The following is a 55665-nucleotide window of genomic DNA, read 5'->3' on the forward strand; positions in this document are numbered from 1 at the left end:
CTAGGTTATTAAGGCCAAAAGTACCTCTTATGAACCGGGAAAATACGTTCTGGTGGGCAGTGGTGGGGTAATTGGGAAATGCCGGACCCTGAAAGACGCAGCTAAGACAATGCCATGTTCTGGGGCAAGCCACCCTGCCAGGCCGAAGTGGTCAACGACATCAACCACTGGCTCATCACTTCCTACAAAGGACTGAAGTACGACTTAGAGGAGTTGGCTGCCAAGGTAGACGAGACTTTTCGCAGCCGGGCTCAGCAGAAGGAAATCACCAACCCAGCGGCCTGCGCCTGGAGTGTGTGGGTGCAGGCCAACCTGTGCTTCGATGTGCTGAAGGTAACCTAAGACGCGTCGGACGCGTTTTTCTACCTCTTATCCACCCTACCTTTCGGCCAACCAGGACCACTACGGCGGCGACAGCCTGGACGACTTCCGCGCGCTGCTGGATGCCTGCACCACCATGAAAGGAACGTTTTTGCTCAGCAGTTAGTCATAAGAGATCCTGATGAAGTACCCCAGCAGTTCGGCTGGAAAAGTGAGGACCACGTGAAAGCACTCTGCGTGGATGGACGCAGGAAAGAGGCCCAAACGAAGGGAGAGTGCCGGACCTGGAACAACTGGCCTTACTACTCACAACAAGTAACTCTAGTAAAGCTGATTGTCGGTATTGGAACGATAAAAAAAAATTAAATTTTGTTTAATTTACTTTAAACAAACTCGAGGAAAAGTGGTAGTATAGCAAGCTCCAATCTCCTACCTACACCTACGATGTATCAAATAAATAGTACCGAGCCCAGGTCACCCTATGAGCTAAGCGGTATCCGAATTTTGGTGGTTGAAGATAACCCCATTAATACGTTTGCCCTGGGAGCTTATCTAAAGCGATGGGGGTGTGTTTTCGATGTAGCATCCAATGGACTCGAAGCCCTTCAGAAGCTGGATTCAAGCTTCGATCTCGTGCTCATGGATATTCACATGCCAGAAATGGACGGATTAGAAGCCACGCGCTTGCTGCGGCTGCGGGGAGAGATTTTACCCATTATTGCCCTGACGGCCGACTGTACCCTGGATGTTCAGCTCGACCTTTATGAGGGGGGCTTTTCGGCCGTACAATATAAACCTATTCAACCCAAGAATCTCCTGGATTTGATCCTGCATTTGAGAAGCCACCATCCGATCGGTACCCTTGGAATTCCTGATGAAATCCGGCCGGAACAACCCGCAGCTAGGCTATACTTAGGGGGAGGGGCTACACCAGCTCAGGCGCGCTTCTAATCACGTAGATCACCGAAAGGGGCTCCTCCCGGCCAATGTGCGGCCCTTGTACCTGTTCAGCGCTTTGGTAGAGCTTGGTTTTGACCTGCTGAATTCGATAGGAATTGCCCTGAATCGTGATAAAGGTACCGGGATAAAGGCGACCAATACCCAATGGCATGTCCGCCGAGCAAACGGCGGCCAGATCATCGGCTTGGTCAGCAAAGTAAATGAGTCGGCGGTCTTCGAGTTCAAAACGCAGGGTGCTGGGGATACCTGTCATCAACTAGGGTTTTAGAGGGGGAAAGAACAGTACAAAGGTACCTTTCGCGCCTAAGGCGGAAATAGGACCTAAATCATATTCTAGGGTGATGGAATTGATGTTCGTACATTTAATTTTGAACAATAGCCTACTGAACACTGTTCATTAAATAGTGAATAAGATCACCCTCTTCCATAAACATGACATCACCCCAGGCCGACCAGGCCGACCCAATACCCGCAAATCCGGATAAAACCGCCCAGATCCACCTTTTGCTCGTGGATGATAGTAGTATCAATTGCTTTGCCCTGCGCGCTTACCTGATCAGGCGGGGCTTTGCCGTCACCATCGCCCAAAATGGGCAAGAAGCGTTGGAAAAATTTGATACGGGCGTGCACCAGCTAATTCTCATGGATCTTCAAATGCCAGTGATGGATGGCTACCAGGCGACGCGCTTGTTGCGCGAGCGGGGGGAGGTATTACCCATTGTGGCTTTGACGGCCAGCCTGCCCCAGGAGGTAGAAGAAAAAGTCTATGCAGCAGGCTTTTCCGGTATTTTAAATAAGCCGGTCGATCCGGATCAATTTATTAGGCAAATTTATCAGTTGCTCGGTGCTGAATCATCGGACTAACCGTTGTACATCGCCTCTTCCTTCTCTGGTAAGCCCTGCCCGACTGCGGGGCTCCTTTCGAGGTCCTTTCTCCCCAGCCAAGGGTCTGTCCACCTAGCTACCCACCCACATCTGGGTTAAGAACAGGGACAATTTGGAGATAACCCATCCTACAAATCGCCAACAAGCCTTTGTCAAACGCGCCGTGCGCGGCCTGCAACATCCCCGCGCCGGGGTGATGCTTCCCGGCAGCCCCCCCCTCCGGGCGTGTCACATCCGTGTCTCCCAAGCGGGGCACTGCATCGAAAGCCCCGAAATACGATCCCTGAAAGAGCCGTAGAACCTGCTAGGTCCCATAGCCCTGGCTGATGCGCGGGGAGGCTACCCCCGGCCGGTCTTATCTCGCATTTGCGATTTTTTGCCGCCGCCTTGTCGCACCAATCATCCTTAACTGCAAGGGCCTGCCACATCGGCAGGCCGATCCTTCCCGGCAGTCCGTTTTTGAAGGCCAGGTACTCTAGCCGCCGCAAACCAGGATCAACGCCCGCTTGCCTTTGTCAACAACAGGCCATCCATACCCGCTGAAAAAGTCCTGTTTTTTGAACCTATTACCGCAGCTCTACAGGCTTTGTCAAAAATTCCTTTTTTGAAGTTTTTCCTCAAAAAGTAAAAGGACCGGGATCCACAAGGTTCCTATCACCCCTCATTCCCCTCCCCAAACGTCCGCAGGAAAGCGGAATTTGCGCTCCCATTTACTGACGGTGGCGCAGAGAGCCCAGGAAAAGCCGTTATTTCTTTATACGATACTACCGGTACGTTACAATCAACATTCAACAATTCGATTGTTTCCAAGATTTTAGAATAATTTTTTACTAATTTCGACATACATATTGGGGTTTGTTTATCGACTTTAAGATTATGAAATTCAGTATCTTAAACCAATATGTGCGTATTTTTCTTCCGTATTATATTTCACCCAACGGGTTATAAATAAAGACTTTTTTATCTGAGTTACTAAACCCTTTGAAGTAGCAGCGAGGGAGAGTATGATGTGCCTTTGGTTCAGATTTTGCCATAGTCTAACTTTGTGATCCCTTCTATTTTATTTCCCTTGCTGCCTCCAGTTTGCAACTGGTGGTGGTGTTCGCTGTCCGGTTTTATTTATCACCAACAGCTATAGCGCGGTTTCTGAACTGGTAGTAGCAGAGAGACATTCCCCCCCTACCGAAAAAAATCCGGGATGCGCCACTGGTACTTCACGGCCAGGATGCGGATGACGATGATGAGCGCCGAGGCGGCGATGAAGGCCGTGTTGCGCTCCGCGCCCAAGTAGTCGAGTACCAGGTACGCCACCGCCCCCGCCAGGCAGGGGGTGGCATATACCTCCTTGCGGTAGATGATGGGAATCTCGTTGGTGAGCGTATCGCGGATCACCCCGCCCATGACGGCCGAAAACATGCCCATGATGGCGGCGATCTCGGGCCGGACGCCCAGCGAGAGGGCCTTCTCGGTACCGACGATGGTAAAAAGCGCAATACCGAAGGTGTCAAAGAGGAAGAGCGTGCGGCGCAGGTGCATGAGCTGCCGGTAAAAAACAAACGTAGCCAGTACCCCGGCCAGGATGGCGTACAGGATGGTGATGTCGCTAATCCAGACGAGCGGATAACTACCCAGCAGGACGTCGCGCAGGGTACCGCCGCCGATGGACGAGATGAAGGCCGTGAAGGTAGCCGCGAACCAGTCGGGGTGCTCGGTGTCTTTGACGGCCAGCGCTCCCGAAATGGCAAAGGCAAACGTCCCGACGATTTCCAGAATGTATTGAATGCTCATAAAGTACCTTGGTCTGTCAAGTACCTTTAAACTAACGCCTTACGGTAAAATCAGCGTAGCCCACTACCGCGCCTTCCTCGGTATGTACCTCATCGACCCGCGCCAGCAGTGGCCCCTCGTGGCACCAGCACACCAGCGCCAGCAGCGGCGGCTCCGGTCCCTCGGCTTCGATGTACACCTCGCCGTTGGGTAGGTTCTGGGCAAATCCTTTGAGGCCCAGCTCCTGTGCCTTTTTTTCGGCCGAGGCGCGGTACCATACGCCCTGCACGCGTCCCCGTACGGTAATCTTCAGGTGTTTCATGGTTAGGTATTACCGGTTTTTACTATTTCCCTAACACCGTAATGGTAAAGGTGTTTCGGGTACATTGCACGACGGTTTGGTCGATCCTGGGGAAGGTACTTTCGTTCACCATGCGGCGCCAGGGTTCGTTGCGCGCGTCGCCGTTGACACTCACGATGAAGATGCCGTCCTGGCGCAGGTACCTGGCCAGCCGCCCAAGTACCTTATCCACCGAGCCGCCGTAGTAGATGGCCTCGTTGATGATGATGCAATCAAAATCCGTGTCGGGCACGTAGGTGTTCATGTCGGCCACGAGGTACCTGGTCTTTTCGTTTTCGTGGCCTTTCCCCTTGGCCACGGCCACGTCCGAGACGTCCGTGGAGTAGTAGAGGCTGTACCGGGAGGCGTCGAAGCGTTGCTGTAGGTACCCCTCCCCCGCCCCGATCTCCAGGATGCGGCCCTGGGGTTTCAGGAATTGGGCGTAGCCCGCAATCACGCTGAACCGGCTCAGTTCTTCCAGGTCGCCCAGGGTACCCCAGCGGCCCGTTTCGTACTGGTAGTTGAGCCGATCGCGGTCGCGGCGCAGTACTTTCCGGTTGAATAAATTCTTGATTTTCGTAAAAAAAGCCATAGGTAAAAGGTACTTTGGACGAGCCCCGAGGTTTTCTGGTCCGAAGATAGGCGGTCGCCCTGAACCTAGCAGGTACTTTACGGATTTTATTTGAATGAATCGTTGGGCCTGGGTTCACAGGTACTTTCGGTGCCGCCGATTTTTTGGGGTCGTTGGGCCAAAAGGTACCTTTGAATAAAAATGGGTGCGAAGGTATTTTGGAAGAGCCGCTCGTAAGAAGAGAGTCAGGAAAAAAAATCGATTTTTTTAGAAAGGTACCTGGGGCCCGGTGGTATCTTTGACAAACTACCCGTACCAAGGTACTTTACCAACCTACATCTCTATGACCAAACGTCTACTCCTTCTTTTACTAGGGTACTTGGTTTATGTTCCCCTTTTCGCCCAAACCTACGACCTCATCATCCGGAACGGTACCCTCTACGACGGCTCCGGCGGGGTACCTTACACGGGCGACCTGGCCATTCAGGGGCAACGCATCGCGGCCATAGGTACTTTCAAAGGCAAAGCCAAACGGGAAATCAACGCCCGCGGACTGGCCGTAGCGCCGGGCTTCGTAAACATGCTCAGCCACGCCTACAGCTCGCTGCTGGTAGACGGCCGCTCGCTGTCGGACCTGCGCCAGGGCGTCACGCTGGAAGTTTTTGGCGAAAATTCCATGGGCCCGCTCTCCGAAGCCATGCGGCAAGACATGCTGGCCCAGCAGGGCGACTACAAGTACGAAGTACCCTGGACTACCCTGGGTGAATTCCTGACGCACCTTGAAAAGAAAGGCGTGGCGACCAACTTCGCTTCCTTCGTGAGCGCCTCGGAGGTACGGGAGCACGAGCTGGGACAAATCAACCGCGCGCCCAACGCCGAAGAGCTCCGCCGCATGAAAAAGCTGGTGGAACAGGCCATGCAGGAAGGGGCCATGGGCCTGACCACGATGCTGATCTACGTACCGGCTACTTTCGCCACCACCGAGGAAATTGTGGAGCTGGCAAAAGTGGCCGCAAAATACGGCGGGATGTTTACGGCCCACATGCGCAGCGAGGGCAATCGCCTTGAACAGGCCGTGGACGAAATGTTTCAAATCAGCCAGCAGGCGCAGATCCCGACGGAAATCTACCACCTCAAATCCGCCGGACAGGCCAACTGGCCTAAGCTGGACCGCGTTATGGCCAAGATCGACAGCGCCCGCCGGGCGGGGCTGCCCATCACCGCCAACATGTACAACTACACCGCCGGAGCCACCGGCCTGGACGCCGCCATGCCGCCCTGGGTGCAGGAAGGTGGCCTGCAGGAGTGGCGCCGCCGCCTGCAAGACCCCGCCCTGCGCCAGCGCGTAGCCACCGACATGACCGACCCCACCCAAGCCTGGGAAAACCTGGCGCTGGCCTCCGGCCCCGACGGGATGCTGCTGCTGGGTTTTAAGCAGGATTCGCTAAAAAAATACTCCGGCCAAACCCTCACCGAAGTGGCGCGGCTACGCGGCCAATCCTGGACCGAAACGGCCATGGACCTGGTGGTGCACGACGACTCCCGCGTGGGCGTGGCCTACTACATGATGTCGGAAGAGAACGTCAAAAAGCAAATTGCCCTGCCCTACATGCGCTTCGGCTCCGATGCGGGCTCCATTGCGCCGGAAGGGTTCTGGCTGAAGGCCAGCCGCCACCCGCGTACCTACGGCAATTTTGCGCGGCTGCTGGGCAAGTACGTCCGCGACGAGCGGGTCATCAGCCTGCCGGAGGCCATCCACCGCCTCACGGCCCTGCCCTGCCAAAGCCTGAAGATCAAGGAACGCGGCCTGCTACAGGTAGGTTACTACGCCGACGTGGTGGTTTTTGACCCGGCTACCATCCAGGATAAAGCCACTTTCGAAAAGCCGCACCAACTGGCCGAAGGCGTGGTACATGTATTGGTAAACGGCACTCAGGTACTTGACAACGGCAGCCATACCCACGCCATGCCGGGCCTGGCCGTGCGGGGGCCCGGCTGGAAGCCAAAATAGCGCCTACTTGACTACCCTTGGAAGGAGGAACGCCGGGTACTTGGAAGTGCTCCGCGCGGCTTCGCCCGGATTCATCCCCGACTTTGCGACGTTGGTGCTGGTTTTAGGGGTACTTCGTCCGATTTTACTTCTGGGGAGCTCCGCCACTAGGTACATTTGTATCAAGCAATTCGGGTAAAACCCCCAACGTAAATTACTTTTATTGACCTAACTAACCCGGAAACCATGGAAACGATTAACCCCGATGGAACCAACCCATTCAGCAACGTGAACCTGAACGACCCAACCTCCCTGGAATCGTCTCGTAACAAGTACCTGTGGAAGAAAGCCAAAAATCGCGCGGCTTTTAAAATCCACCTCCGTACCTACCTCATCGTCAACAGCGCCTTGTGGTTGTTTTACTTGTTCATGAATCTTCAAACGGACAACTACCTCCACCCCTGGCCGATCTGGTCCATGCTGGGTTGGGGCATTGGGCTGGTGTCTCACTACTTTTCGGCTTATAGCAATCTCAACGAGCAGAGTATGGCCGAACGCGAGTACATCAAATTGCTGAAAGAACGTAACGAATTGAATTAATCCTTTCCATAAACAGAACTCATGGAATCTACCAACGAAAAACTCTGGCGCATCGCCCGTCAGCGGGCCCGGGTAAAAAACAACGCCATCAGCTACCTGATTGTCAACACCTTTCTCATCGGAATATGGTACTTTTCCAGCGGCTACAGCCATTTTTTCTGGCCTATGTTTCCGCTCATCTTTTGGGGAATGGGCCTGGGTTTTGAGTACTACCACGCCTACCACGACAACGGCGGGGTAGCCGAGCGCGAGTACCAAAAGCTATTGAAAGAAGAAGAACGCTCACGGCGCTAGGCAAAATATGCCGAATACCGGAAAGGTAGGCTCATCATGAGTCTACCTTTTCACGATACGCTTTGTCAGCATTTGTTCACCCATCCGGACCCGTAAGATATACCCCCCTGGAGGTACTTCGTCGAGGTTTAGGATCGCCTCTCCCCCTTGCATTTCCTGCTCTCGCTGCGTACGTCCCAGCGCATCGAGTAGCTCCAACCGGGCCGTAGCTGGCCCCCCCCAGCCCTGAATCCGGACCGTCAGCGCGCTGGTGGCGGGCACGGGATAGGCCAGTAGTGAAGGAGAAAAAGCCCGGTCTTTGATACCAAGTATCGGTATAACCTCCACCACCACGCGTTCTCCCTGAGGTACCTGGGGCCCGCACTCGTTACTCACGCCGGTCAGAAAATAGCTAGCTGTTTGCACCGGCCTTACTTCCCAACGATACGGACTGGTTGAGGCCGTGAGGCTGAGCTCGGGACCCAGGCCAGCATCGGTACTGTCGCGGTAAGAAAATGTCCAGGGCGCATGGCCCGTAAAGGCCACCGACAGGGTAGCTACTTCACCGGCGTAGACCGTCTGGCTGCCCGTCAGCACAGCGGTTGCTAGCGGCTTTATGGTTATTTCCAGCCTACTTCGCCCGCTCTCGCAGCCCCGTATACGTTGACCCACGTAGTAGGCAAAGGTACCTACTTCATCGGTGGCAGGCAGTACCTGGCTCCCCAGCGAAGTACCCCCTTCGGCTTCCAGGTACCACTGCAATTCCTCTCCCTGCGCCAGCAGCGGCTGAGGTGGGGCGTTCTGGCAATAAACAACGCCGAGGCTATCGACCCGAGGTACCTCCGGGATGGCGTTGACCGTCACGGCCACAGAGGCGCGCGCGCTTTCACAGCCAAAAAGCAGCTGACTAACGTAGTAGGTACTTACGCCCACTATATGGGTATTAAGTGCGGGCGGGGTACCTGAGCTCACACCTCCTACGCTATCGGTATACCACCGAAAGTCTGCCCCGACGGGCTCTAGCAAAGGGGCCGTGGCTCCCTCACATACTTCGATCGGCACTACCTGCGGAGGCGCGGGGCGTGGTACCAGGTTGAGGGTGTAGGGGGTACTTTCGGTAACGGGACGGCTACTCACAACCTTGATCTGGGAAAAGCCCGGAGACAGATCGTCCGGAAGCTTGGCTTTCAGTGAAGTACACTGGGTTGCGGCGGCACTGGCAAGTACCCTTTTGTTAGTCCCCGCGCCCCAGTCAGACAGTTCGAGGCGGAACAGATTCCCGGCCTCAAAATCCCCACCTGATACCACAAAGGTGGCTTCGATGCTGTCGCCCGGACAAAAGGACGACTTGTTGAGGTGCGTGATCGTAATGACCGGATCAGGCAACGAAAGGGGTAACGTGATTTCGTGAAAATAATGAGTTGCGGCGGGATCACGAAAGTACGCATTCTGTACCTCATACAGGGGCATCCAGTGGTAGGCGCTTATGCCCTGGTAGGTTGCTTTGATCAAAAAATTGCAGTAGCGAATGTGCCAGGGGTAGTTGATTTCGGCCGGCCCGAAAGGATTGACAGGAAAAGAATAGACCCCGGTTGTGTTGGTGTTCTCACTGAGATAAGGCGTGGGCGATACGGTATACGAAAACCACGGAATCGCAAATAGTTCCAGGTGTACATTGGGCAGGAGCCTTCCTTTCTGGTCCAGGGTTTTAAGGCCGAGTGTGGGCGTAAAAGCCTTGGTAATGTAGTCTTCGTTGGGTATCCGGTTTCCGCCCGTCCGATTCAGAATATGCACCGTGTGCTCATCCCAGCTGATGTTGTCGTAGGGGTAGTTCATGATGGAATTTATGGGCTCAAAACGCGTCCCATTCACCAGGTTTTTGGCGGCATCTACGCCCAGCGCATAGATGTCAATGGCCCCGCGCGCGTGCCCAAACTCATGGGTGAGGCCGTCCGTAGCATACCCTCCGAAGGGACCACCCCAACTATTCCAGTCCCACTTATGGCAAATAGTAGCCCAGGAACCGTACCACCCGCCGCCCGATTGGTCGGTTGAAAAACCATCGATCACGAGCTTGTAGTCGTGCCCCGGATGAGGTTTGAAAATTTCGGTCTGCACCGATTGGTGGAACGATGCGTCAAAGACGTACACCAAAGTGGCCGTAAAGTCGAAGACACCGTGGAATTGGTCGGTCCGATTAAAGTTGGCGCTAACCGTAGCCAGCTGTTCCCGCACTATAGTCTCAATGTCTTTGGCATAAAGCTGCTGGTAGTAATCAGCCGTTTTTTTCTCTACGGCTACCAGTACGGTAAAACGCCAGGTTTCTTTAGCCTGCACCGAAGCGCTCAGCAAAGTACCCTGCAAAATAACCAGCAGGCAAACAGCAATCCGACAGGGCCAGGCCATGAGTTTACGGAGGAAGGAGGCAGGAATTTATACCCTTCCAAAGGTACCCGAAAGCCCAAGATTTTTTTTACAAAATTATGCAGTGCCCTTACAACATTCTGCTAACTCTACACCGCCACCGGGGCTTTGATGCCCGGCCAGGGATCGTAGTTTTCGAGCGTAAAATCCTCGAACTGGAAATCAAAAACGCTTTTCACGGCGGGGTTGAGCCGCAGGCTGGGCAGCGGGCGCGGCTCGCGTGAAAGCTGTAGCTGAACCTGCTCCAGGTGGTTGAGGTAGATGTGCGTATCGCCGCCGGTCCACACAAAATCACCCGGCTCCAGCCCGCACTCCTGCGCGATCATGAGCGTGAGCAGGGCGTAGCTCGCAATGTTGAAAGGTACCCCCAGAAACACATCCGCCGAGCGCTGGTAGAGCTGGCACGACAGCCTGCCGTCGGCCACGTAAAACTGAAACAGCGCGTGGCAGGGCTGCAAGGCCATTTTGGAAAGATCCGCCGGGTTCCAGGCCGTCACCATGATGCGCCGGGAATCCGGACTTTTTTTTAGGAGCGTAAGTACCTCCTGGAGCTGGTCGATCACCCGCCCGTCGGGGGCTTCCCAGCTCCGCCACTGCTTGCCATACACGGGGCCCAGGTCGCCGTTGGCATCGGCCCATTCGTCCCAGATCGACACGCCTTTTTCTTTCAGGTACCTGATGTTGGTATCGCCTTTCAGGAACCACAGCAGCTCGTGAATGATCGAGCGGGTATGTACCTTCTTGGTGGTCACGAGCGGAAAGCCGTCCTGTAGATTGAAGCGCATCTGGTACCCAAATACGCTGAGGGTACCCGTGCCGGTGCGGTCGGTTTTGCGGGTACCTTTTTCCAAAATATGACGTAAAAGGTCGTGGTACTGCTGCATAAGGATCAGTGGGGTGGTTTGATGTTTTCGATGGCTTCTTCCAGCGTCAGCTCGTGCGTAATCGCCGCCGAGCCTTCCAGCTGGGCTGTGGCCGAGCAGTACTTTTCCATCGAAAGCTTGATGGCCCGCTCTATTTTGGTTTTGTCGAGGTTGTAGCCGGCGAGCTTAAAGTGCAGGTGGATGTTGCGGTAAGGCTTACGATCGGTGTTGTCTTCCTTGACGCGCTCGCCTTCGGCCGTGATCCGGAAGTCGGTAATTTCCTGCCGTTGCTTTTTCAGGATGAGCACCACGTCGATGGCACTGCAGCTGGCCAGGCCCATCAGGAGTAGCTCCATGGGGCGCACGCCCAGATTTTGGCCACCAATGTCCTGCGAGGCGTCAATATGGACCAGCGCTTCGGATGAGCCGCTGGCCTCAAAATGAAAGGCGTCGTCACGGCGTACAAGTTCTATTTTCATGGTGGTTTGTTTGCGATGGAAACCGGGTACTTTTAGCAAGTACCTCCGTACGGGTACAAAAGTCCGATTACTTTGCGAAAGGTTCAAATAAAAACCAAAAACTCTCGCGGGTTCCGATTCTTTAGCCCTACTTTGTACCCAAGCCATCCTACCCTTTACGCTATGCAAAACGTAGTTAACGACCTTCGCCTGGCCGTCCTGATCGACGCCGACAACGTACCTTACGCCAACCTACAGGGTATGCTGGAGGAAATTGCCAAGTACGGCACGCCTACCTTCAAGCGGATCTACGGCGACTGGACGTCGCCGCGCCTGGCGGGCTGGAAAGGCGTACTGCTCGAAAACGCCGTCACGCCCATTCAGCAGTACAGCTACACGGCGGGCAAAAACGCCACCGACTCGGCCATGATCATCGACGCCATGGACATTCTCTACACGGGCCGCGTGGATGGTTTCTGCATCGTGTCCAGCGACAGCGACTTCACCCGGCTGGCCATCCGGCTCCGCGAAGCGGGCATGAAGGTACTGGGGATGGGCGAAAAGAAAACCCCGGCGGCTTTCACCTCGGCCTGCGACCGCTTCATCTACATCGAAATTCTGGGCCAGCAGGCCGAGCCTGCCGAGAAAACCACTCCGCAAAAAAGTACCTCTAAAGTAGTCCGTTCGGACCGAAAACTAGTAAAACTAATAGCCAGCAGTATCGACGACATCGCCGACGAAGACGGCTGGGCGTTTTTGGGCGAGCTGGGCAACCTGCTGCTCAAGAAACAGCCCAGTTTCGACGCCCGCAACTACGGCTTCAACAAGCTGGTACTGCTCATCAAGAGCCTGGAGGCTTTTGAGGTCGATGAGCGCGAGTCGGGCCGGGGCAACAGCCGACACGTTTTCGTGCGCAACAAGTAGTACCAGGGCCGGGAGGTACTTTAGATCCACGCAAGGGGTACTTGATTACTGGCTGGTATTAATCCTCATTTTTCTAACCCATTTTACTTTTTTTATGTCAATACGTCATTACGCACTGGTTGTTTTTGGTATGCTAATTACTACAGCAAGTATGGCTCAGCCCAAGGTGTCGGTGGTGGAGCGGAAATTTATTTACACCGAGCCCCCCACGCCCGAATGCCACGCCTCTACCATCGTGGAGGTTACGCCCGGCAAGCTCATGGCCGCCTGGTTTGGCGGTACCCACGAAAAAAATCCCGACGTGTGCATCTGGCTTTCTACGCAGGAAAAAGGCGTGTGGTCCAAGCCCGTGATGATGGCCGACGGCGTGGTGGGCGACAAGCGCTACCCTACCTGGAACCCGGTGCTTTTCAAAGCCCGCGAGGGAAAGCTCTTCCTGTTTTATAAAGTGGGGCCATCGCCCGAAACCTGGTGGGGCATGGTACGTACCTCCGACAACAACGGCAAAACCTGGAGCCAGCCCGAGCGCCTGCCCGACGGCATTCTGGGGCCCATCAAAAACAAACCCGTACAACTCACCGACGGTACTTTGCTGGCTCCCTCCAGCACGGAGTCCAAGAAAAACGGCTGGAAGGCCCACGTTGAGCGCTCGCGCGACCTGGGCAAAACCTGGGAGCTAATGCCCGTTGACCCCACAACTGAGCTGGACGTGATTCAGGGAAGCATCCTATTTTACCCCAACAACCGCCTGCAGATGCTCTGCCGCAGCAAGCAGGACCGCGTCGTGGAGGTGTGGTCAGAAGATGGCGGCAAAACCTGGGGTACCCTCCAGAAGCTATCCCTGCTCAACCCCAACTCCGGCACCGACGCCGTGACGCTCAGCAACGGCTGGCAGCTCCTGGTGTATAACCCCACCACCCGCGGCAAACAGTGGGACAACGGCCGCCAGAAACTACGCGTAGCGCTCTCCAAAGACGGCAAAGAGTGGACCGACGCCGTGGTGCTGGAAGACCAGGAACGGGGGGAATTTAGCTACCCGGCCGTGATTCAGAGCAAGGACGGACGCGTACATATCACCTACACCTCCGAACGTAAAAAAGTACAATACGTAGCGCTGGACATAAAGAATTAAGGGTCGGATACGGTAGAAAGGGGCGTATTCGTTGTTGTTACTAAGAACAACCCCGAAAATGAACTACGTCTTGAAACCCGTATCGCTATTCGTTCTGCTGCTGCTTGGCTTTGCCTGCAAAAAGGAAGAGGAAGCCCGCCCGCCGGGCCTGGACTCGCTCGAAGGTACCTACGTAGGCTACCGCTCGTCGAGCCTGGCTTCCAAAGCCGCTACCGATTCCGTGCAGGTGACACTGACCGTCAGCCAGCTCGCTCCGGGCCAGTTCCGGATTTTACAGACGAGCCCCAACGAGTTTGAGTACATCGTTACCATGCGAGATGATCAGTTTACGTACGACAAAGGCCTGGGCGAAGACGCCTGCGGGGTCACCAAACTGACCGGCCAGGGGTACTTTCGACACGGTGCGCTGTACCTGATCGAAACCATTCAGTGTACGGCGGCGCTCAGTGCTCCCACCCGGTACATTCAGTTCCGGGCGCAGAAAAAGCCCTAATTTCACTTCATCATTCACGAACCAAGTAAAACCATGTGGATCGAACAGGAAAACAAACTAAAACGCAGCTTTGAGTTTTCGGATTTCCAGGAAGCCTTTGCCTTCATGACGCAGGTAGCCGAGGTAGCCGAAGCCCAAAACCACCATCCGTGGTGGTCTAACGTGTACAACCAGGTGGACATCGAGCTCTCTACCCACGACGCCGGCGACGTAGTCACGGAGAAAGACCACCAGCTGGCCGAGGCCATCGACGCCATCTTTGACGATTTCGACGAAGATTAATAAGCAAGGTACTGTCCAAGTACCCCACCAAACCGGGAAGCCACGAAATAGCTTCCCGGTTTTTTGTTTTTAGGGGTACTTGGTGGGGTACCTTTCCTTCGTTGGTTATGCAAGTACCTTTTAGAAGTACCTCTTCTAAGGACTTAGCCCAATTAAGAATAATTAGTCTAAATAAAACTTTCTTGGGCCTTAGCTTTCAGTTTCGGGCTTTGTGTAGGATATTTGTCCGCCGAAGGGCTAGCCCAGTACCTGCCCACCGACAACGCAAAGTAAAATTCCAGTTCTCCTTATTACAGGTCAAAATGAAAAAAATAGCAATTTTGGCGGGGCTCCTTCTCGCCCTGACGTGCACGGCTCCCGGCTGGGCCAGCGGCGCGGAAAACTTCTCCGACACCACCCGCTCGTACACCCTGCCGCTCTTTACGGCCCTGGCCAACGGCCAAGTGGGGCTGTCATGGTCTGAAACGGACGCCGACGGCATCAACTACCTCTACTGGGCCGTTTCCAAAGACCAGGGTAAATCCTTCTCCGAAAAACAGTTGGTGCATGCCTCTAGGGGCCTGCGGAATGCCAAGCTGATGCGGGCCAAGGTACTGGCCAAAAAGGATGGGTCGCTGGTGGCGGTATTTGGCCTGAGTCCCCAACCGGCCGAAAGTAGCGCCAGCGCGCACAGCAGCCACGCCGGACGTATCCACGCCGGTCACAGTAGCGAGGCCAGCGCGAAACCCGCCCGTGGTGGCCGCCCTTCGGACCTCCAGATCGTATACATGGTATCAAAAGACCTGGGTGCTACCTGGACCGCCCCGGCTACCGTACACCAGGACAAAACGCCCAACATCATCCGCGGTTTTTTTGACTCCATCGTGATGGCCAACGACGAAGTAGCTGTAGCCTTCCTGAAGGATACCGGCAATCCGCACGAACGCGACCTCCGGCTGATCACCTCTACAAAGGGGGTATTTGGGGAAGAGCGGATGCTGGAAAAACAATCCTGCGACTGCTGCAACATCAGCCTACTCGTTGACGCCAAGGGCGCGCTCAATATCTACTACCGCTCCAACATCAACAACGTCCGGGACATCGCTAAGATGGTCTCGACCGACCACGGCAAAACCTTCTCGAAGCCCGAAGTGATCCTGGCCGACAAGTGGGAAATCAACGGCTGCCCGCACTCCGGGCCCGTATCAACGGTAGGCAAAGGGACCAACCTGATCTCGTGGTACTCGGCGGGCCCCGATCAGCCCGGCGTGCGTCTGGCTACGCAAGAAGGCAAGCGCCTGACGGTATTGAGCCAGTCGGCCACGAATCCCTTCCTGGTAGCTACCAAGAAAGCGCCCGTATTGGTATGGGAAGAAAGAGCCGCCGCCGGTACCGGGGCCGAGTCAGCCATTGTGTACCAGCTCATTCCCGGCCAGGCTCCCGTAAAGCCCGATGCCTTCACCAAAGTAGGCCAGGGCTCCAACCCGGTGGGGATTTCGGTAGGCAACGAGCTCTGGATTGCTTCGGAGGTACTTGGAAACGGTACCAAGAAATCCATTCAGCTGGTACACGTGGCGATTTGATTGCCAAGCGCTTCACTTTACTTTTGAAAGGTACTTTTGAAAAATCCCCCGGTTGTTGGTAGAACCGGGGGATTTTTCATTACAAATGACTCAGCAAGTTTAGGGAAGGTTGACTTCCCAATCCTTTTCACCGAGCTGATTGATCAAGTAGTCCGACACGCGAAACTCTACTTTTTGACTACCTGCGGTTTGTTTTTCATTGAAAGGCAGCAAAACTCCATCTACTTTCTTGAAACGGCTCATGGCCACTGCCACGGTACCACTGGCCGAAGGCTTTTCTTCCCCCACGAGCTGGAAATCCTGATCAAAAATTAGTTTCAAGGTTTGCCCGTTTACCTGGTAAGACAGCACGTACCCTCCGTCCTCAGTGGCCGAAACCGTCCCTTTGCGCAGCGTAGCAATTCTCTCCCGGTTCAGCCCGGCCACGCCCAGGTACGGGGCCAGGGTTAGTTCCTTCATACGGGCGGGTGTCAACGGTGTCTTTTTACCCTGGAGCCACTGCCAGCCGCTGTTTCCTTCGTAGTACTCCACGTACACCAGTTGCCCCGCGGCTCGCATCTTCACCAGGCCGCGCTGGCGTTCGTAGTCGGTTTGGGCCACAATTTCTCTTCCCTGGGCGTCTTTCAGTTGTATGTGTATTGTGCTAATGGCGTCCAGGGCGTCTCCACCCTGAACCTCCCTGACCTTCGTCAGGAGCTCCGCCGGGCTAAGTACCTTAGGCACCTGTTTTGCCTCGCTTTTCGTTTGGCTCTGGTCGGCCTCCTCGGGCTTGTCGGGCATGTAAATGTAGCCGTCCAGAGCCAGGAAAGGATCTTTGCCTTCCATAAAAAAAAGACTGTGGGTACTTTGCTGGCCGTTGCGGTACTTGAGTTGAAGTACCCCGTTTTTGTATTCGTAAGTACCTCCCTGGTCATCGCCGCGGGTACTTCCGCCCCCTACCTGGCCGCCGGCTACCACGGTGCTGGAGAAGCGCTTGTGGCTAAAGGTACCTTTTCCGTCAAAATAGATGGTACGCTGGCTGAACGAACCTACGTAGGTAATCCCGCTCAGGCCACCTCCGCCCCCGCTTCCGCCCGTGTACTTAAAGCCGCCAGCAGGTACTTTCTTGTCCATCACCATCGGGAATAAGGGCGACTGCCCGTAGGCCAACAAGTACCCCTTCGGGTGAATCTCGTGCGTCGTTTTACGCTCTTTGCCCGCATAAGTCAGGACCACCTCCTGGTTTTTCACCACGTAGGTACCTTTCACATCCGTGCGCCAGTCGGGCTTGTGGAGGGCATCGGTGAAGGTACCATCGGGACGCAGGTACAGCACAATATCGCTACGCTGCATACCCCCGCCTACCATGGCACTGACGCTCATTTCGACCCCGCCGTAAACACCCTCCACCGACTGCGACTGGCAAGCTACCAATCCCCCCAGCGAAACGACAAAAAGGGCCACAAAACTAATTTTTGACATGTGTTGATGAAGTTTGATCCGAAGCAAAGGTAAAAGTCCGCGCTTACTTTCGGTAGGGACCTGGCAAAAAGTACCTGCCGAATTTCGAGCCGCTGCGCTTGTTTTTACCGCTTGTACCCAACAAAAAAGCCTTTATCCCATTATGCGGGTTTCTTTCCCGGCGTTTTTCTTACTTCGTTTCCATAAAAGTACCTCCACCGGTGAGAGGTCCCGTTCCTACTCCTATGAAGCCAAACTACTCTTCCCTGAAAAATCTGATTTTTGTCGCGCTACTACTCGCCACCTGCTCCTGCGGCTCGGCGCAAAAACTGGATACGCCGGCCGCCGACAGCCTCTTTGCGTTCTACGACCAGCACGAATTGTTTTTTGTCAACGCGCTCGTGAAGCGGGAAGGTACCTTGCTGTACCAGGGCTCGGCGGGCTACCAAAACCGGGAAGCGGGGATTAAGAATAATCCCAAAACGCAGTTTTTGATTGGCTCCATCACCAAAACCTACACGGCCACGCTCATCATGCAGCTGGTAGAGGAAGGCCAACTCAAGCTCGATGACAAGCTGGCGCGCTTTTACCCGGCCCTGCCCAACGCCGACCGCATCACGCTGGAAATGCTGCTGCGCCACCGCTCCGGGCTTTTTAACTACACCAATGCGCCCACGTTCGCGCAGGAGGTAAGTACCCCTATTTCCAAGGAGCAGTTTTTGGAGCGCTTCAAATCGCTGAAAACCAATTTTGTGCCCGACTCCCGGTTTGAATACAGCAACACCAACTACCTGTTGCTGGGGTTTATCATTGAAGAGATCACCAAAGACACCTACATAAATCAGCTTCAGAACCGCATTCTGAATAAACTAAACCTGAAAGATACGTACTACGGCCGACCCGACGACCAGACGAATTTTGCCAAATCCTACGTGTTTAACGGCGAAAAATGGCTACCTACCCAGCCCGAATGGAATACCGACTGGGCCGCCGCGGCCGGGGGCATCGCCACCACGGCCAGCGACCTGGCGCTGTTTTACGAAGCCTTGTTTGCCGGGAAGCTGGTGTCGACCCAAAGCCTGGCCCGGATGATGGAGCTCAAAGAGGGCTACGGTTTTGGCTTGGGCACGGTACCTTACGGCAACCGTACGTTTTACGGACACGGTGGTGGCATTGAAACCTACTATTCTTATGTGGGGTACAATCCAGATGACAAGACGCTCTTCGTAAGGCTGATCAACGGCCAAAAACACCTCGACCCCAACGACATTTCCATCCAGATTCTGAACGCCGCCTATGGCGCTCCCTTGCAGTTCCCCAGTCTGACGGTAAAGCCGGAGGTGGAGGTAGCGCCGGGGGTACTTAGCCGCTACGAAGGCACCTACGCCGCGCCGGGTTTTCCGCTGGAAATCAAGGTGTTTGTAAAAGATGGAAAGCTATACGGGCAAGCCACGGGACAAAGCGCCTTTAAGCTCACGTCCTATTCGGACACCAGTTTTGGGTTTACAATGGCCAAAATCGAGATGAATTTCTTTGAAAAAGACGGCCAGCAAGCCTTTCATTTTTCGCAAGGCCCCAACAAAATGGATTTTGTGAGGAAGCCGTAGCGACCCCGCCTGATCAAAGTACCCCTAAAAAATAAAAGTGGCCAGCAGCCACTTTTATTCGTTTAATCAACCTAATAAAAATACCCTGTTTTTCCCTACTGGAGCAGGTGGCCATCAGCCGGGGGAGCAGGTACTTCCCGCGGCGGCAAGACCGGCAGGGGCTGAAGGCGGAAAGAGTCCTGAGTCAGCTGGCGATCCACCTCGTATACGTGCCTTTTTTTGTCGATGAAAATAATGACCCGGTACTTGTTCAGGGCCGACACGTCCATTCTACGCCGGTACTGCGCGTGATTGGCGGCCTCTTCGTACAGTAAAGTACCCCTTTCATCCACGAGTTTAATGATGTAGCGCAACCGCTCGGGGCTATTGACGGCCAGATAGAGCTTGCCCGTCTGGTCGACGTGCGCATTGACCTGGTACTTGGTGGTGGCGTCTGAGGCCGCCCCGGCCCCGTCAGACCGAGCCGGGGCGGCGGGTGGTGGCGCGGGTAAGGCTTCGGTTTTGAGGCGGGAAGCCAGGTACCGGTGCGCCTGTAGATCAGCCAGCAAGCGGTCAAATTGCCGTTGGTTTTTTCGATTGAGCTTCACCCATTTTTCCGGCAGCGTTTCTTCGTAAAGGAGGTGGTGATCGGCCCCGAAAAACTGGACGTGGGTACTTCGGGTGGCTGCGTTGGTCTTGAGCCGCCAGTAGCCCTGAGTCGAATCGGTGGCGGGGGTACGGGCCGGAGCCTGCGCCAGGCTGCCGTGCGCTGGCAGCGAAAGCACAGAAATAACCAGCAGTGCGAAGTAGCAACGCCGGGAAGCTTGGGGTAAGCGGGGAGTAGTGAAGTAGGTTTTCATGGCCAATAGATGGAAAGGTGGTTTGTGTTTTTCTGGCTGTAAAGCAAAGCGGTATTTTGGTCATTTTTTTCAATTTTAGCCCAACGTACCCCCTACCCCGCCCTTTCACCTATTTCAGCTACGAACCGCGGTTCAGCGAGAAAATAGGTCGTTCGTCGAAATTTTGGGCCCTTGGGGAGGAAATCCAGGCTCCGAGGTCGTTTCACCGAAAAATCCGTTGAATTTTGCCTAGATTTATCATCTTATTTCCAAGGTACTTATAGCACGCATGACCCCTCACCGTACACCGAAACCGTACCGGCAAGCCTGGGTACAAGGTATTTTTTGGGTCGGTTTCTTTTTGTTTGAATGGCTCAATACCGGCACCTACCTGGACGACTACCAGCAAAGCCTGTACATGATTACGCTGCACCTGCCTTTGTTGCTGCTGGCCGGGTATTGGCACCTGCTGGTCACGGTGCGCTACTTCCTGTTGCAAGGGCGGCTGACGGGCTTTTGGTTGAGCCTGGGCGCGGGAATCCTGGTTTTTGGGCTGCTGCGGCGGGCCATCAGCTACACCTGGTTTTACCCCATCTACTGGCCCGACGGGCTGCTGAAGCCCTACCTCTACTGGCCCAAAATCCTGGCCGAATCCATGCAGCTTCACTTGGTGATCGCCCTCTTTGTGGCGGTGGATCTGGTGCGTCACGCCCTGCAACAGCAGCGCCTCAGCGAGACCTACCGGCGCGAAAAAGTACAGGCCGAGTACCACTTGCTGCAGTCGCAGGTGCAGCCCCATTTTTTGTTCAATACGCTCAACAACCTGGTGTCGGTGTCGATGCATAAGCCCGCCCAAATGCCGAACCTACTGCAGCGGCTCGCGGGTTTGCTGAGCTACCAGCTGCACGAAAGCCACCGCCCGATGGTCCCGATTGTAAAGGAGATTGACTACCTGACCGACTACATCTCGCTGGAACAGCTTCGCTACGGCGAGCGGCTGGATGTGCAGACGAATTTTGGTGAGTTAAAACAGGTACAGGACCTGCTGATCCCGCCCATGCTGCTGCTGCCCTTTGTCGAAAACGCCTTCAAACACGGGGCCGCCCAGTCCGAAACGGATTGCTGGATTCAGCTTCAGCTTTCGCGCCGGGGCAACCAGCTGGTTTTCTCCGCCGAAAACTCCATCCCCGACGTGCCCCCCAAACCCTCCACGCCCGGCCTGGGATTGGCCAACCTAAAAAAACGGTTGGAGTTTCTTTTTCCGGGCCACTATGAATTGATTACTTTACGGGAAGAGGGTCAGTTTCTGGCCGTCCTAAAATTTACCCTAAGCTAATGGCCATTCGCTGCTTTGTACTGGATGATGAACCGCTGGCCACCGACCTGCTCAGGGACTACATCGGCCGCCTGCCCGACCTCGAGCTGACCGGCATCTCGAATAGTCCTTCGCAGGCTTTCAGTATTTTACAGTATACGCCCGTTGACGTGGTCTTTCTGGATATTCAGATGCCCCGCCTGACCGGTTTTGAACTACTTCGCCCGCTGGCCTACCGACCCAAGGTGATTTTCACGACCGCCTTTCGGGAATATGCGCTGGATAGTTACGAGTTTGACGTCCTGGATTTTTTGGTGAAGCCCGTTTCGTTTGAGCGTTTTTGCCAGGCTGTGGGCAAGATATACCGGTTTTTGCCCACGCCTGCGGGTTTGCCGGAGGTACCTCAAGCCGCCGTGGCCGTCCATGAGTACCAGTATTTTAAGGTAAATAAAGAAATGGTTAAGCTATTTCTGAAGGATATTTTATGGATTGAAAGCCTGAAAGATTACGTGCGCATCCACACGCCCTCGGGCCCGCTGGTATCGTACATGCGGATCAGCTACCTCGAAGAAAAACTACCCCCCGACCGGTTTCTGAGAATTCATAAATCCTTCATCGTGGCGCTGCACCATATTCAGGCTATCAGCGCCCTGTACATTCGCATCAACAACCGCGAAATCCCCATTGGCCGGATCTACAAAGCCCGGCTCGACGAGGTACTTCAGAAAGACCGTCCGGAGGCTGGCCTGGGTAGTCGGTTGTGAAAGGATCAATTTTGCACAGTCGGATGTGCAATTTTGAGCTCATTTTGCACATTCGAATGTGCAGAAACAAAACTAGGATTTCCCGACACCTCCAGAAATAGCTTCATTGACCTGGCCTTACCGCGGCCTGGTCCGGCGGGTACCCGTTGCCTCGCTGCCTTTTTCGCCCTATCTTCGGCGCATCAATCGGCCTCCCGCTTACCTGATCGTACATGAAGTTATACATCGTCCCGACGCCCATCGGAAATTTAGAGGACATTACCCTGCGCGCTATCAACGTGCTGAAAAGCGTGGACGTGGTCCTGGCCGAAGACACGCGTACCTCCGGCAACCTGCTGAAGCACCTGGGCATCAACAAGCCCATGCAGAGCTACCACATCCACAACGAGCACCAGACCATCACGCGGCTGCTGGAGCGGATGCTCAAGGGCGAAACGATGGCGCTGGTGTCGGACGCGGGTACCCCGGCCATCTCGGACCCGGGCTTTTTGCTGGTGCGCGAGTGCATCAAGTACCAGATAGTGGTGGAGTGCCTGCCCGGCCCGACGGCCTTTGTGCCCGCCCTCGTGAACTCCGGCCTTCCTTGCGACCGTTTTACGTTTGAAGGTTTTTTGCCGCACAAAAAAGGCCGCCAAACCCGCCTGAAGGCCCTGGCCGAGGAGGAGCGTACGATGATTTTCTACGAATCGCCGCACCGCCTCCTGAAATCGCTGCAGCAGTTTGCGGAGTACTTGGGCGGCGATCGCCCGGCCAGCGTGGCGCGGGAACTGACCAAGGTATACGAAGAAAACGTGCGGGGTACTTTGGACGAAATTATTGCTTACTTTACCGAAAAAAACGTAAAAGGTGAAATTGTTATCGTCATTGCCGGAAAGGCATAAAGTACCTCTCCGGACCCGCTTCTGCCGCCACCCCCTACCGGGCCCAGGTACCTTTCGGCGGCTGCTCTGGCTCGGTTTGTTTTTGATCATGCGTCCGTCGTTTGCGCAGTTTTCGCTCAGCGCCGACGCGCAGGTGAGCCTCATCACCGTGGGGCCCGGCGACGAGCTCTACTCTAGCTTTGGCCACAGCGCCCTGTGGATCTCCGACCCTACCTTGGGCCTCGACCGCGCCTACAGCTACGGCACCTTCAACTTCGAGACCAGCAATTTCTACCTGAAATTCATGCGGGGTACCTTGCCCTACCAGATTTCGGTGGCACCGCTCGCGCCGCAGCTTTTTTACTGGCAGTCGGAAAACCGCTACGTGGTGCAGCAGGTACTTGCCCTCACGCCCGAGCAAAAGCAGCGGCTTTTTGGGTACCTGGAAACCAACCTCCTGCCCGAAAACCGGGAGTATTCCTACAAATTCTTTTTTGATAATTGCTCCACCCGCCTCAAAGACGCCCTGGTGGCCGCCTGCGGCGACAGCCTGTCGTTTCCGGGCTACACCCAGGACACGCTGAGCTTCCGGCAGTGGATCGACCGCTACGCCTACGTACAAAAACCCTGGGCCGACTTCGGCATGGACCTGGCCATCGGTGCGCCGTCGGACGAAGTGGCCACGCCGCTGCAAGCTACCTTTCTGCCCGACAACCTGAGCGCTGCCTTCGACGAGGCGCGGCTGCTGCGCAACGGCCAGCCAGTACCCCTGGTAGCCGCCACCACCGACCTCTTCGTTTCCACGCCCGACGTCAACGACAGCTGGTTTACGCCCAAATTCTTTTTCTGGGCGCTGGCGCTGCTGATCGTCGCCTTTACCGTTTGGCAGATCCAGACCAAGCGCCTCCACTTCGGCCTCGACAAGGTACTTTTCACCGTGGTGGGGCTGGTAGGCTGGCTCATTGTGCTGCTGTGGTTTGGCACCAACCACGGCGTCACGGCCTGGAACTACGACATCCTCTGGGCGTTTCCGCTGTGGTTTCCGCTCATTTTCCGGCTTTCGCACCACCGCAAGCCGGGCGCGTGGTTTCAGTTTATGCTCATGGGCTATGGCATTTTGCTGCTGGCGTCCACGGCCAATTTACTCAAACACAACTACGTCGTCATTCCCATTTTACTCATTTTGATTACGCGGGTGTACTACCTCAACAATGCGCTGAGTAGCCTCCCGCCCAACCCAACGCCCAACGCATGAACCTGGAAGTACTTACCCAACAAACCATTGCCATTGTGAAGCAAGCTTCGGCTTTTATTCAGCAGGAAGCGGCTATTTTTAAGCTGGACAGCATCGAGTATAAAGACGTGAACAACCTGGTGTCGTACGTCGATAAAGAAACCGAAAAACGCCTGGTGGAAGGCCTGCGCTCCATCTTGCCCGAGGCCAGCTTCATTACCGAAGAAGATACCACCGGCCTGGCGCCCGACCTCGAAGCCCTTAACTGGATCATTGACCCGTTGGACGGCACCGCCAACTTTGTGCACGGCCTGCCCAACTACTGCGTGAGCGTGGGCCTGGCGCGCGGCAAGGAGCCGCTCCTGGGCGTGATCCACGAGCCCAACCGCGACGAACTTTTTTACGGCTGGCAGGGCGGCGGGGCCTGGTGCAACGGCGAGCCGCTGCGGGTGTCGCAGGCGCAGCACCTGCACCAAAGCCTGCTCGCCACGGGCTTTCCCTACTACCAGTTCGACAAGCAGGCGCAGTACCTCGAAATCCTGAAGGTACTTATGCAGCGCACCCACGGCCTGCGCCGCATGGGCGCCGCCGCCGTGGATCTGGCCTACGTGGCCGCCGGACGCTTCGATGGCTTTTATGAGTACAACCTCAAGTCGTGGGATATGGCCGCGGGGGTACTTTTGGTCAAAGAAGCCGGGGGCATCGTCTCTGACTTCGAGGGCGGCGACTCCTACCTCTTTGGCGGCGACATCATTGCGGGCGGGCCCGTGCACGCGGAGCTGCTGGCGGTGATCAAGGAGTTATTTTGAGGGGGAGATCGTACAAAAAGTACCGCTCAGGTACCCTCAGGGGCATGGCGATTAAAGTAAAACAGAAAGTACCTCGCCCAGGTTTTATAGCCTACAAGGTACTTTGAGAATACGAATCGCTATTTTCTTTTTTTTATTAAAAAACGGACTCTATGGAACTCGAAAGCCTGCGCTACCCGATCGGTCGCTTTGAAAGCCAGCCGCACTACACCCTGGAGGAGGTTAAATCCAGCATCCAGATTATCAGTGCGCTGCCGTCTAAATTCATCAACCTGCTGGGCGGCTGGGGCGACGACCGCCTCGATACGCCCTACCGCCCCGACGGCTGGACGGTCCGGCAGCTCATCCACCACGTGGCCGACAGCCATCTGAACGCCTACCAGCGCTTCCGGCTGGCGCTGACCGAAGACAACCCCACCATCAAGCCCTACGAGGAAGCCCGCTGGGCCGAACTCGCCGACGCCAAAATGGCCCAGGTGGAGCTCTCGCTGCAACTGATGAAGTACCTGCACCTGCGCTGGACGCTGCTGCTCAACTCGCTGGGCGAGGCCGAGCTGGCGCGTACCTACTTCCACCCGGCCAACGAGCGCACCATCCGGCTCGACGAAGTGGTGGCTCATTACGCCTGGCACAGCGAGCACCACTACCAGCACGCCTACCAGCTGGCCGAGCGGAACCATTGGTAAAGTACCCCTTGTTGTAGAGGCATCGGTTTGAAAGGTCCTTTTATGATACAGCAACTCATCGTCATCGTCTTGTTTCTGGCCGCGCTGGGCTACCTGGCCCAACGCGCCTGGAAAACCTACGCCCGCAAAGATACGGGCGGCTGCGCCAAAGGCTGCGGCTGCGAGGTGGAGTCGTCGGCTACCTCGGCGGCAGGTACCGCACGTTGAGGTAGATCCAAAGTACCCCCATCGTCCTGCTGATGCCAGGTACCCTAGCTGACTTCTTCCCTACCCAAGTACCCCTTCGCTTATGAAGTATGGTTTTACGCTTTTACTAAGTACCTTTTTCATTGTTGCCCAGGCACAGCCCAAGGCAATTCAGCCCAAGGCCGTGTTTATCATTCTGGACGGCATTCCGGCCGATGTACTCGAGCAAGTACCCACGCCCGTGCTGGATCAGATCGCGGAGCAAGGTGGCTATACCCGCTCCTACGTGGGCGGACAGAAAGGTACCTACTCGCAGTCGCCCACGATTTCGGCCGTGGGCTACAACCACCTCCTTACGGGTACCTGGACCCACAAGCACAACGTCTGGGGCAACGGCATCGAAGCGCCCAACTACCATTACCCTACCGTTTTTCGGATTGCCAAGGAAGCCAACCCGGCCCTGAGGACGGCCGTTTTCTCCACCTGGCTCGACAACCGCACCAAGCTCATAGGCGAAAACTTACCCCAAACCGGCCACCTCAAGCTCGACTACGCCTTCGACGGTTTCGAGCTCGATACGGTCCTGTTTCCGCACGACGCCGCCAAGCAATACCTCTTCCGGATCGACGAGCACGTGTCGACCGAGGCGGGAAGGTACCTGCGGGAAGTAGGACCCGACCTGGCGTGGGTGTACCTGGAATTTACCGACGACATGGGCCACGCCTTCGGCGACAGCCCGCAGCTGATCGAGGCCGTGCAAAAAGCCGACGCCCAGGTAGGTAGGATCTGGAAGGCCATTCAGGAACGCGAGCAAAGTACCTCCGAAAAGTGGATGATCGTGGTTACGACCGACCACGGCCGCAGTCCGCAGGACGGCAAAGGCCACGGCGGCCAAACCGAGCGCGAACGTACTACCTGGATCGTGACCAACGCGCAGCCGCTCAACGAGTACTTTCACCAAACACCCGCCGTTGTGGACATCGCGCCCTCGTTGCTGCGCCACCTGCGCGTGGAGGTACCTACCGCGGTGCGGGAAGAGCTGGACGGGGTGCCTTTTGTGGGAAAAGTATCGATCAGTAAGCCCAAAGCCGTGGCCGTGGCGGGGCAACTGGAGCTGAGCTGGGACGTAATTTCCCCGGAGGGGCACGTGGAGGTACTTCTTGCCACGACCAACCACCACGAAACCGGCGGCACGGACAGGTACCTCTCGCTGGGCTCCGTGCCCGTTTCTGACGGTCAATACCGCCTGGATCTGGCCAAGTACCCCTCGGATTTTTACAAAGTCCTGCTCAAAGCGCCCCACAACTGGGTAAATACCTGGCTGGTGCTGAAATAGCCCCGGAGGTACTTGCTGGTGGGCACACTTATTGTAGAGGTACCTACAGACTAGTTACCCTAAAAAAAACGAGGTTCGATTGAATCCCCCTATGCTCTCCAAGGTACTTAAGGTTTTTGCCATTCTGCTGCTGGTGGTTATGCTGCTGGTGGGCGGCGTATTGTTATGGGTGAACAGCCACAAAGATGAGCTCTTCCGGAAAATTCAGTCGCAACTCAACGAATCCATCAGCGGGCAGCTGGAAGTAGGCGACTACGCCTTCACGCCGCTGAAAGACGGGGCCGGTTTTACTTTCTCACTGCTCAATGTGCGGCTCGTCGACTCCCTCATCCAGCAGCACCAAACGCCCTTGCTTCGTGCCCAGCGCGTAAGGGTAGTGCTCAACCTGCTGCCGGTGCTGGTGGGGGAAGTCCGGATTCAGAGCCTGGAGGTCGAGGAGGGCGAGCTTTCCATCTTTGTCCGGACCGACGGCTATTCCAACCTTTCGCTCTTTAGAAGTTCCGGAGATACTACCCGCCAGCGCTCTTCCGATTTCAACGCCAATTTTATCAATAGAATAAAGCGGCTCCGTTTTGATAATTTTCGGGTAAGCTACGCCGACTCCCTGAAAGGGAAATCGTACGCGGCCCGGCTCCACTCCGTGACCAACCGCGTCAACCGCACCGATCAGGGCTGGGAGGCGCGCTGGCAGGGCACCATTTTTTTTGAGCAGCTGCTCTTCAACCCCAGCAAGGGGGGCTTTCTTACGCAGCAGGAAACCTACACCGACCTGCGCCTGGCCTACGACCCGGACCAAAACCGCTTTGAGCTGCTGGCCCCTTCGGTACTGCAGATTGCCACTAAGGAGAAAATCGGGATCGAGGGGTACTTTGACCTCTCCACCAAGCCCGGCCAGATGGACCTGCGTTTTACCGTAGAAGACATGCCCGTGCCCCGGGCGCTGGAGCTACTGCCGGAGGTACTTTGTGAAAAAATCCGGGCCGTGGGGATCTTGCCCGTGGTGCAGGCCCGGGTGGAGGTCAAAGGGGCCATGAGCGTGGACACGCCGCGGGTGCACGTGCGGTTCAAAACCGAGCCTTTTGAGTACTCCTTGGCGCTGGGTACTTTCAAAAAGATGCGGGCCGAAGGTACCTTCACCAACCAACTCAACCCCAACTTACCCGCCGGCAATAAGAATTCCTCCATTGTGGGAACGCGGGTAAAAGGGTACTTTGAAAGCATTCCCCTGTACGGAAATTTAATCATCAGCAACTTAGCCAATCCAAAGACGATCCTCCGCTGTGCCATCCACGCCGACTCCAGCTCGCTGAGTGCCCTGCTGGATCCCGAGCGGTACCGCGTCAACAAAGGGACGGCCCACATTGATTTTTACTACAACGGCAGCCTGCGGGCCTTCTACACACCTGGCCGCAACCGGCTCAACGGCAGCGTCGACGGCAAGCTCCGGCTTCGCAACCTGGGCGTGTCGTACCTGCCCCAAAAGGTAGGTATCAGCGACATCAACGGCGATATTACTTTTAACGAAAACGTGTTCCTGATTCCGAAGCTCACGCTGTCTGACGGGCAAAACCGGATGACGGTAACGGGCAAATCGACGGGGCTGCTGCTGGCGCTCTTTGGCTCGGAACAACCGGCCAAGGCCGCCGTACAACTGAAAATACCCGACTGGCAGCTCAACTGGCTGGCGGTTCTCCTAAACCCACAAACGCCCCGCCCTCAGAGCCGCAAGAACTTCAAGCTGTCGGAGCTGCTGGACAACACCATCGAAAATCTGGAGCTAAAGGCCAGCATTGAGTCCAACCGGGTACGGTACCGCCGCTTTACGGGTACCAACGTCCGGGGCAACCTCACCGTGACCAACCGCATGGTGAGCCTGGATAATTTCTCGCTCAATGCCTTCCGGGGCAAAATCCAGGTGTCGGGTAACCTCACCCACCGCTCCAGCGAGGGCCTGCCGCGTTTTCACGCGCAGGGGCGGCTCATCAACGCCGACGTGCGCTCGGTTTTTTATTCGTTTGCCAATTTTGGACAAAAGGCCGTCACCGACCAAAACCTGAAAGGTACCCTCAACTCCGACTTCACGTTTCAGTCGCAGCTCACCAACGCCGCCGCGCCGGTACCGGCTTCGATGCAGGGCAAACTCGCCATCAACCTCACCAACGGGCAGATCATCCAGTTTGAGCCTTTCCTGAAAATCAAGCGGCTGGTTTTTAAAAACCGGGATTTTGGCCACGTACGCCTGGCCCCCATCCGGCAGGAGTTTACGCTCAAAGGGCAGGAAATTACCGTAAAGCAGATGCAGATTGAATCCAACGTCCTGACTTTATTCGTGGACGGCATCTACAGCTTTGGCGACAAAACCGACCTGAGCATCCAGATTCCGCTGAGCAATCTGAAACGCCGCGACTCCAGCTACGAGTTTCAGATGGCCGACGCCGATACGCTGCGAGGGCGCAATATTTTCCTGCGTGCCCGCGACGAAAACGGCGAAGTAAACATCAAGTATGATCCCATCAAACGGTTCCGTAAGAAGTAATTTTCTTGCTATAAAACCACCTTGAAGTACCTTGCTGAGGGGTACTTTAGGGTACTTCCATTATTATTTGTACCCATTCTTTACTATTTTGCGGGTAAATAACACACAACTAACTAGCATCCCTACCCTATTTGGACTTGCCTTTACCAACTCATGCCAAACCGTGTCCTTATCCTGTTTGCCCATCCTTTGTTCGAAAAGTCGCGCGTCAACAAAGAGCTGATCAACCAAGTACCCAGCCAAGCCGGTATTACTTTTCACGACCTCTACGAGCATTATCCGGATTTTAACATCGACGTGGCGGCCGAAAAAGAGCTGCTGCTGGCCCACGACATCATCATCTGGAACCACCCCTTTTACTGGTACAGCTGTCCGGCGCTGCTGAAGCAGTGGATCGACATGGTGCTGGAGGTAGGCTGGGCCTACGGGCCCGGTGGCAACGCGCTGCAAGGAAAAGTGGTGCTTCAAATCCTGACGACCGGCGGCCCCCAGGCTTCCTACCAGCACGAAGGAAATAACCGCTTCACGATGAGCGAGTTTCTGGCCCCTTTTGATCAGACCGTCCGGCTGTGTAAAATGCACTACCTGCCTCCCTTTGTGATCCACGGGACGCACCGCCTCCAGCCGTCTGACATCAGGGCCCAGGCTACCGAGTACGCCTACCTGCTCAACCACCTGCTGAACGAACCGCTGGATATACCCCAGCTCACTACCTATACCTACCTCAACGATTGGCTTAAAGCCACCAAACCGCTATGAACAGTGACTTCCTCTCCCAGGCGCTAGTGTACCTGGCGGCTGCCGTTATTTGTGTACCCATTGCCAAAAAAGTAGGCATGAGCTCGGTGCTGGGGTACCTGCTGTCGGGTATCATCATTGGTCCTTTTGTGCTGGGCTTCATTGGCCAGGAAGGGCAGGACATCATGCACGTGGCCGAGTTTGGGGTAGTCATGATGCTCTTCCTGATTGGCCTGGAGCTGGAGCCCGCCGCCTTCTGGCAAATGCGCAAGGCCATCGCGGGCTTCGGAATCAGCCAGTTGGTGGGTACCACCCTGCTGCTCCTGATCCCGTTTTTGTTCCTCGGCTGGAGCCTGCCCATGTCCCTGGCGGTAGCGCTGGCGCTTTCCATGTCGTCCACGGCCATTGTACTCCAGACCCTGAAAGAAAAGGGGCTCTCCAACACCATGGCGGGGCAGTCTTCCTTCTCGGTCCTGCTGTTTCAGGACATCGCCGTCATTCCCATCCTGGCTATTTTGCCCCTGCTGGCCACTACCGCCATCGTCCCTTCCGAAGCGGGCCACCACTCGCTGCTCGACGGCCTGCCCGCCTGGCTGCAAACCATCCTCGTGTTTGGGGCCGTGGGGTCTATCTACGTGGTAGGTACCTACGGGGTAGTGCCGCTGCTGCGCATCGTGGCCAAAACCGGCTTGCGCGAGATGTTCACGGCGTCGTCGTTGCTGCTGGTGGTGGCGGTGGCCTACCTCATGGAGCTGGTGGGGCTGAGCCCGGCCCTGGGTAGCTTTGTGGCGGGGGTGGTGCTGGCCAACAGCGAGTTCCGGCACGAGCTCGAAAGTGACATTGAGCCCTTCAAAGGCTTGCTGCTGGGGCTCTTTTTCATCGGCGTGGGTGCTTCCATCAACTTCCAGCTGCTGTCGGAGTCGCCGGGGCAGATTGCCCTGCTGGTGAGCCTCATTATCCTGACCAAGTTCCTGGTACTGCTGGGCATTGGTAAAATATTCAAGCTCAAGCACGACCAGAACTTCCTCTTTGCGCTGGGGCTGAGCCAGGTGGGGGAATTTGCCTTCGTGCTGCTTTCATTCAGTAATCAGCTACAAATCCTGGACGCGGAGTGGACCGGGAAGCTGACGGCCATCACGGCCATCAGCATGATGACCACCCCCTTGCTGCTGCTGGCCAACGAGCGCTTTCTGGCCCCGCGCTTCGGCACCAAAGAGGCCATTGACGAAAAAGAAGCCGACGCTATCGCCGAGCACCACCGGGTCATCATCGCTGGCTTTGGGCACTTTGGAAGTACCATTGGCCGGTTGCTACGCGCCAACGGCATCGAGGCTACCATTCTGGACAACAACTCGGATCAGGTGGAGCTGCTGCGCAAAATGGGCTTTAAGGTGTACTACGGCGACGCCACCCGCCTGGATCTGCTGAAATCGGCCGGGGCGGGCGAAGCCACGCTCTTCATCGCCGCCATCGACTCGCCCGAAATCAACAAAAACCTGGTGCATACGCTCACGAAGCACTATCCGGGGCTGAAAATCCTGGCGCGCGCCCGCAACCGCTTCGACGCCTACGAGCTCATGGAAATGGGCGTCACGAACATTTACCGCGAAACGCTCTACACCGCTGTGCACCTGGCCGTAGACGCCCTGGGCCAGCTGGGTTTCCGCAAGTACAGCGCCACGAGGCAGGGCCAGAAGTTCATTCAGTACGACGAACAGGGCCTGGCCAAGCTGGCCTCCTCGCGCCACGACATGACGGAGTACATCATGAACGCCCGGCAGCAAATCGAGTTTCAGGAAAAACTCCTGCACGACGACCTCATGCAGAACTTCTCGTCCGAGGACCACTCCTGGGACGGTACCTACGTGCGGGATCAACTGCTGGGTGCCAACCGCCCGGATACTACTCAGCCGGATACTTCGGTCAAGGTGGGGTAGTTGGGTAAATCTTGGTCTGAATCTACCTTAGCACGCCTCTAAAAAAGTACCGCCGCCCCGGATATAACTCCCTGGGCGGCGGTACTTTTTGTTTTCGACGTTGGGTAAAGGGTACTTTGCCTCCGCAAGCAGCGACAACTAGAAGGAATAGCGCAACGTAACGCCGTAGGTCCGTTGATCGCCCAGTACGGCGGCGTAGTGGCCCGCATTACCGGCCGCTGGCAATAATTGCTCAAAGTAATCTTTGTCCAGCAAGTTACGCCCCCAGACCAGGATCGTCACCCCGTTCGAAGCCCGGAAACCTACCCTTCCGTTCACCAGCGTGTACCCTTCGATGTTCAGAAACTGAGAAGGTGAGGCACTCGACGAAAACGTGGAGCGGTAGTAGGCATCCAGCCCCAGGAAGTACTTGCCTTTCAGGCTGAGGAATTTCCCGTTGCTGGTCAGCTCGCCACCGGCGGAGCCAGCCCACTTGGAAATACCCGGCAAAGCGCCGCCCGAAATATCCTTGAAGGCAGACTCCCCGCCCGTTTCTTCGAGGGGAACGGGAGCGTTGGTGAAGGACACGTACTTGCCGTCGGTGTAGGCAACGGCGGCATTGAACGAGAGCTGATTGCTAACCCGGATGTTTCCGTCCAGCTCCACACCCACCACCCGTACCCGCTCCGCGTTGGCCAGGTACCCCCGGTTTACGCCCACTTCGGCGGTTTGTACCTGCGTCTGGAAATCTTTGATGTCGGTGTTATGAAACACCAGGTTCAGGGTAGATTGCGGCGTAGGCCGGGTTTTAACGCCTACTTCGTAGTGCGTCACGTACTCCGGCTTCACGCGGGCCAGATCGATCAGGACCGCGCCGCTGGCCGTAGGTAGCCCGCCCAGGTTTACGCCCACGGGCTTGAAGCTATTGGAGTAGGTAGCAAAGGCGTTGAACTGCGAAGATGCTTTGTAAGCCAGGGTGAGCTGCCCCGAGAAATTATTCTCCTCCACATCTACCTGGAAAGCCTGATTGGTATAGATGGCGTTCTTGAGGGCGATGAGAGCAGGGTCCGTGGTTTGCAGGCCGCCGTACGTCTGGCGGCTATAGTCTACTTCCTTTTTGTCGTAGTTGAAGCGAATACCGGGTAGGAGGTGTAGCTTGCTGGTAATGGCCCAGTCGACCTGGCCAAACACCGCCCCTCCGAAGGACTGCAAGCGGGAGGTCGTTCTGATGCCGTAGCCATCAAACAAGCCGGGGGTCCGCCATAGTGCACTCGTGGAGCTCTGCGAAAACCGCCACTGAGCAGCTCCGGACTCTTCAATATGTACAGGATCTGTATTTAGGTCCTGACCGATCGCAAACACGCCAATGACGCCGCTCAGCCGGGAAGAAAAATTACCCGCGTAGCGAATCTCCTGGGTCCACTGGGTATGTCTGGACGTAGCTTGTGATTTAGAAAGTACCGGCAGGCCGGTGAAATCGCGGTCGTTGGAGGGGTCCCAGTTCCAGTAGCGCCAGGCCGTGGTGGAGGTCAGGGTACCCGGTCCTAGCTTGGCGTCGATGTTGAGCGAAACGCCCCCCAGCTCATTGCCCGAGCGCCAGGGCGAATCGTGATCAATAATACGGTCGAAAGGATTGGTGCTGGGAAGGGAATAGTTGAGGTCCGCAATGATGGCGTTGAATTGGCGGTAAGGTGCCCGCCGGGTAGTCACTACCCCCGCCACCACCTGCGCGTAGCCGTCTGGTTTCTGCGCCGAGGCATCGCCCGCCAGCGTGATCCGAACGTTATCCGTGGGCGTGTAGAGCAGCTGGCCTCGGAAGCCCAGGTTGTTCAGGTCGTTGACCGGCTTTTCGGTCCTGACGTTATAAAGCAGGCCGTTGCGCTGGGTACCCGAGAAGGAGGCCCGCGCGGCGAGCTTCTTGCCCAAGGGCCCCGTAAGCGACGCTTTGGCTTGCACAAAACCGTAGTTGCCGTAGCTCACCTCGAAGTTGGCACCGGGCGTAAAGCTGGGAGCCCGCGTGGTAATGTTGAAGGCCCCCGCCGTGGTGTTTTTTCCAAAAAGCGTTCCCTGCGGCCCGCGAAGTACCTCAATCTGCTCGATGTCGATGAAATCGAGCGTGGTAGCGGCGGGGCGGGCGAAGTACACGCCATCCACGTAGAAGCCCACACCCGGATCGATGCCGTCGTTGGTAAGGCCAAACGTGGAGCCCAGCCCGCGTATATTGAGCGTCGTGTTGCGCGGGTTGGACGAGTACAGCTGCACCGTGGGTACCAGTTCTTTCAGCCGGTTGACGTTAAACGCCCCGGCATCCTCGGCCCTGACGCCGCTCACCACCGAAATCGGGATGGGTACGTCCTGGGCCGATTCCTGACGACGGCGCGAGGAAATGATGACGTCATCCAGCTGGTTGGCGTTGGCGTCCAGCTTTATCTCTACTTTGGTTTCACTGATCAATACTTCTTTTTTCTGATAGCCCACGTAGGACACAATGAGGGTAAAGGGTAGTTTTTGGCCCGTAATGAGCCCAAACTCCCCGTTGACATCCGTCGCGGCTCCGTTGGTGGTACCTTTAATAGCGACCGTGGCCCCGATCAGCGCCTCGTTGGTGCGGCTATCTACGACTTTCCCGGATACCGTCGCGTTGATGATGGTGTTCTCCTGCGCGGATAGCCACAAGGGGAATAGAAGTACCCCTAGTAAAAAACTGGATTTGAAAAATTGCTTCATTGGCTCGTGTTTTGGTGTTAATGCCTGGGTTCGATTGGCGACGTATTCAGCCGTTTGCGTTAGTGAGGTGGCTTCTTTAGATTTGTCCTTGCCTCTCAACAGTGAGGCCTTACAAAGATTATGGGGCGTTTCATGCCGGGCGCTTGTTGTTGGTTCTGGCTGCAAATCTAGCAACAAAAATTATAAAGTATATAGATTTAGTAGAGTTTTAAATAAAAAATTATAACTTATTGAAATAAAACATGTTACTATTTAAAAAATTAATTTTAAACAAAAACAAATATTTTTTTGTACAACAAAAGTACCTCACCGACCAGAGGCTACGAGCCCGCCCAGGGCTACCAAAAAAGCGGGTACCTGAGCCTGCGCGCCGCTCACGAAGGAAAGTACCCGAAAGCCCTACTTTTGTGGGGCTACTGACATAGGGTTGTCACAAGTACCTCCTACCTTTGGGAGACAAACAACTACCTCCAACGCGCAACCCGTATGGTACTCGTTTTTAAGACTTCCGTCCAGACCAAAGCCAACGTACGCCGCCTCAAACCACTCCTCGACGAGCTCGTGGTGGAGCGCGGCCGATGGAATTTTGATTTGGAAGATTGTGACCGTATCTTCCGCCTGGAGTCCGAAGGTATTTCTTCGCACCGGGTCATTTCGTTTTTTAAGGAACAGGGTCTGGAATGCCAGGAGCTAACCTGAGCCGGTACTTCACAGGTACCTTACAACCCGCCTTGTGCCCATGTACTACGCCACCCAGCTACCTACCCCACCGCTCCGGGACTACGTCCGGTTTTTCTGGGTACTTGAGGGCGAGGTACCTCCCGGCCAGCCCTACGTGCACCGCTCTATGGCGGATGGCTGCCCGGAGCTGATTTTTCACTACCAAGGTACCTTCACCGACCTGCAGCAGGCCGCGCCTTCCTTCACGGCCGGTATGCACGGACAAGCCCAACGCCACAGCCGCTTCGCCATTCAGGAAAGCTTCGGGATTTTGGGCGTGTACCTCTACCCGTTTGCCCTGCCGCGGCTGTTTGGCCTGCCCGCCTCCGCCCTCACCAACCAGCAGGCCACGCTCTGCGAGCTGCTGGGCCCGGCCGGACAAGCACTGGAAGAGCGTGTGATGCTGGCCCCGGATAACGCCCAGCGCATCCGGCTGCTGTCGTCTTTTCTGGAAAAACAATTGGCCAAAAACGAAGAGAAAACGCCCAGGGTACTTTCGGCCATCCAGGGCATGATCCAGAGCCAAGGTACCCTGCGCGTGCAGCAGCTGGCCGAGCAATCCTTTTTGTCCACACGGCAAATGGAGCGGTCGTTTCGGTACTTTACGGGTTTTAGTCCGAAGCTGTACGGGCGCATTTTGCGGTTTCAGGCCGCCCTTAGTGCGTACGGAAACCAAAGTAAGTCGCTGACGGACATCGCCTACGACTGCGGGTACTACGACCAGTCGCACTTCATCCATGACTTTAAAGCGTTCTCGGGGCACCACCCCAGGGCCTACTTTACGGGCCGGGCCGAAGGTACCGAGTGGAAAGAGTAAGTACGGAATGTCGGATTTTTCCAATTTTAGGAGCTACCTCCCTCCTACTTTTGTGGAATCATTAACCAAAACCCCCATAACGTATGAACATTCCGCCAGGCCACCAAACCGTGATGCCCTACCTGATTCTGCCCAACGCCCGCGGCTTCGCCGATTTTGTGCAGGCCGTTTTCCGCGCCACGCTGGGCCCAACTACCCTGCGCGACGACGACACCACCATCATGCACGGCGAAGTGAAGATCGGGGAAAGTACCCTGATGTTTGCCGAAGCCACCGACCAGTGGGCCCCGCAGCCCGCCTCGCTTTTTGTGTACGTAGAAAACACCGACGAAACCTACCAACTTGCCCTCGCCCAGGGCGCTACTTCCGTCATGGAGCCCGCCGACCGCGACTACGGCCGCTCCGGCGGCGTGGCCGACCCGTTTGGCAACAGCTGGTGGATCACGTCCTTGTAGTGTATACATTAGGATAAAATGCGGCGCTTAAAGTACCCCTGGGGAGGTACTTGAAGCGCCGCATTGCGGTTTGCTGGCCAGGTACCTAGTCGGTCGGCGGAAAGCGGTACTGGTCGATGCTCCGCAGAAACTGCTGGTACGAGAACGGCTTGTGCAAGTAATCGAGCGCCCGAAACGGCAAGCCCTCGATCATGTCCGGAAAGTAGGCTGACGTAACGATGATGCCCGCGTGGTACTTCACGATGGGCAGCAAAATAGACGCTACCGCGGCGGGCAACGTACGTACCTCCCAGAACACCAGGTCGGGATTGTAGCGCTCCAGGTGGGTATGCGCTTCCTCGGCCGAGCCGCAGGTCCATACCAGTTCCAGGCCGGGCGTGCGCCCGATGTATTGCTCCATCAACGAAACCGACAGCGGTTCGTACTCGATCAGTCCGCAGGTAAGTACCATAGGCAAGTTCAGGAAACGGCCGGGCGGTCTCTTACCCAAATGTTGCAGCCGTACTTGGTACCGTGCTGCACGGGTAAGCCCGCGTGCGCCGACTGCAGGATCACCTCCCCGTCGCGGCGGTTGAGAAAATAAAGGGCGCGCCCCCGGCGGGGAAGTACCTTTTCGTTGAGCTCGGGGAAGAACGTCTCGCCGCCCTCGAAGTCGTCGTTGAGGTACACCAGCAGGGTATGCACGCGGTGGTTGGTGGGGCCGGCGTCGTAGTGGGGCTTAAACTGCTGCCCGGCGCTGTAGCGCACGCACTGCAGGTGTTCGATGTAGGTTTGGGGTACCTTGAGCCAATCGCTCACCCGCTCGTAGATGGGTTTCAGGCAAGGGTCGTTTCGCAGCTTTGTGAGGGACGCCGAGTAGCTCGTCCGCTCCGACGACACGGTACCCTGGTCTTGGTTGTACTCCACCTCGCTGCGGTTGAAGAGCCTATTTTCTTCGGCGTAGCGAATGATGTACCGACACTCCGCTGGCGTCAGAAAGTCGTCGTAGAGCCGGATGTGCTGGCTCCGGTACTCCTCCACCGCCGCCGACTCCTTGTCCTGGGCCTCAAACAAAGTACCTGCGCACTCCTCGGGGTACTTGGCCAAAAGTAACGCGCCGGTCCACTTGGCAGCGAAGGCGGCCAGGGGCTCCTGCACGTTGCCCGCGTAGGGCGAAAAGTACCTGACCCGCTCCCCTTCCACGCCCCGGATCACCACGAAGTAGGGGGCGTCGTCTAGTTCACTTTTCAGGTACCCCAGCAGCGGCCCGTCCAGCTGCACCAGATGGGGTACTTTGGCCCGGAAGGCCAGGGTCTCGAAGCCCGCTTTTTGGAGTAGGCCGTTGAAATCGTTCAACGACACCACCGGGTAGCGGGGCGTTTGCTCCACCAGCTGCCGCACCGTAGCGCGGTTGGCAGGGCCCAGGGCCTGGATAAATTGCTGCATCACCGACACGTTGGGGCAATGCGTGCTACTGGTTTGGGTCAGGGTTTCCATGATTAAATCGCGTTTAGCGGGTACGGCTTTCTTCTTCGGCGCTGCTGTTGGTCCGCTGCTTGCGCCGGTAGGTCGACTGCCCGAAGCGGTACGTCATCCGGACGGTGGCCTGCTGCATGCCACGGGTCTGGAGGGTCGTCAGGTCTACGTTGAGGTACTGGCCGTAGAAGAATTCCCGGTAGGTATTAAAAATATCGTTGAGATTGACCTGCGTATTGATCCGGTTCGAGAGGAAGCTTTTCTGAATTCCCACCGACACCGTACCGTAGCCCTTGACGCGGTAAAACTGGTCGGCGCTGGGGCCCTGGTAGTAGTAGCTCAGCTCGAAGGTACAGTTGTCGCTCAGGGAAAAGTACTGCCCGCCTTCGAAGAAAAACGTCCAGCGTTTGTTGTCGAAATTATCGGTCAAAAAGGCCGACTGGATCTGGCGGTGCTGCACCAGGAGGTAGTTGTTCATGCGCCACCATTTATTGACCTGGTAGGGATAGGAGGCGTCCCAGTTAAGTACCTTTTGCGTGTTCAGGTTCACGCGCGTGTAGCGGATAATCTTCGTTTCGTCGTCCTGAATGGGCATTTGGGCAATGATGTCGGAGTCGTGTACGTAGCTGAGGGTGGTGTTAAAATTGCCGATGGAGTACCCCAGCTCGGCGGTATTGCGCGTGACGGGCAGCAGGAACGGATTCCCCTCGATGTACGAAAACGGATCGGTGTAAAACGTAAACGGATTGAGATCGTAGAAGGAAGGGCGCGTGAGCTTGCGGGCAAAAGACGCCTGCAACGACTGCTTGTCGGTCAGTTGATAGCTGGCCTGCAGGCTCGGCAACCACCGCCAGTACTGGCGGTTGATGGCAGAATTCATCGTCATGGAGTTGCCCTGCGTGGCGGTACGCTCCACGCGCAGTCCGCCTTCCAGCGAGAGCTTCTCCCAGTCGTGCCCGAAGAGTACGTACCCGGCGGCGATGTCTTCGTGGTATACAAAGCGGTTGCTCTTGGAGGCATCGTAGACCCAGGTACCTACGCGCAGGCTGTCGTAGCGCAGGGCGTCGTCGCTCTGGATGCGGCTGAGCTTCGCGCCCGCCAGCAGCACCCAGTCGTTGGGCAGCGGCTGCAGGTAGTCGGCCCGCACCGACTGGATGGTCAGGTCGGAGGTACCCAGGCCGCGCAGCTGGCCGGGAATGCGCAGCTCGCGCTCGCTCTGGTCCAGGAAGCGGTTCCGGATCGACTGGTTCTCGGTGCGGTCGTAGAGGGCGTAGTCAACATCCACGGTGAGCTCGTTGCCCTTGTCGCTGAGTTTTCCTTTGTAGTTGAGGTTTATGGCGTTGGTTTGTCCCTGGATGTCGTTTTCGTTGCGCGTCTTGAGTTTTTCGGTACTCAGGGCCGTGCTGCGCTCGAAGCGCGTGAGGGTGGTGGTGTTCTCGGTCAGGTCGTTTCGTTGCCGCACCACGCCTTTCCAAACGACCCCCAGGCTGTGTTTTTGGTTAATCTGAAAATCGGTACCCAATCGGTAGGTCAGCGGACGCGTGTCGTAGCGGATGAAAGCATCGGGCTCCATGAGGGTGTAGTTAGCCCCGCTGCCGATGCGCCGCGCGCCCGACATTTTCAGGAAGTCGCGGTCGTCGCGGTAGCCCACCAGGCCGTAGTGCGCCCAGCGCTTGGTTTTGTAGGTCAGGCTCAGGCCGCCGTTGTAGCTGCTCAAGTACCGGTTTTGAGCCCCGCCCAGGTAGGTACTTCCGCTCCAGCCCAGCGACTTGTCGCGCTTGAGCCGGATGTTGATCACCGCCCGCACTTCGCCGTCGTACTGGGCCGAGGCGTTGGTACTGATTTCGACCCGCTCGATGTCTGAGGACGGAATGTTGCGCAGTTCGTCGGGCGTTAGCGGCTGCTGCCGCCCTTCCAGCATAATCAGCGGCGCGTACAAGCCCTTCACGCTGATGGCCCCGCTGGGGTCCACGATGAGGCCCGGCGCTCGCTTCAGCACGTCCACGGCGTTGGCGGCAGTTTTGAAAAAAGCGCTGTTGCTGACGTTCACGATGATTTTTCCCAACTCTCGCTCAATCAACGGCTTTTCGCCCCGCACCACGACCTCTTGCAAACTCTGCGCATCCACGGCCACCACCAGGTCAGGTACCTGGTACTGCGGCTGGCCCTCGGGCAGGTTTAGGGTAGAAAGCGCCGTTTGGTACCCCAGGCTGGATACTTTCAGTAGGTAGGTACCCGGCGTCAGTTGCGGGAGCGCGTAGGTACCGGCGGTATCGGTGACGGTACCTTTCACAAAAGATGAGTCGGGCAGGAGCAAAACCACCGAGGCAAACTCCAGCGGCTTTTGGGCTTCATCCACGATCCTCCCCAGCAGCGTGGCCGGGTTTTGCGCCCAGGCGGCGCCCATGCCCAGCGCCCCCCACAGCAGTAGCAATAGTGTCTTTCTCATAGCGGTAATCGGTTAAAAAGTACGTATGGGTGCCCGGCGACCCCAGCTTCGATCAGATGATCGTCTTGAAAATGCGGTTGAGCAGGCGTTTGTCTTCCAACATGATTTCGGCGCTACCCTGTAGCAGCGGCTGGATGGGCAGCCGGTTGCCGGTGTTGGTCACGAGCTCGTTGGTAAGCGTCACGTTGGCCCGGTAGTGGTTGTCGATCGAGACGGGTACCACGCCCGAGATCACGCCCTCCAGAAAGCCAAATTCGTGGTTGGGGTAGGCGTCGAGCTTGATCAGGACCCGTTGGCCTTTCTTCACGCGCCCGGCTCCCTGCACGGGTAGTTTGAGCTGCACTTCGTAGGTGGTGATGTCCGGCACGACGAGCATCATGAACGCCTTGGGGTTGTTTTCGACGCCCTTCAAAAGGTAGGTCTGTCCCGACACCCGCGCCCGCACGTAGCTCGTTACTTTGCGGCCGTTGTCGATTTCCGACACCAGCGTATCGCCCAGCTTCACCCGCTTCGAGTCGGTGACGTAGGGGTGGTACACCACGTTGGGATCGGTGATGTACCACTCGATTTTCTGGGGTTGGTCGCGCGCGTTGATCAGCGCCTGGGCCGTGAGCGTGTCGGGGTAGCGAATGGTGTTGGAGATCAGGAGCAGAATACAAAGTACCCCCGCCGCTACCACCGTGCCCCAGCGCACGATCCAGTGCGGCATTTGCCCGATGATTTCCTGCAGCTCGTCGCTGTGCGAGTGAAGCCCCCGTTGGTTTATCTCGTTTGGCATCGCGTAGGTCGTTTGAGCGCTTTTAATTATTTGTAAATCAATTCAACCGAAGGTACTTTCCCACCACTACCCTTCGGCCAGTTCCAGCTGGTTTTTGACCAATTCAAAGTACGGCCCTTTGGCCTCTACCAGCTGCTGGTGATTACCTACCTCTTTGATCTCCCCGTTTTCCAGCACCACGATCTGGTCGGCGTTCTTGACGGTACTGAGGCGGTGGGCAATCACCACCACCGTTTTTCCCTGGAAGAAAGCGTCCAGGTTGTCCATGATGATGCGCTCGTTGTTGGCATCCAGGGCGCTGGTGGCTTCGTCGAAAAAGATGTAGGTAGGATTTTTGTACACCGAGCGCGCAATGAAAATACGCTGGCGCTGACCACCGCTGAGGCCCGAGCCCGCGTTGCCGATCTTGGTTGTGAAACCCAGCGGGATCTTGCGGAGGTACTCCTGGAGGTTGGCCACCCGCACCGACTCCAGCAGCCGCGCCTCGTCGATGGCGCTGCCGTCTACGGCGATGTTGCGGGCAATGGTATCCGAAAAAATGTAGCCGTCCTGCATCACCGTGCCGCAGGCTTTGCGCCACTCCTTGGCCGACAGATCCTGCAGGTTGTTGCCATTGATCCGAATCTCGCCTTCGTTGGGGGCGTAAAATTTCAGCAGTAGCTTGAGCAGCGTCGACTTGCCGCTGCCGCTGGTACCCACAATGGCCGTCACTTTTCCTTCCGGAATGTTCAGACTCAGATTTTTAAGTACGTAGGCCGAATTTGGCCCGCCGTAGCGAAACGAAACATGCTGCAACCGAATACCCCGCTCTACCTGGTACTGCGACCGAATGGCTTCGTCGTCGTAATACGCCCCCTCGGCGGGCACCGGAGCGGGGCCAAAGGAGGCCAGGCTGCGGCCCAGGCTGTGCTCCTCGTTGAGCTCTTCGTCGGGCTTGTTATGTACCTCGCCAAGGCGGTCCAGGCTGATCTTGGCGTCCTGGATACTCCGGATGAAGTTCATGAGCTGGCTCAGCGGACCGTTCATTTGCCCGATGATGTACGAAATACTGAGCATCACGCCGAGCGTAATCTGGTTCTGGATCACGAGTGTGGCCGCAAAGTACGAGATCAGGATGTTTTTCAACTGCGTCACAAACGACGACCCTACCTCCTGGTACTGCTCCAGCGCCAGGCTCTTGATGTTGATCTTGAACAACTTGGCCTGAATCCGCTCCCACTCCCACCGCCGGGCTTTTTCGCAGTTATTGAGCTTAATCTCCTGCATACCCGTAATGAGCTCGTAAACGTTGTTCTGGTTTTCGCGCATGCGCTGAAAGCGCCGGTAGTCCAGGTCCTTGCGCTGCCGCAGGAAAATCACGATCCAGAGGATGGAAATGGTACTTCCCACCGCAAAAATCAGCAGCAGCCACGGACTATAGTACCCCAGCACCGCCGAGAAGATGACCAGGTTGATCACCGAAAAAAGCGTGTTCAGCGAGGTACCCGTCAGGAAGGTTTCGATGCGGTGGTGGTCCTGGATGCGCTGCGTGATGTCGCCGATGTTTTTGGACTCGAAAAAATTGATGGGCAACTTCATGAGCTTCACCAAAAAATTGGAGATGATCGTAACGCTCACGCGGGTACTGATGTGCAGCAAGATCCAATTTCGGATCAGATCCACGGTAATATTGCCCACAAACAGCAGCAGCTGCGAGAGTAGGATCAAGTGGATGAAGTTGAGGTTATTGCGGTAAATGCCGTAGTCGATCAGGCTCTGGGTCAGGAACGGAAAAATGAGGCTGATGATGCTCCCTAGGCACATGCCCAGCAGCAGCTGCATCACGTACTTGCGGTAGGGCGTCAGGTACTCAAACAAAAACTTGAAGCCCGAGGCCCGCTCCTGATTCTCTTCGCTCAGCTGGTGAAACTCCGGCGTGGGCTCCAGCAGCAGCGCAATACCCCGGCCGTCGGCGGTACCCGCCCAGCATTTCATGAAAGTTTCCTTATCCACCGAAACCAACGCGTGGCCGGGGTCGGCAATGAGCAGGCGCTCGCTGGCCGCCTGGCGCTTGGGCAGGTACTTGAGGTAGCTTTTCTTGACATCGTAAAGTACCACAAAGTGCTCCTGGTTCCAGTGCAGGATGCAGGGCAGCGGCGCGTCTTCCACGAGCTGTTTGTAGGAAAGCTTGGCCTTGAGCGTCTTGAAACCGATCTTCTCGGCGGCATCGCTGATTCCCAACAAACTTACGCCCTGCCGCGTAATGTACGAGTTGGCCCGCAGGTACTCCAGCGAGTACTCCTTGCCGTAGTAGGCGGCGGCCATCTTGAGGCAGGTGGGGCCGCAGTCCATGTAGTCGAGCTGCCGGTAGTATTTGTAGCGTTTGGCCATGCGGGGGTTCCGTTAGGTTTCCAATAACTCGGGGTTCTCGATGAGGCTGTCCAGGTACAGCTGGCAGCTCTGGCGGTTGCGCGGGCTGATCTGCAAAGTACCCACGAGCGTGGTCAGAATGCGATGTACCTCGGGCGTGTAGTAGCGGTACTGCTGTAGTACCTCCACCACGCTCATCAGTAACGATAGCTTGTATACGTCAAAAGCCGCGGGCTGCTGATCCAGAAACCGAACGGCCCGCAGCACCGCCTCGTCGGAAGGTACCTGAGCCAGGAGCTCTTTCAGCGTAAACCACTCCAAAAGTACCTCGTCGTCGGGCGTGTGGGGCTCCCAGAACGTCAGGTGGCCGAAGGCTTCGCTAAAAAGTACCTTTTCCTCGGCCCGGTAATGCAAAAGTACCCCGGCGGTTTCGGCGCTGAGCTGCCAGAGCATGTCGGAGCGCAGCTGCCAGGGTGCCTGCTGCAGGTACCCCTCCGACCAGCCGTAGCTCAGCGGGGGTACTTGTCCGTAGAGCATGTAGCGCAGCGCCAGGCCAATGAGGCGGGCTCCGTCCTGCATTCGCTTCTGAAAAAAGCAGCTTCGGGCCAGGTTGTGCAGCTGCTGGATGCGGTGGTATTCCAGGATAAAGTACCCCTGTTCCAGCAAAACGGCGTCGTTGTCGAGCGAGGCCAAGAGTTCGTTTTCGGCTTGCGCAAAGTACCCCTGCTTGTAGTGCAGGTAGGCTACCGCCGGTAGCGCCGACACCTCGGCCAGCTCGGGCAGGTAGTGCTGCTCCGGAAAGTTCCTCTTAAATTCTCCCGCTTCCTGAAAGTACTGCTCGGCCAGGTGCAGGTGCCCCGCCCGGGCCTCCAGCAGGCCGCTTTCGTACTTGGCCCACAGGTGGTTGAGGGGCCGCCACCAGGTACCCGTCTGGGTCCGGGCCAGCTCCGTGAGCGTGTCGGCGTAGATATTCTGGTGGATCAGGTCCGCCTTGGGCCGGGTACTTTCCGGCGCGCGCTGGTTCAGGAGTAGTTCCAGGCGGTTTTTTATCGTTGTGTAGACCGTGGCGTTCATCCGATCAGGCGGTTTGGTTCAAAATAGCCACAAATTCTTCCTTGCCCTGGCGGTGTAGGGCGTAGTGCAGCATGAGCTTGCTTTCGATGTTGAACTTATTGGACGGACAGGGCGGCATGCCTTCGCGCCAGGATTTGGGGCAGCCACCGCCGCAGACGGGCAGCATCCGGCAGGTGGTGCAGGGGTACTTTCCGTCGGCCACGTCGTCGTGGAAGCTCAGCAACGGGCGGTGCGTCGAGATGGTGTCCAGGCCGTTGCCTACGTTGCCCAGGATGTACTCGGTGTTGTCGTAGGATTCCACGTAGGGTACTTCGGTGCAGTCGAAGACGTTGCCGAAGGCATCGAACACCTCGGCGTCGGGCGTTACGGACATGCATACCACGGGGTTGAGCGAGGGCAGCAACCGGGGCGTAAAGCCCAGCCGGATCATCTCGATCATCCAGGTGATTTCCTGCTCGCCGAAGGCCTGTTTCTCCAGCGACAGCAGGTGCGCCTCGTTACCCCAGGCGTGGATGGGTGCCACGTAGAAGTAGGCGATCTTGTCCTGCAATTCGTGCTCGGCCAGCAGGTGCAGCAGCGGAATCACGCTCTCGCTGTTGCGCTCGTCGACGTTGCAGCGGATGGAAATATCGCAGCCCAGTTCTTTGAAATTGGGCAAATTATAAATAGCTAACAGATTCTGAAAAATGAGCTTGAAGGTAGACAGCCCGTCTTTGGTGTGGCGGCGGGCGTCGTGGTGCTCGGCGGTGCCGTCGAGGGTTACCTCAATGCTCTTCACGCCGTGCTGCTGCACCAGCTCCAGGAAGATAGGTACCTTCAGGCTCAGGCCGTTGGTGACTAGCTTGGCACTGTAGGTGCAGCCGCGCTCGCGGGCCAGCGCCTGTATCCGCGGCGTCAGCGACCGGATCTGCACCCAGCCCATCAGCGGCTCCGACCCGAACCACGCGATCTCGACGTGGCGGTAGGGCTTGGCCGAAAACTTACTGGCGATGCGCTCCAGCACCAGGTCGCTGTGGGCCGTCCCGATGTAGTCTTTGGTATGTTTCTGACCGCAGTAGCCGCAGCCCAACTGACACATGGCCGTGGGCTGGATCACGTGGTAAAGGCTGGTGCCGTCGGCTACGGTGGCTTTGTTGCGGGCAATAATGGTGTGGACTTCCCGCTCGGCGGCGGGCACAATGGCTTCGATGGTGCGTAGCTTATCAAACACGCGGTCGCTGATTTCGTCCCAGGCTCCCCGCTGCAACTTATCGTAAAGAGTATCGGTAATGACCAGCGTGCGGGCGGTGCGGGTCGCAAACAGCACGCGCTTGCCCGCCGCTACCGGCTCGGTGATGACTAGGTAATGGGATAGCTTGAACATACGATGACGCGATTTGATAAGAATAAATAAACTACAGGGTACTTTGCGGCCTATTCCAGAATGGCGCTTTCCTTGGGCGAGCAACCGTTGTTGGTGACGGGGCAGCCGGTATTTCTATCGCCCCCGGTCGAGGGGCAGCCCGAGTTTCGGCCACCGCCGGTGAGCTCCTCGGCTTCTTCCGGCGAAATATCTTCCAGCCCGTCGGCCGCGTTTTCGGCCTGGTTCACCAGGTCTTCCAGGCTTAGTTTGGTCAATTTCTTTTTCATAGGTCGAAGGATTTAGGAAAAGCCGGGCGAAGTCAAATGAGGTACCTCGCCCAGCTTTTGGGGAGTGGGGTCTATTCCTGAATGGCCGCTTCCCGCGGACCGCAGCCCGTATTGGATACCGGACACCCTCTGTTATTGCCCGAGCCACAGGCACCGTTCAACGTATGTCCTCCGGCTAGCTCTTCGGCCTCTTCGGGCGTCAACTCGGCGAAACCATCTTCGGGATTTTCTACACCTTCCAGTTTGTTCAGGATGTCGGTAATTGATTTCTTTTCCATTGTCGTAAGTAGTTAAAAGGATAAATGGTTGAACAGGCTTTCGCGGGCGCCTTCGGAAAGGCCTGCGTCGTTTTGACGAAGGGAAGTTGCTCATTTGGCTTTATTTACCGAAATTATTTAGACCTACTCGCCCACTTTCTCGACGAACTAGGTACCTGGCCCGAAGTTAAAATCCGGGCTCGGCCACCAGCCGGAGCGCTTCCTCGTAGCCCAGCGGAGCCAAGCCCGTGCGGGCCTTGAAGGCCGCGGGCAGCTGCGCCAGCAGGCGGTTCTGGATGTGCGTAATGAGCTTAAGCAAATCGTGGCAATACACCGACGGCTGGTCGAAGCCCGCCCCCGGCCGGAAGCGGTGCACGATGAAGCCCCCGCCGCACACCGCCACCACGGGGCAGCTCCGGCACGCCGGGGGTAGTTGGGTGCGGCTTTCGGCGCACTGCCGAATGAGCGGCGCCCGAAGTACCTCGTCCAGCCCGTGGGACTGCACGTGAAAGCCTTCTTTGGTAATGCCGTGGTAGCACACTTTGAGGGAGTCCTGGGCCTCGATGCTGCCGTCGGTTTCGATCACCAGAAAGGTACTTTGGACGGAGCCCGCGCCGCGCCCGCAGGAGTCGGAGACGACCTCCTGCCCCAGGATGAGCGCTAGGTACTGCCGAAACAAAGGTACCTTGGGCCGCACCGCCGGGGCCAGCGCCAGCCATTCGTCAAAGACGGCGATGAGCCAGTCGGCGTAGGGGGTACTTTGCGGGGTTGAAAGGTAGGTAGCGTGGGTGTGGTCGGGCAGGAGGAAGTTGATCGAGCGCGCGCCCAGCCGCACAAAGTGATGAAAAAGCGCCCGCGGATCGGTGGCCGGATCTACCACCGTGAGCAGGCCGGGGTAGTACCGCACGGCCGGGTGCGCCTGGGCGGTTTGGAAGCCCCGCACCACGGCCTCGTAGGAGCCCCTCCCCTGGTGGTCCACGCGCTGGGCGTCGTGCACAGCCCGCGGCCCGTCCAGGCTGATCCCGATTTTGACGCCCAACCTACCCAGCAGCGCGCACCAGTCTTCGGTGAGCAGTACGCCGTTGGTCTGGATGGTGTAGTCGATGGCCGTGTAGGCAGGCAGGTACCTGCGCGCCCGTAGCACGAAGTCCTCAAAAAAAGAAGGGAGCGCCAGCAAAGGCTCCCCTCCGTGAAAAATAAACTTAAAGGCCCGCAGGCGGTGCGCCCGGCAGTAGGTACCTACGCGCCGCAGCAGCTGCTCCACCACGGCCGGAGCCATGAATTTGGGCTGGGTGCGGTAGGTGGTGTCGCCGCGGTTGTAGACGTAGCAGTAGGTGCAGTTGAGATTGCACCGGCTCGCCACTTTGAGCACCAGCCCCCGCACCCGCTGCTTTACCGCGCTCATGGCTGAAGGTACCTGGTTTAGGATTTGGACTCATCCGCGACCGACTCCTTGATCCAGCCCACGTCGGCGATGGGCGGCTTGGCACCCCCCACGATCTCGTCCAGGTTGGGGTCGCTTTCCACTTCTTTCTGCAACTCTTCGAGCGCTTTTTTGTCCTGCTTCGAAGCAGGGAGTAAGGAAAATTTCTTTTTCATGCTTTTTATAAAAAATGAGTGAAACAGCGGCTTACATCCGGATCAACATGGCGGGCTCTACCAGCGTGAGCCTGTCTTCACTTTCGTGCTCGTAGGTCGGGGCGTAGTCTTTGTCGCCGCCCCGGATCAGCAGGGCGTCCTGGTCGGTAAGCAGATCGAAGGGGGTACTTTCGCGCGGCTCGGGCAGCGAGGGCAGCGCTTTTTGAAACCAATCGTTCCATTTTCTTTTCATAGGACAAAACGGGTTTGGTAAAGGAAGTGAAGGAGAAATGGGGAACTACCTAGCAAGAATAGTTCTTCCGAAACGAGCCCAGAAATTTTTTCGGCCAACTAAGGTACCTACTCGACGAATTGAAACGGGGGCACTTGGGCGGCTTGGAAAATTTATTTATCCCCAAAAGTACCCTGCGCAGGTACCTGCGGCTTACGGCTACCCTGCGATGTAGCGTAGCGGCTCAGGTAGTGGTAGATCACCAGCTCGTGCAGGCGCTGGTCGGTGGCAAAGAGGCGGTTGAGCGACATATGTACCAGACTGGCCAATAGATCGTTGCGGCGGCTCAGGTCCGCCCCGAGTACCGCAAGTACCTCGGCGATCACCGGCTGCATGGCCCGCGTCCGGGCCGTGAGGAGCGCGTTCGTGGGTGAGGTATTTAGCAGGCGCTCTACGTCCGGCTCGGCGAGGCGGTACTTGTGGTTGAGCTGCTTCCGCAGGGCCGCCGGGTCGGCATACTCGGCCAGCAGCCCGTCGCGGCAGTGGGTGGTCCAGGCGGCCATTTCCGTGGGGCTTAGTCCAAAATCCACCAGCCAGCGGTAGGTACTTGTGAGCGCAAAACTCCAGCGCTCGGCGGGGGTACTTTCCTCGGCTTCGGCCCCCAGGTACTTCAGGGTACTTTGGCTGTCGAGGGCAAAGAGCGTTTCGGCGTTTTCCAGGGTGTGGGCTCCGTAGCGTTCTACTTCGGGCTGGTAGGTGTCCCACTGTAGGCGGTAGAGCTCGCCCGCGTCGAGGTAAGGCTGGAGCGCGGCTTTGAGCGCGCCGTAAAAGGGTACTTGCCGGGCCGCGTCGGGTACCCGAAAGCGCAGCCGCAGCTGCGGATCGGGGTCGGTATAGCGCACAAAAAACCATTTTTCCACTACCTCCCCAAATTCCGGTTGCCGCACGAAAGGCTCCAGCACCGCGACCAGTATTTCCTCCAACGTTTCGACGCCCGCGTAGAGCTTCAGGTACAGCCAGGCATCGCCGGGGTAGTACCGCCGCGGAGCCGCCGTAGCCACGGGCCAGGGCGACGGCCCTGCCGGAACCGGCGCGGACGACTTCCAGGGAATGATGATCTCGCTGACGTACGGTTCACCGTGGCCATCCCGCAGCCAGCACTGCTCAGGCGTGTGCAGCCATTCTTTCAAAAGTAACTCCTCACGGGCCTGCGCCCCACTGGAAAGTGCTGTACTACAAAGTACCTCCAGGCAAAAGTCCACGTCCAGGTCCAGCAGCAGCTCGTTGTCGCCCTCGGCCAGCGTGACGTAGCGGGGTACTTGCTGCTCGTGGTACAGCCAGGTGCGCAAAGCGGCAGCGCCGGACGCTGCGCCGGGCGTTTCCACGCTGGGGTACTTTGCCAATGCTGCCGACTTGATCCGCCACTGCGCCCGGCTCAGGATGAGGTTTTGGTAGGTCACGCGGGGCAAAAACGGCAGCGCTTCCAGGCCTTCCCACAGCCAGGCCAGCGCCAGCCCGCCCCGCTGGGTCTGGAGGTCGCCCAGAAATTGGTAGATAAAACTACCCTTGGAAAAATTGTGCGCCGACGACAACCTCGGGATGACCTCCCGCTGCAACCGCCGCGACCGCAGCCGGATGCGGTGGTCGGCCGTGACGGATACCAGCAGATCGCTCACCGGCAGGGTGTGGGCCGCGTCGGTACCGCTGCGGGCGTGGTAGGTGATTTCGTAGTCGCGCAGCCGGGGCCGGGCCAGGATGTTGGCAGCCTTGTCGTCGGGCGCGTGCAGTACTTCGGCCAGGATGGCGTCGGGGTAGTTTGCCTCTTCGTCGCGCAGGCTTTGCTGCACCAGGGTACTTAGGCGGGCGTCGCCCGGACAAAACCGCCCCAGCAGCGTAGCCGCCGACGGCCCCTCGGCCCCCTGCAAAATAAACGAGTACTGCCCGGCATCGAGGGCCTCGGGCGAGGCCGCCAGCAAACTACCCATGAGGTACCCACTGGCGGCCCAGGTACCTTCGGCTGTTTTTTTATTCAATTCTTCCAAATCCCGTTTTTCAAGTTCCATACAGGTACTTCCCCGCCGCAGGCATTCGCCCAGGAGGGCCAGCTTCCAGGGGTCCACGGGCGGCGGCGGAGGTACTTCGGCGGGCTTGGCGTCCAGGTCCTGCACCAGGTCCGAGCGGCCCGTTTGCGAACGGGCGCCTTCGCCGTAGCCCACGCCCAGGTCGGCGTCGAGCGCGTGCAGCAGGGGTACTTCTTCGCCCTCGTAGCGCTCCCGGAAGCGCCGACAAAACGTTCGGATGCGTTCGGGCGTTTTGTCGCGGGCCAGGCCGCGTAGGTCGCGCAGTTGTCGGCAGATCGCCTGCCCTACCCGCTGCTGGAGATGGTTGGTGGGGGTTTCGACGTACAGCGTACCATGCACCAGCGCCGCGGGGGAAGCACCTTCCGTCAGGGACGGGCTGATGTTGCGCAGTATTTCCTGAAGTAGCCCGTAGCGGGTAGGTTCGGACAGGTCGGTCTGGAGGCATTTTTGGAGCTCGTCGAGGTACCTGACGAGCCCGGAAGTACCTTCCAGTCGGGCTAGTTTTTCGCGCAAAGTACCTAATGGATCGGCGTCGGTGAGGGCGGGTTGGAGGTCATCCACGAGCAGTTGCTGCTCCACCAGCTCTTCCACAAAAGCGCGGGCGTCTTCGTAGGTCACGGTGGCGTCGGTGAGGGCGTGGCTGAGCGCCGGAAGGGTGGCCCCGGCGGCGGCTTTTTCCAACACCAGCGCCAGGTAGGTACTTTGCGCCACGGCGCTGATGAAGTACCGCCGCCCGTCGGCCTCGGGGCGGGCTTCGGTGTAGCGGTACTCGGCCCGGAGCCGGTACAGGCTGTCGTTGGGATAAAACAGCAGCTGCTCGCGTAGCGCGGGCTGTGCGGCCAGGTACCCAACCAGCCGCTCCAGGTAGGCGGCGTCCAGCCGCAGGTACTTGCGGTGCGAAGCCTCGGCAGACCAGGTAATGGCACTCGTGCTGGCCCAGGTACCCGTGGCGCAGCCCGCCATGAGGCCAAAGGGCGTGGGACGGCTGCGCATCCGCTGCAGGTACTTCCAGTAGGCCAGCCGCAGCTTGGCCGGAAGTACCGTCGGGGTACGTAAGGCCTCGCACAGGTGCCCATAAAAAGCAGGAGAGGCTACCTGAATAGCCTCTCGTACGGTGGGGCTGGCCCACTGCCTGCGTAAATACGTGTCCACATCGGCTCCCGGCAACAAGGGATCGGCCAGGCTCAGGGTGGGAATCCGAAGTAGATAAAAAGGATGAGGAATGACATGCATGGCCTGGCGTAGGTACCTGGCAGCCCGGCGGGCCGCCCGCTAGCGACTGGTGAGGGTCAGGTAGGTCGTGAGGGTAACGCTGTCCGAGCGGCCGCCGGCTTGGCGCTGGCCGCGATCGAGCGAGGAGATGGTTTTTTTCTGCAAACGGAGCGGAGAAGTAGTTGCTTTTTTCATAACGCGATTAATGGTTGAGTAAATAAATTGATTTAGGTATGTTCAAATGTAGCCCCTGCTTTTTCGCTTTCCCATTTAATTAGACCAACTACGGCATAATTTAGATCAGTTACATCGGAGATCCTATCAATTGTTTATTTATCGTTTTAAAAAGCGGTCGTTCATGATCTCGCGGACGGTTTCGCGGTAGCTAAAACCAATCGGAATCTCTTTTTTGTTGATCGTTTCGATGGTATTGCCATCCACCGACTGCACCGCCGACATCCGCACGATGTACGAGCGGTTCACGCGCAGGAAGGCTTTCGGAGGCAGCATTTCTTCCACTTTGCTCATGGTGAGGTAGGTCACAATCATTTTGTCGTGGGCCAGGTGCAGCTTCACGTAGTCCTTCATGCCCTCCACGTACAGGATGTCGTACACGTTGAGGTGAATCATTTTCTTGCCCTCCTTCACCCAGATCGACGCGCTGTCCTGGCTCGTGCCGGGGGTACTTTCGGGCTTGTCGGCGGGTATTTCGGCGCGCTCGGTGCCCTCCCACACGCGGTTGACGGCCCGCAGGAAGCGGTCAAACGGAATGGGCTTGAGCAGGTAGTCGGTCACTTCGTACTCGAAGCCCTCCAGGGCGTACTCGGAGTAGGCGGTGGTCAGGATCACTTTCGGGCGGTTTTTGCCAAAACTTTTCAGCAGCTCGATCCCGGTCATTTCCGGCATGTTGATGTCGAGAAAAATAATGTCGGGCGAGAGTTCATGAATGGCCTCAATGGCCGCGTAGGCGTCGTTGCATTTGCGAAGAAGTTGAAGATAAGGTACCCGGCCCACGAAGGTCTCCAGGACCTGCTGGGCGCGCGGTTCGTCGTCAATGATAAGACAACTTAGTTTGTTTTTCATGAAGTTGTAAAAATAATTGAACGTTGAATGTATCGGCCAAATTTTGCACTTCCAGCTGGTAATCCTTCGGGAACAGCAGATCCAGCCGCCGTTGCAGGTTCACCAGCCCGATGCCCGACGACTTGGGTAGCCGGGTGGGGTGCGGCGGCTTGGAGTTTTTGACCGTAAAGTAAAGCCCCCCGCCCGGCTCCACGCGCAGGCGTACTTCCACCCAGGCGGCCCGGGTGGTGGCGTTGATGCCGTGCTTGAAGGCATTCTCAATAAACGTAACCAGCAGCAGCGGCGGAATTTGGTAGTCGCTCAGGGGACCTTCGCAGCTGAACGAAATCACCACGTTTTCGCGCTGGCGCAGGGTTTCGATGCCAATGTACCCCTCCAGAAAAGCCACCTCCTGCTCCAGCGACACCTTTTCCTGTCCAGCTTCGTGCACCGAGTAGCGCAGCAGTCCCGATAGCTTCAGAAGCAGGTACGAGGCCTCTTCGTCGCGGTCCACGAGGAAAGAATACACGCTGTTGATGGCGTTGAAGATAAAGTGCGGGTTGATCTGCGCGCGCAGGAAGTTGAGTTCCAGCTGGTAGTTGTCGCGCTGGAGCCGGATCACGCGCAGCCGGGCCTCGTAGAAGTCCTTGATCATCTTGGCCAACACCGGGATCATCAGCGACGACAGCGTCAGCGACCAGGTGACCAGCAGCGCACTGTAGTTGTACAGGCTCCCGAGAAAACCCGCCTCCCTATAGACCTGAAAAAGCCCCCGCAACCGGGGCGTCAGCTCAAAGTAGGTCGTAAAGGCTCCGAAGATGAGGTAGTTGGCCCAGGTATTGAAACAAAATACCCCCAGCACGTGCAGCCCCAGCACAAACCACTTCGACTTGTAGAGCAGCGGAACAGCCAGCGTAGCCAGCCAGTAGTAGCTGATGGTAAGCACCAGCATGTTGCCCGCGGCGAGCCAGTAGGTCAGGGCCGGGGTGTCGGAATCGCGCGTGAGCCAGCTGTTGACAAACAGCAAAAACAAAAATAGGAGCGACCACAGCCCTACGTGCACGATCACCCGCGCCCGCGGACTCGTGTAGGTACCATCGCTCTTGAACAACGTCTGCCAGGTTTTGAACGACATCCTGCTGGGTACTTGTGACTAATTCTCCCTAAATAACTACAAACGAGAACAGAATTGCAAGTCACCGCTGGTAAATGATAAAAGTAGGCCCTGAAAAGTACCCCTTTATTCGTCTAAAGTTGCATTTTCACTTCGCTTTACAATGGTACCTACCGATTGATAAATAATTATTAAAAAATTTCTTTTAATAATATTACCTATTCAAAAATAGTTTTACATTTAACCCGTAGATTTCAACGGCAAAAATCTGCCTCCTTCAAGATCTGTGCGAATCGAATAATCTACAAGCATTCTTCATCAACTCTACTTGCACGTATACAGCACAACGTTCGTTACTTTCTCAATTTCCTATTTTTAATAGTTGCCAGTTATTATTGTTTACTTGATGAAAGTAAGCTACGCTTCCTGTATGCTCTAATTTATTAGTTCATGGCAGGAAGAGTCCTCTCATAACGTTACAAACATTCATTGAGGTCCTTTTCTCCGCAGGTCATGATGATCTGCAACAGGAAAGTTATACCCAGTGCTAACGCGTTGCTCTTGTTCTTATTTCATATTTCTATAACCCATTACGTATAATGGACAACGAAAGTATTGTCAAAAAATGGTTTCTATGGGTCACTTCCGTCCTGACAGGCTTGGTAGTTATTTACCTGCTTCTGCACTTTTTTATTCCGGGAGCAGAGATCATCAAACTCTCCAAACAGGAGACAACCGATGTTAACCTGATTTTATTCGGGGAATCTAATTCATTTAGAACTCCGACTGATACAACCAAAGCTCTTGGCGGCGAAAAGACAAAGAGAGAAGCCATGACAGACGAAGAAATAGATCGTATTCGGAAAGCCACCGTATATACTTATATATTTTCCGTGCGTAAGCCTCTTTGCAAAGCAGACAGTGTAAACTTCACAACCTATTTTAATCAGTTTAATAGAACACAATTCTCTGTCGTAATTCCCAACTACCCCATTCGGGTAAAGTCATACTTCTGGCTCACCGAAGGGAATCGAAAGCAAGAGCTATATAATTGTAATTTGGTGGAAGGAAGCGTTTATCTGGAAATCATTTTCTGGACCTGGTTCGGGCTCATCGCCAGCTTACTGTACAGCGTTTCGGAAGCTTTGAAGACGGAACTGTTTGACCTCAAAGAGCTCAATACGCACATCGCCAAGTTTTTCTACGCCCCACTCTGTAGCCTGATTATCTATTTCAGCATTAACAAACTTGTTTCTCAGGGAGACATCGAACTGGCGGAATTCAGCAAGGGTACCATCATCCTGGCTTTTATACTTGGTTTCTTTTCCGGGCGAGCCATCGAGCTATTGACGCGTATTAAAGACCTGATCCTACCCCTCAATAGTACCTCAGACAAGGGTAAAGTACTTACTCCACCCAGCCTCCAACCAGCACCTACTGAAGACGCCGAAGTAGTGGCTGATGAGGCAACTCCTGAAAACAAACAAACCGAAGGTTAAACGCTAACGCTCCTCATCTACCCATGATTCCCGTCGATAAACAAGTACCCAGCCCGCACTTTACCAAAGGAAGGAAATCCTTCAAGC

56 protein-coding genes (1 of these 56 running past the window's edge) are annotated in these 55665 nt (G+C 56.6%); 30 read left to right on the forward strand and 26 right to left on the reverse strand.

The features are described 5' to 3' along the window. Window positions 1–114: 114 nt before the first annotated feature. Window positions 115–342 carry a hypothetical protein gene (locus HNQ92_RS25905; RefSeq protein ID WP_184178958.1) on the forward strand — a complete coding sequence of 76 codons (228 nt, stop codon included), beginning with the start codon at window positions 115–117 and terminating at the stop codon, window positions 340–342. Between the two features lie 423 nt (window positions 343–765). Then, entirely contained in the window at window positions 766–1272 is a 507-nt protein-coding gene (locus HNQ92_RS25910) for a response regulator (protein WP_184178960.1), read from the forward strand. On the opposite strand, the gene HNQ92_RS25915 is transcribed toward HNQ92_RS25910, so the two are convergent. Next, complete coding sequence (locus HNQ92_RS25915; protein ID WP_184178962.1) at window positions 1247–1534, reverse strand: hypothetical protein; 288 nt, start codon at window positions 1532–1534, stop codon at window positions 1247–1249. The genes HNQ92_RS25910 and HNQ92_RS25915 overlap by 26 nt on opposite strands. 179 nt (window positions 1535–1713) lie before the next feature. On the opposite strand from HNQ92_RS25915, the gene HNQ92_RS25920 reads away from it, so the two are divergent. Further along, window positions 1714–2145 carry a response regulator gene (locus HNQ92_RS25920; RefSeq protein WP_184178964.1) on the forward strand — a complete coding sequence of 144 codons (432 nt, stop codon included), beginning with the start codon at window positions 1714–1716 and terminating at the stop codon, window positions 2143–2145. Between the two features lie 133 nt (window positions 2146–2278). Continuing rightward, window positions 2279–2464 carry a hypothetical protein gene (locus tag HNQ92_RS25925; RefSeq protein ID WP_184178966.1) on the forward strand — a complete coding sequence of 62 codons (186 nt, stop codon included), beginning with the start codon at window positions 2279–2281 and terminating at the stop codon, window positions 2462–2464. Between the two features lie 881 nt (window positions 2465–3345). Here the strand turns inward: HNQ92_RS25925 and HNQ92_RS25930 are convergent. The 3 genes from HNQ92_RS25930 to HNQ92_RS25940 are packed head-to-tail and all read right to left on the reverse strand — an operon-like array spanning window position 3346 to window position 4865. After that, window positions 3346–3954, reverse strand: coding sequence for a trimeric intracellular cation channel family protein (locus HNQ92_RS25930; RefSeq protein ID WP_184178968.1), 609 nt, complete (start codon window positions 3952–3954; stop codon window positions 3346–3348). A 31-nt stretch (window positions 3955–3985) separates the two neighbouring features. Then, window positions 3986–4255, reverse strand: a complete 270-nt coding sequence (locus HNQ92_RS25935) for an acylphosphatase (RefSeq protein WP_184178970.1) — start codon at window positions 4253–4255, stop codon at window positions 3986–3988. 22 nt (window positions 4256–4277) lie between these two features. After that, the gene (locus HNQ92_RS25940; protein ID WP_184178972.1) at window positions 4278–4865 is read right to left on the reverse strand and encodes a class I SAM-dependent methyltransferase; all 588 of its coding nucleotides are present in this window, start codon (window positions 4863–4865) and stop codon (window positions 4278–4280) included. Between the two features lie 322 nt (window positions 4866–5187). Here HNQ92_RS25940 and HNQ92_RS25945 point away from each other — a divergent pair, with 322 nt between their 5' ends. The 3 genes from HNQ92_RS25945 to HNQ92_RS25955 all read left to right on the forward strand — a co-directional run bounded on the left by HNQ92_RS25945 (window position 5188) and on the right by HNQ92_RS25955 (window position 7728). Next, on the forward strand, window positions 5188–6855 hold the full coding sequence (locus HNQ92_RS25945; protein ID WP_184178974.1) for an N-acyl-D-amino-acid deacylase family protein: 1668 nt from the start codon (window positions 5188–5190) through the stop codon (window positions 6853–6855). A gap of 225 nt (window positions 6856–7080) precedes the next feature. Next, complete coding sequence (locus tag HNQ92_RS25950) at window positions 7081–7434, forward strand: 2TM domain-containing protein (protein WP_246440870.1); 354 nt, start codon at window positions 7081–7083, stop codon at window positions 7432–7434. Between the two features lie 21 nt (window positions 7435–7455). Then, window positions 7456–7728 (forward strand): 2TM domain-containing protein, encoded by a 273-nt coding sequence (locus HNQ92_RS25955; protein WP_184178976.1) that lies wholly within the window; start codon window positions 7456–7458, stop codon window positions 7726–7728. Between the two features lie 42 nt (window positions 7729–7770). Here HNQ92_RS25955 and HNQ92_RS25960 read toward each other — a convergent pair whose 3' ends face one another. The 3 genes from HNQ92_RS25960 to HNQ92_RS25970 form a co-directional block, all read right to left on the reverse strand. After that, entirely contained in the window at window positions 7771–10113 is a 2343-nt protein-coding gene (locus HNQ92_RS25960) for an Ig-like domain-containing protein (protein ID WP_184178978.1), read from the reverse strand. A gap of 107 nt (window positions 10114–10220) precedes the next feature. Next, window positions 10221–11015 carry a thymidylate synthase gene (locus tag HNQ92_RS25965; RefSeq protein ID WP_184178980.1) on the reverse strand — a complete coding sequence of 265 codons (795 nt, stop codon included), beginning with the start codon at window positions 11013–11015 and terminating at the stop codon, window positions 10221–10223. 5 nt (window positions 11016–11020) lie between these two features. Further along, the gene (locus tag HNQ92_RS25970) at window positions 11021–11473 is read right to left on the reverse strand and encodes an OsmC family protein (RefSeq protein WP_184178982.1); all 453 of its coding nucleotides are present in this window, start codon (window positions 11471–11473) and stop codon (window positions 11021–11023) included. Between the two features lie 162 nt (window positions 11474–11635). Here HNQ92_RS25970 and HNQ92_RS25975 point away from each other — a divergent pair, with 162 nt between their 5' ends. The 5 genes from HNQ92_RS25975 (at window position 11636) to HNQ92_RS25995 (ending at window position 15845) form a co-directional block, all read left to right on the forward strand. Then, window positions 11636–12376: an NYN domain-containing protein gene (locus tag HNQ92_RS25975; RefSeq protein WP_184178984.1), complete on the forward strand. Its 741-nt coding sequence runs from the start codon at window positions 11636–11638 to the stop codon at window positions 12374–12376. A 151-nt stretch (window positions 12377–12527) separates the two neighbouring features. Next, the gene (locus HNQ92_RS25980; RefSeq protein WP_246440873.1) at window positions 12528–13508 is read left to right on the forward strand and encodes a sialidase family protein; all 981 of its coding nucleotides are present in this window, start codon (window positions 12528–12530) and stop codon (window positions 13506–13508) included. A gap of 58 nt (window positions 13509–13566) precedes the next feature. Further along, window positions 13567–14001, forward strand: coding sequence for a hypothetical protein (locus tag HNQ92_RS25985; protein ID WP_184178988.1), 435 nt, complete (start codon window positions 13567–13569; stop codon window positions 13999–14001). Window positions 14002–14034: 33 nt separating this feature from the next. Then, entirely contained in the window at window positions 14035–14283 is a 249-nt protein-coding gene (locus tag HNQ92_RS25990; protein WP_184178990.1) for a 4a-hydroxytetrahydrobiopterin dehydratase, read from the forward strand. 302 nt (window positions 14284–14585) lie between these two features. Then, complete coding sequence (locus tag HNQ92_RS25995) at window positions 14586–15845, forward strand: sialidase family protein (protein WP_184178992.1); 1260 nt, start codon at window positions 14586–14588, stop codon at window positions 15843–15845. 99 nt (window positions 15846–15944) lie between these two features. Here the strand turns inward: HNQ92_RS25995 and HNQ92_RS26000 are convergent, their stop codons facing one another. Continuing rightward, entirely contained in the window at window positions 15945–17306 is a 1362-nt protein-coding gene (locus HNQ92_RS26000; RefSeq protein WP_184178994.1) for a hypothetical protein, read from the reverse strand. Between the two features lie 224 nt (window positions 17307–17530). Between HNQ92_RS26000 and HNQ92_RS26005 the strand changes: the two genes are divergently transcribed. Next, window positions 17531–18892, forward strand: coding sequence for a serine hydrolase domain-containing protein (locus tag HNQ92_RS26005; protein ID WP_184178996.1), 1362 nt, complete (start codon window positions 17531–17533; stop codon window positions 18890–18892). Between the two features lie 95 nt (window positions 18893–18987). Here HNQ92_RS26005 and HNQ92_RS26010 read toward each other — a convergent pair whose 3' ends face one another. Further along, window positions 18988–19731 (reverse strand): hypothetical protein, encoded by a 744-nt coding sequence (locus HNQ92_RS26010; protein ID WP_184178998.1) that lies wholly within the window; start codon window positions 19729–19731, stop codon window positions 18988–18990. Between the two features lie 268 nt (window positions 19732–19999). Here HNQ92_RS26010 and HNQ92_RS26015 point away from each other — a divergent pair, with 268 nt between their 5' ends. The 11 genes from HNQ92_RS26015 (at window position 20000) to HNQ92_RS26065 (ending at window position 32111) form a co-directional block, all read left to right on the forward strand. Next, complete coding sequence (locus HNQ92_RS26015) at window positions 20000–21046, forward strand: sensor histidine kinase (RefSeq protein WP_184179000.1); 1047 nt, start codon at window positions 20000–20002, stop codon at window positions 21044–21046. After that, a complete protein-coding gene (locus tag HNQ92_RS26020) occupies window positions 21046–21789 on the forward strand; it encodes a LytR/AlgR family response regulator transcription factor (protein ID WP_184179002.1) in 744 nt (247 codons plus the stop codon). The genes HNQ92_RS26015 and HNQ92_RS26020 overlap by 1 nt, the downstream gene beginning before the upstream one ends. Window positions 21790–22001: 212 nt before the next feature. Then, window positions 22002–22670, forward strand: a complete 669-nt coding sequence (rsmI, locus tag HNQ92_RS26025) for a 16S rRNA (cytidine(1402)-2'-O)-methyltransferase (protein ID WP_184179005.1) — start codon at window positions 22002–22004, stop codon at window positions 22668–22670. Next, on the forward strand, window positions 22636–23904 hold the full coding sequence (locus HNQ92_RS26030) for a lipoprotein N-acyltransferase Lnb domain-containing protein (RefSeq protein ID WP_343063048.1): 1269 nt from the start codon (window positions 22636–22638) through the stop codon (window positions 23902–23904). Before rsmI ends, HNQ92_RS26030 begins: the two co-directional genes overlap by 35 nt. Beyond that, complete coding sequence (locus tag HNQ92_RS26035; RefSeq protein WP_184179007.1) at window positions 23901–24692, forward strand: inositol monophosphatase family protein; 792 nt, start codon at window positions 23901–23903, stop codon at window positions 24690–24692. The genes HNQ92_RS26030 and HNQ92_RS26035 overlap by 4 nt, the downstream gene beginning before the upstream one ends. A gap of 152 nt (window positions 24693–24844) precedes the next feature. Then, a complete protein-coding gene (locus HNQ92_RS26040; RefSeq protein WP_184179009.1) occupies window positions 24845–25378 on the forward strand; it encodes a YfiT family bacillithiol transferase in 534 nt (177 codons plus the stop codon). A 42-nt stretch (window positions 25379–25420) separates the two neighbouring features. Further along, complete coding sequence (locus HNQ92_RS26045) at window positions 25421–25585, forward strand: FeoB-associated Cys-rich membrane protein (protein WP_184179011.1); 165 nt, start codon at window positions 25421–25423, stop codon at window positions 25583–25585. A gap of 82 nt (window positions 25586–25667) precedes the next feature. After that, window positions 25668–26900, forward strand: coding sequence for an alkaline phosphatase family protein (locus HNQ92_RS26050; protein WP_184179013.1), 1233 nt, complete (start codon window positions 25668–25670; stop codon window positions 26898–26900). A 79-nt stretch (window positions 26901–26979) separates the two neighbouring features. After that, window positions 26980–29436: an AsmA family protein gene (locus HNQ92_RS26055; RefSeq protein WP_184179015.1), complete on the forward strand. Its 2457-nt coding sequence runs from the start codon at window positions 26980–26982 to the stop codon at window positions 29434–29436. Window positions 29437–29589: 153 nt separating this feature from the next. Then, on the forward strand, window positions 29590–30195 hold the full coding sequence (gene kefF / locus HNQ92_RS26060) for a glutathione-regulated potassium-efflux system oxidoreductase KefF (RefSeq protein ID WP_184179017.1): 606 nt from the start codon (window positions 29590–29592) through the stop codon (window positions 30193–30195). Beyond that, a complete protein-coding gene (locus tag HNQ92_RS26065) occupies window positions 30192–32111 on the forward strand; it encodes a monovalent cation:proton antiporter-2 (CPA2) family protein (protein ID WP_184179019.1) in 1920 nt (639 codons plus the stop codon). Before kefF ends, HNQ92_RS26065 begins: the two co-directional genes overlap by 4 nt. Before the next feature lie 138 nt (window positions 32112–32249). On the opposite strand, the gene HNQ92_RS26070 is transcribed toward HNQ92_RS26065, so the two are convergent. Then, window positions 32250–34817 (reverse strand): TonB-dependent receptor, encoded by a 2568-nt coding sequence (locus HNQ92_RS26070; protein WP_184179021.1) that lies wholly within the window; start codon window positions 34815–34817, stop codon window positions 32250–32252. A 288-nt stretch (window positions 34818–35105) separates the two neighbouring features. Between HNQ92_RS26070 and HNQ92_RS28995 the strand changes: the two genes are divergently transcribed. The 4 genes from HNQ92_RS28995 (at window position 35106) to HNQ92_RS26085 (ending at window position 36809) form a co-directional block, all read left to right on the forward strand. Continuing rightward, a complete protein-coding gene (locus HNQ92_RS28995; protein WP_281380784.1) occupies window positions 35106–35237 on the forward strand; it encodes a hypothetical protein in 132 nt (43 codons plus the stop codon). Window positions 35238–35303: 66 nt separating this feature from the next. Beyond that, window positions 35304–35516 (forward strand): hypothetical protein, encoded by a 213-nt coding sequence (locus tag HNQ92_RS26075; RefSeq protein WP_184179023.1) that lies wholly within the window; start codon window positions 35304–35306, stop codon window positions 35514–35516. A gap of 40 nt (window positions 35517–35556) precedes the next feature. Beyond that, window positions 35557–36354, forward strand: a complete 798-nt coding sequence (locus HNQ92_RS26080) for a helix-turn-helix domain-containing protein (protein WP_184179025.1) — start codon at window positions 35557–35559, stop codon at window positions 36352–36354. A gap of 83 nt (window positions 36355–36437) precedes the next feature. Then, window positions 36438–36809, forward strand: a complete 372-nt coding sequence (locus HNQ92_RS26085; RefSeq protein WP_184179027.1) for a VOC family protein — start codon at window positions 36438–36440, stop codon at window positions 36807–36809. An 85-nt stretch (window positions 36810–36894) separates the two neighbouring features. Here the strand turns inward: HNQ92_RS26085 and HNQ92_RS26090 are convergent, their stop codons facing one another. The 16 genes from HNQ92_RS26090 to HNQ92_RS26160 form a co-directional block, all read right to left on the reverse strand. Then, complete coding sequence (locus HNQ92_RS26090) at window positions 36895–37260, reverse strand: response regulator (RefSeq protein ID WP_184179029.1); 366 nt, start codon at window positions 37258–37260, stop codon at window positions 36895–36897. Between the two features lie 8 nt (window positions 37261–37268). Further along, window positions 37269–38285, reverse strand: coding sequence for a 2OG-Fe(II) oxygenase (locus HNQ92_RS26095; RefSeq protein ID WP_184179031.1), 1017 nt, complete (start codon window positions 38283–38285; stop codon window positions 37269–37271). Window positions 38286–38298: 13 nt separating this feature from the next. Next, a complete protein-coding gene (locus HNQ92_RS26100; protein WP_184179033.1) occupies window positions 38299–40713 on the reverse strand; it encodes a TonB dependent receptor in 2415 nt (804 codons plus the stop codon). 52 nt (window positions 40714–40765) lie between these two features. Then, complete coding sequence (locus HNQ92_RS26105) at window positions 40766–41491, reverse strand: HlyD family secretion protein (protein ID WP_184179035.1); 726 nt, start codon at window positions 41489–41491, stop codon at window positions 40766–40768. A gap of 66 nt (window positions 41492–41557) precedes the next feature. Further along, entirely contained in the window at window positions 41558–43861 is a 2304-nt protein-coding gene (locus HNQ92_RS26110; RefSeq protein WP_184179037.1) for a peptidase domain-containing ABC transporter, read from the reverse strand. 12 nt (window positions 43862–43873) lie between these two features. Next, window positions 43874–44914 (reverse strand): hypothetical protein, encoded by a 1041-nt coding sequence (locus HNQ92_RS26115; RefSeq protein WP_184179039.1) that lies wholly within the window; start codon window positions 44912–44914, stop codon window positions 43874–43876. Between the two features lie 4 nt (window positions 44915–44918). After that, entirely contained in the window at window positions 44919–46277 is a 1359-nt protein-coding gene (locus HNQ92_RS26120) for a radical SAM/SPASM domain-containing protein (RefSeq protein WP_184179041.1), read from the reverse strand. Window positions 46278–46327: 50 nt separating this feature from the next. Continuing rightward, window positions 46328–46543, reverse strand: coding sequence for a hypothetical protein (locus HNQ92_RS26125; protein WP_184179043.1), 216 nt, complete (start codon window positions 46541–46543; stop codon window positions 46328–46330). A gap of 71 nt (window positions 46544–46614) precedes the next feature. Next, window positions 46615–46821 (reverse strand): hypothetical protein, encoded by a 207-nt coding sequence (locus tag HNQ92_RS26130; RefSeq protein ID WP_184179045.1) that lies wholly within the window; start codon window positions 46819–46821, stop codon window positions 46615–46617. A gap of 166 nt (window positions 46822–46987) precedes the next feature. Then, window positions 46988–48205, reverse strand: coding sequence for a radical SAM protein (locus HNQ92_RS26135; protein ID WP_184179047.1), 1218 nt, complete (start codon window positions 48203–48205; stop codon window positions 46988–46990). Window positions 48206–48222: 17 nt separating this feature from the next. Next, complete coding sequence (locus tag HNQ92_RS26140; protein WP_184179049.1) at window positions 48223–48399, reverse strand: hypothetical protein; 177 nt, start codon at window positions 48397–48399, stop codon at window positions 48223–48225. Window positions 48400–48430: 31 nt separating this feature from the next. Next, entirely contained in the window at window positions 48431–48631 is a 201-nt protein-coding gene (locus HNQ92_RS26145; protein WP_184179051.1) for a hypothetical protein, read from the reverse strand. Window positions 48632–48783: 152 nt separating this feature from the next. Beyond that, window positions 48784–51924, reverse strand: a complete 3141-nt coding sequence (locus HNQ92_RS26150; RefSeq protein ID WP_184179053.1) for a lantibiotic dehydratase — start codon at window positions 51922–51924, stop codon at window positions 48784–48786. 39 nt (window positions 51925–51963) lie between these two features. Beyond that, a complete protein-coding gene (locus tag HNQ92_RS29000) occupies window positions 51964–52098 on the reverse strand; it encodes a hypothetical protein (protein ID WP_281380785.1) in 135 nt (44 codons plus the stop codon). Between the two features lie 138 nt (window positions 52099–52236). Next, window positions 52237–52986, reverse strand: a complete 750-nt coding sequence (locus HNQ92_RS26155) for a LytR/AlgR family response regulator transcription factor (protein WP_184179055.1) — start codon at window positions 52984–52986, stop codon at window positions 52237–52239. Continuing rightward, window positions 52955–54100 (reverse strand): sensor histidine kinase, encoded by a 1146-nt coding sequence (locus HNQ92_RS26160; protein WP_184179057.1) that lies wholly within the window; start codon window positions 54098–54100, stop codon window positions 52955–52957. The genes HNQ92_RS26155 and HNQ92_RS26160 overlap by 32 nt, the downstream gene beginning before the upstream one ends. 578 nt (window positions 54101–54678) lie before the next feature. Between HNQ92_RS26160 and HNQ92_RS26165 the strand changes: the two genes are divergently transcribed. Together HNQ92_RS26165 and HNQ92_RS26170 are read left to right on the forward strand one after the other, a co-directional pair. Further along, complete coding sequence (locus HNQ92_RS26165; RefSeq protein ID WP_184179060.1) at window positions 54679–55578, forward strand: hypothetical protein; 900 nt, start codon at window positions 54679–54681, stop codon at window positions 55576–55578. 23 nt (window positions 55579–55601) lie between these two features. Next, on the forward strand, window positions 55602–55665 hold the 5' end (the start) of the coding sequence (locus tag HNQ92_RS26170) for an N-acetylmuramoyl-L-alanine amidase (RefSeq protein ID WP_184179062.1). 734 nt of this gene lie beyond the right edge of the window; 64 of the gene's 798 nt are visible here — the first part of the coding sequence; it begins with the start codon at window positions 55602–55604; its stop codon lies beyond the right edge, outside the window.

It is taken from the genome of Rhabdobacter roseus (assembly GCF_014202275.1).
Classification (GTDB): Bacteria; Bacteroidota; Bacteroidia; order Cytophagales; family Spirosomataceae; genus Rhabdobacter; species Rhabdobacter roseus.

Excerpts from the sequence above, each read along its gene's own strand:
- HNQ92_RS25965 (WP_184178980.1), bottom strand. The coding sequence starts at position 11,015 with ATGCAGCAGTACCACGACCTTTTACGTCATATTTTGGAAAAAGGTACC.
- HNQ92_RS26000 (WP_184178994.1), bottom strand. The coding sequence starts at position 17,306 with ATGTCAAAAATTAGTTTTGTGGCCCTTTTTGTCGTTTCGCTGGGGGGA.
- HNQ92_RS26015 (WP_184179000.1), top strand. The coding sequence starts at position 20,000 with ATGACCCCTCACCGTACACCGAAACCGTACCGGCAAGCCTGGGTACAA.
- HNQ92_RS26155 (WP_184179055.1), bottom strand. The coding sequence starts at position 52,986 with ATGAAAAACAAACTAAGTTGTCTTATCATTGACGACGAACCGCGCGCC.
- HNQ92_RS25950 (WP_246440870.1), top strand. The coding sequence starts at position 7,081 with ATGGAAACGATTAACCCCGATGGAACCAACCCATTCAGCAACGTGAAC.
- HNQ92_RS25940 (WP_184178972.1), bottom strand. The coding sequence starts at position 4,865 with ATGGCTTTTTTTACGAAAATCAAGAATTTATTCAACCGGAAAGTACTG.
- HNQ92_RS25945 (WP_184178974.1), top strand. The coding sequence starts at position 5,188 with ATGACCAAACGTCTACTCCTTCTTTTACTAGGGTACTTGGTTTATGTT.
- HNQ92_RS26010 (WP_184178998.1), bottom strand. The coding sequence starts at position 19,731 with ATGAAAACCTACTTCACTACTCCCCGCTTACCCCAAGCTTCCCGGCGT.
- HNQ92_RS25930 (WP_184178968.1), bottom strand. The coding sequence starts at position 3,954 with ATGAGCATTCAATACATTCTGGAAATCGTCGGGACGTTTGCCTTTGCC.
- HNQ92_RS26130 (WP_184179045.1), bottom strand. The coding sequence starts at position 46,821 with ATGGAAAAGAAATCAATTACCGACATCCTGAACAAACTGGAAGGTGTA.
- HNQ92_RS26160 (WP_184179057.1), bottom strand. The coding sequence starts at position 54,100 with ATGTCGTTCAAAACCTGGCAGACGTTGTTCAAGAGCGATGGTACCTAC.
- HNQ92_RS26115 (WP_184179039.1), bottom strand. The coding sequence starts at position 44,914 with ATGAACGCCACGGTCTACACAACGATAAAAAACCGCCTGGAACTACTC.
- HNQ92_RS26095 (WP_184179031.1), bottom strand. The coding sequence starts at position 38,285 with ATGGAAACCCTGACCCAAACCAGTAGCACGCATTGCCCCAACGTGTCG.
- HNQ92_RS26135 (WP_184179047.1), bottom strand. The coding sequence starts at position 48,205 with ATGAGCGCGGTAAAGCAGCGGGTGCGGGGGCTGGTGCTCAAAGTGGCG.
- HNQ92_RS26090 (WP_184179029.1), bottom strand. The coding sequence starts at position 37,260 with ATGGTACTTACCTGCGGACTGATCGAGTACGAACCGCTGTCGGTTTCG.
- HNQ92_RS25975 (WP_184178984.1), top strand. The coding sequence starts at position 11,636 with ATGCAAAACGTAGTTAACGACCTTCGCCTGGCCGTCCTGATCGACGCC.
- HNQ92_RS26125 (WP_184179043.1), bottom strand. The coding sequence starts at position 46,543 with ATGAAAAAGAAATTGACCAAACTAAGCCTGGAAGACCTGGTGAACCAG.
- HNQ92_RS26110 (WP_184179037.1), bottom strand. The coding sequence starts at position 43,861 with ATGGCCAAACGCTACAAATACTACCGGCAGCTCGACTACATGGACTGC.
- HNQ92_RS25910 (WP_184178960.1), top strand. The coding sequence starts at position 766 with ATGTATCAAATAAATAGTACCGAGCCCAGGTCACCCTATGAGCTAAGC.
- HNQ92_RS26145 (WP_184179051.1), bottom strand. The coding sequence starts at position 48,631 with ATGAAAAGAAAATGGAACGATTGGTTTCAAAAAGCGCTGCCCTCGCTG.
- HNQ92_RS25985 (WP_184178988.1), top strand. The coding sequence starts at position 13,567 with ATGAACTACGTCTTGAAACCCGTATCGCTATTCGTTCTGCTGCTGCTT.
- HNQ92_RS26045 (WP_184179011.1), top strand. The coding sequence starts at position 25,421 with ATGATACAGCAACTCATCGTCATCGTCTTGTTTCTGGCCGCGCTGGGC.
- HNQ92_RS25980 (WP_246440873.1), top strand. The coding sequence starts at position 12,528 with ATGGCTCAGCCCAAGGTGTCGGTGGTGGAGCGGAAATTTATTTACACC.
- HNQ92_RS26065 (WP_184179019.1), top strand. The coding sequence starts at position 30,192 with ATGAACAGTGACTTCCTCTCCCAGGCGCTAGTGTACCTGGCGGCTGCC.
- HNQ92_RS29000 (WP_281380785.1), bottom strand. The coding sequence starts at position 52,098 with ATGAAAAAAGCAACTACTTCTCCGCTCCGTTTGCAGAAAAAAACCATC.
- HNQ92_RS26165 (WP_184179060.1), top strand. The coding sequence starts at position 54,679 with ATGGACAACGAAAGTATTGTCAAAAAATGGTTTCTATGGGTCACTTCC.
- HNQ92_RS26140 (WP_184179049.1), bottom strand. The coding sequence starts at position 48,399 with ATGAAAAAGAAATTTTCCTTACTCCCTGCTTCGAAGCAGGACAAAAAA.
- HNQ92_RS25955 (WP_184178976.1), top strand. The coding sequence starts at position 7,456 with ATGGAATCTACCAACGAAAAACTCTGGCGCATCGCCCGTCAGCGGGCC.
- HNQ92_RS26070 (WP_184179021.1), bottom strand. The coding sequence starts at position 34,817 with ATGAAGCAATTTTTCAAATCCAGTTTTTTACTAGGGGTACTTCTATTC.
- HNQ92_RS26080 (WP_184179025.1), top strand. The coding sequence starts at position 35,557 with ATGTACTACGCCACCCAGCTACCTACCCCACCGCTCCGGGACTACGTC.
- HNQ92_RS25990 (WP_184178990.1), top strand. The coding sequence starts at position 14,035 with ATGTGGATCGAACAGGAAAACAAACTAAAACGCAGCTTTGAGTTTTCG.
- HNQ92_RS26005 (WP_184178996.1), top strand. The coding sequence starts at position 17,531 with ATGAAGCCAAACTACTCTTCCCTGAAAAATCTGATTTTTGTCGCGCTA.
- HNQ92_RS25915 (WP_184178962.1), bottom strand. The coding sequence starts at position 1,534 with ATGACAGGTATCCCCAGCACCCTGCGTTTTGAACTCGAAGACCGCCGA.
- kefF (WP_184179017.1), top strand. The coding sequence starts at position 29,590 with ATGCCAAACCGTGTCCTTATCCTGTTTGCCCATCCTTTGTTCGAAAAG.
- HNQ92_RS25920 (WP_184178964.1), top strand. The coding sequence starts at position 1,714 with ATGACATCACCCCAGGCCGACCAGGCCGACCCAATACCCGCAAATCCG.
- HNQ92_RS26120 (WP_184179041.1), bottom strand. The coding sequence starts at position 46,277 with ATGTTCAAGCTATCCCATTACCTAGTCATCACCGAGCCGGTAGCGGCG.
- HNQ92_RS26020 (WP_184179002.1), top strand. The coding sequence starts at position 21,046 with ATGGCCATTCGCTGCTTTGTACTGGATGATGAACCGCTGGCCACCGAC.
- rsmI (WP_184179005.1), top strand. The coding sequence starts at position 22,002 with ATGAAGTTATACATCGTCCCGACGCCCATCGGAAATTTAGAGGACATT.
- HNQ92_RS26075 (WP_184179023.1), top strand. The coding sequence starts at position 35,304 with ATGGTACTCGTTTTTAAGACTTCCGTCCAGACCAAAGCCAACGTACGC.
- HNQ92_RS25970 (WP_184178982.1), bottom strand. The coding sequence starts at position 11,473 with ATGAAAATAGAACTTGTACGCCGTGACGACGCCTTTCATTTTGAGGCC.
- HNQ92_RS25935 (WP_184178970.1), bottom strand. The coding sequence starts at position 4,255 with ATGAAACACCTGAAGATTACCGTACGGGGACGCGTGCAGGGCGTATGG.
- HNQ92_RS25905 (WP_184178958.1), top strand. The coding sequence starts at position 115 with ATGTTCTGGGGCAAGCCACCCTGCCAGGCCGAAGTGGTCAACGACATC.
- HNQ92_RS26100 (WP_184179033.1), bottom strand. The coding sequence starts at position 40,713 with ATGAGAAAGACACTATTGCTACTGCTGTGGGGGGCGCTGGGCATGGGC.
- HNQ92_RS25995 (WP_184178992.1), top strand. The coding sequence starts at position 14,586 with ATGAAAAAAATAGCAATTTTGGCGGGGCTCCTTCTCGCCCTGACGTGC.
- HNQ92_RS25960 (WP_184178978.1), bottom strand. The coding sequence starts at position 10,113 with ATGGCCTGGCCCTGTCGGATTGCTGTTTGCCTGCTGGTTATTTTGCAG.
- HNQ92_RS26040 (WP_184179009.1), top strand. The coding sequence starts at position 24,845 with ATGGAACTCGAAAGCCTGCGCTACCCGATCGGTCGCTTTGAAAGCCAG.
- HNQ92_RS26050 (WP_184179013.1), top strand. The coding sequence starts at position 25,668 with ATGAAGTATGGTTTTACGCTTTTACTAAGTACCTTTTTCATTGTTGCC.
- HNQ92_RS26035 (WP_184179007.1), top strand. The coding sequence starts at position 23,901 with ATGAACCTGGAAGTACTTACCCAACAAACCATTGCCATTGTGAAGCAA.
- HNQ92_RS26150 (WP_184179053.1), bottom strand. The coding sequence starts at position 51,924 with ATGCATGTCATTCCTCATCCTTTTTATCTACTTCGGATTCCCACCCTG.
- HNQ92_RS26085 (WP_184179027.1), top strand. The coding sequence starts at position 36,438 with ATGAACATTCCGCCAGGCCACCAAACCGTGATGCCCTACCTGATTCTG.
- HNQ92_RS26105 (WP_184179035.1), bottom strand. The coding sequence starts at position 41,491 with ATGCCAAACGAGATAAACCAACGGGGGCTTCACTCGCACAGCGACGAG.